At 60.8% G+C, this 56198-nt stretch carries 55 protein-coding genes, 1 tRNA gene and 1 pseudogene (2 of these 57 cut by a window edge); 30 read left to right on the top strand and 27 right to left on the bottom strand.

From position 1 onward, the window contains the following. From ACM64M_RS09245 to ACM64M_RS09230, 4 genes are all read left to right on the top strand, one after another. A protein-coding gene (locus tag ACM64M_RS09245) for a ComF family protein (RefSeq protein WP_416228392.1) crosses the window boundary here: on the top strand, window positions 1-205 show its 3' end. The gene continues 581 nt to the left of window position 1, outside the view; the window shows 205 of its 786 coding nt (coding positions 582-786); the start codon falls outside the window, past its left edge; its stop codon occupies window positions 203-205. Window positions 206-635: 430 nt separating this feature from the next. After that, the gene (hisI, locus tag ACM64M_RS09240; RefSeq protein WP_416228391.1) at window positions 636-1037 is read left to right on the top strand and encodes a phosphoribosyl-AMP cyclohydrolase; all 402 of its coding nucleotides are present in this window, start codon (window positions 636-638) and stop codon (window positions 1035-1037) included. Window positions 1038-1105: 68 nt separating this feature from the next. Beyond that, entirely contained in the window at window positions 1106-1552 is a 447-nt protein-coding gene (locus ACM64M_RS09235; protein WP_416228405.1) for a MerR family transcriptional regulator, read from the top strand. A 63-nt stretch (window positions 1553-1615) separates the two neighbouring features. Beyond that, the gene (locus ACM64M_RS09230) at window positions 1616-3421 is read left to right on the top strand and encodes an acyl-CoA dehydrogenase C-terminal domain-containing protein (RefSeq protein ID WP_416228390.1); all 1806 of its coding nucleotides are present in this window, start codon (window positions 1616-1618) and stop codon (window positions 3419-3421) included. A 75-nt stretch (window positions 3422-3496) separates the two neighbouring features. Here ACM64M_RS09230 and cysK read toward each other — a convergent pair whose 3' ends face one another. From cysK to tyrS, 4 genes are all read right to left on the bottom strand, one after another. Then, entirely contained in the window at window positions 3497-4417 is a 921-nt protein-coding gene (gene cysK, locus ACM64M_RS09225) for a cysteine synthase A (protein ID WP_416228389.1), read from the bottom strand. A gap of 1 nt (window position 4418) precedes the next feature. Then, on the bottom strand, window positions 4419-5723 hold the full coding sequence (locus ACM64M_RS09220; RefSeq protein ID WP_416228388.1) for an MFS transporter: 1305 nt from the start codon (window positions 5721-5723) through the stop codon (window positions 4419-4421). A gap of 68 nt (window positions 5724-5791) precedes the next feature. Then, window positions 5792-6130 carry a PilZ domain-containing protein gene (locus ACM64M_RS09215; protein ID WP_416228387.1) on the bottom strand — a complete coding sequence of 113 codons (339 nt, stop codon included), beginning with the start codon at window positions 6128-6130 and terminating at the stop codon, window positions 5792-5794. Window positions 6131-6223: 93 nt separating this feature from the next. Beyond that, window positions 6224-7453: a tyrosine--tRNA ligase gene (gene tyrS / locus ACM64M_RS09210; protein WP_416228386.1), complete on the bottom strand. Its 1230-nt coding sequence runs from the start codon at window positions 7451-7453 to the stop codon at window positions 6224-6226. A gap of 76 nt (window positions 7454-7529) precedes the next feature. Between tyrS and ACM64M_RS09205 the strand changes: the two genes are divergently transcribed. Next, complete coding sequence (locus ACM64M_RS09205; RefSeq protein ID WP_416228385.1) at window positions 7530-8063, top strand: hypothetical protein; 534 nt, start codon at window positions 7530-7532, stop codon at window positions 8061-8063. 185 nt (window positions 8064-8248) lie between these two features. On the opposite strand, the gene ACM64M_RS09200 is transcribed toward ACM64M_RS09205, so the two are convergent. Then, a complete protein-coding gene (locus tag ACM64M_RS09200; protein WP_416228384.1) occupies window positions 8249-8749 on the bottom strand; it encodes a TspO/MBR family protein in 501 nt (166 codons plus the stop codon). Between the two features lie 77 nt (window positions 8750-8826). Here ACM64M_RS09200 and ACM64M_RS09195 point away from each other — a divergent pair, with 77 nt between their 5' ends. Beyond that, on the top strand, window positions 8827-10044 hold the full coding sequence (locus ACM64M_RS09195; RefSeq protein ID WP_416228383.1) for an exo-beta-N-acetylmuramidase NamZ domain-containing protein: 1218 nt from the start codon (window positions 8827-8829) through the stop codon (window positions 10042-10044). Between the two features lie 83 nt (window positions 10045-10127). Then, the gene (locus ACM64M_RS09190) at window positions 10128-11420 is read left to right on the top strand and encodes a spinster family MFS transporter (RefSeq protein ID WP_416228382.1); all 1293 of its coding nucleotides are present in this window, start codon (window positions 10128-10130) and stop codon (window positions 11418-11420) included. On the opposite strand, the gene ACM64M_RS09185 is transcribed toward ACM64M_RS09190, so the two are convergent. Next, window positions 11330-12265, bottom strand: a complete 936-nt coding sequence (locus ACM64M_RS09185; RefSeq protein WP_416228381.1) for a DUF817 domain-containing protein — start codon at window positions 12263-12265, stop codon at window positions 11330-11332. The genes ACM64M_RS09190 and ACM64M_RS09185 overlap by 91 nt on opposite strands. Next, window positions 12262-13446: a vWA domain-containing protein gene (locus ACM64M_RS09180; RefSeq protein ID WP_416228380.1), complete on the bottom strand. Its 1185-nt coding sequence runs from the start codon at window positions 13444-13446 to the stop codon at window positions 12262-12264. Before ACM64M_RS09180 ends, ACM64M_RS09185 begins: the two co-directional genes overlap by 4 nt. 124 nt (window positions 13447-13570) lie before the next feature. Here ACM64M_RS09180 and ACM64M_RS09175 point away from each other — a divergent pair, with 124 nt between their 5' ends. Beyond that, window positions 13571-14968 (top strand): methyl-accepting chemotaxis protein, encoded by a 1398-nt coding sequence (locus ACM64M_RS09175; RefSeq protein WP_416228379.1) that lies wholly within the window; start codon window positions 13571-13573, stop codon window positions 14966-14968. On the opposite strand, the gene ACM64M_RS09170 is transcribed toward ACM64M_RS09175, so the two are convergent. The 9 genes from ACM64M_RS09170 to ACM64M_RS09130 all read right to left on the bottom strand — a co-directional run bounded on the left by ACM64M_RS09170 (window position 14956) and on the right by ACM64M_RS09130 (window position 23152). Beyond that, window positions 14956-15408 carry a GFA family protein gene (locus ACM64M_RS09170; RefSeq protein WP_416228378.1) on the bottom strand — a complete coding sequence of 151 codons (453 nt, stop codon included), beginning with the start codon at window positions 15406-15408 and terminating at the stop codon, window positions 14956-14958. The genes ACM64M_RS09175 and ACM64M_RS09170 overlap by 13 nt on opposite strands. A gap of 7 nt (window positions 15409-15415) precedes the next feature. After that, window positions 15416-16285, bottom strand: a complete 870-nt coding sequence (locus tag ACM64M_RS09165) for an AAA family ATPase (RefSeq protein WP_416228377.1) — start codon at window positions 16283-16285, stop codon at window positions 15416-15418. A gap of 118 nt (window positions 16286-16403) precedes the next feature. Further along, on the bottom strand, window positions 16404-17729 hold the full coding sequence (locus tag ACM64M_RS09160) for a serine hydrolase (RefSeq protein WP_416228376.1): 1326 nt from the start codon (window positions 17727-17729) through the stop codon (window positions 16404-16406). A 46-nt stretch (window positions 17730-17775) separates the two neighbouring features. Further along, window positions 17776-18351: a hypothetical protein gene (locus tag ACM64M_RS09155; RefSeq protein WP_416228375.1), complete on the bottom strand. Its 576-nt coding sequence runs from the start codon at window positions 18349-18351 to the stop codon at window positions 17776-17778. After that, window positions 18348-18896, bottom strand: coding sequence for an RNA polymerase sigma factor (locus ACM64M_RS09150; protein WP_416228374.1), 549 nt, complete (start codon window positions 18894-18896; stop codon window positions 18348-18350). Before ACM64M_RS09150 ends, ACM64M_RS09155 begins: the two co-directional genes overlap by 4 nt. A 61-nt stretch (window positions 18897-18957) precedes the next feature. Continuing rightward, window positions 18958-19326, bottom strand: coding sequence for a hypothetical protein (locus ACM64M_RS09145; protein ID WP_416228373.1), 369 nt, complete (start codon window positions 19324-19326; stop codon window positions 18958-18960). A 12-nt stretch (window positions 19327-19338) separates the two neighbouring features. Then, window positions 19339-19893, bottom strand: a complete 555-nt coding sequence (locus tag ACM64M_RS09140; protein WP_416228372.1) for a hypothetical protein — start codon at window positions 19891-19893, stop codon at window positions 19339-19341. Between the two features lie 45 nt (window positions 19894-19938). After that, window positions 19939-21915 (bottom strand): DNA topoisomerase IV subunit B, encoded by a 1977-nt coding sequence (parE, locus tag ACM64M_RS09135; protein ID WP_416228371.1) that lies wholly within the window; start codon window positions 21913-21915, stop codon window positions 19939-19941. 64 nt (window positions 21916-21979) lie between these two features. Further along, window positions 21980-23152 (bottom strand): penicillin-binding protein activator, encoded by a 1173-nt coding sequence (locus ACM64M_RS09130; protein WP_416228404.1) that lies wholly within the window; start codon window positions 23150-23152, stop codon window positions 21980-21982. Window positions 23153-23229: 77 nt separating this feature from the next. On the opposite strand from ACM64M_RS09130, the gene rsmI reads away from it, so the two are divergent. The 3 genes from rsmI (at window position 23230) to gshB (ending at window position 25507) form a co-directional block, all read left to right on the top strand. Then, window positions 23230-24087 (top strand): 16S rRNA (cytidine(1402)-2'-O)-methyltransferase, encoded by an 858-nt coding sequence (rsmI, locus tag ACM64M_RS09125; RefSeq protein ID WP_416228370.1) that lies wholly within the window; start codon window positions 23230-23232, stop codon window positions 24085-24087. Then, window positions 24084-24440, top strand: coding sequence for a YraN family protein (locus tag ACM64M_RS09120; RefSeq protein WP_416228369.1), 357 nt, complete (start codon window positions 24084-24086; stop codon window positions 24438-24440). The genes rsmI and ACM64M_RS09120 overlap by 4 nt, the downstream gene beginning before the upstream one ends. A 113-nt stretch (window positions 24441-24553) precedes the next feature. Then, window positions 24554-25507 (top strand): glutathione synthase, encoded by a 954-nt coding sequence (gene gshB, locus ACM64M_RS09115; protein WP_416228368.1) that lies wholly within the window; start codon window positions 24554-24556, stop codon window positions 25505-25507. A gap of 108 nt (window positions 25508-25615) precedes the next feature. On the opposite strand, the pseudogene ACM64M_RS09110 reads toward gshB, so the two are convergent. From ACM64M_RS09110 to rph, 5 genes and pseudogenes are all read right to left on the bottom strand, one after another. Continuing rightward, a pseudogene (locus ACM64M_RS09110) lies at window positions 25616-25914 on the bottom strand (GIY-YIG nuclease family protein). A 93-nt stretch (window positions 25915-26007) separates the two neighbouring features. After that, a complete protein-coding gene (locus ACM64M_RS09105; RefSeq protein WP_416228367.1) occupies window positions 26008-26907 on the bottom strand; it encodes a tyrosine recombinase XerC in 900 nt (299 codons plus the stop codon). Further along, window positions 26904-28055 carry a radical SAM family heme chaperone HemW gene (gene hemW, locus ACM64M_RS09100; RefSeq protein ID WP_416228366.1) on the bottom strand — a complete coding sequence of 384 codons (1152 nt, stop codon included), beginning with the start codon at window positions 28053-28055 and terminating at the stop codon, window positions 26904-26906. The genes ACM64M_RS09105 and hemW overlap by 4 nt, the downstream gene beginning before the upstream one ends. A gap of 9 nt (window positions 28056-28064) precedes the next feature. Beyond that, the gene (gene rdgB / locus ACM64M_RS09095) at window positions 28065-28691 is read right to left on the bottom strand and encodes an RdgB/HAM1 family non-canonical purine NTP pyrophosphatase (protein WP_416228365.1); all 627 of its coding nucleotides are present in this window, start codon (window positions 28689-28691) and stop codon (window positions 28065-28067) included. Continuing rightward, window positions 28688-29401, bottom strand: coding sequence for a ribonuclease PH (rph, locus tag ACM64M_RS09090; RefSeq protein ID WP_416228364.1), 714 nt, complete (start codon window positions 29399-29401; stop codon window positions 28688-28690). Before rph ends, rdgB begins: the two co-directional genes overlap by 4 nt. A 141-nt stretch (window positions 29402-29542) precedes the next feature. On the opposite strand from rph, the gene hrcA reads away from it, so the two are divergent. Both hrcA and ACM64M_RS09080 read left to right on the top strand, forming a co-directional pair. Next, window positions 29543-30619, top strand: a complete 1077-nt coding sequence (hrcA, locus tag ACM64M_RS09085) for a heat-inducible transcriptional repressor HrcA (RefSeq protein ID WP_416228363.1) — start codon at window positions 29543-29545, stop codon at window positions 30617-30619. Between the two features lie 17 nt (window positions 30620-30636). Beyond that, a complete protein-coding gene (locus tag ACM64M_RS09080) occupies window positions 30637-31227 on the top strand; it encodes a nucleotide exchange factor GrpE (RefSeq protein ID WP_416228362.1) in 591 nt (196 codons plus the stop codon). A 6-nt stretch (window positions 31228-31233) separates the two neighbouring features. Here the strand turns inward: ACM64M_RS09080 and ACM64M_RS09075 are convergent, their stop codons facing one another. From ACM64M_RS09075 to ACM64M_RS09065, 3 genes are all read right to left on the bottom strand, one after another. After that, complete coding sequence (locus ACM64M_RS09075; RefSeq protein ID WP_416228361.1) at window positions 31234-31902, bottom strand: crotonase/enoyl-CoA hydratase family protein; 669 nt, start codon at window positions 31900-31902, stop codon at window positions 31234-31236. Window positions 31903-32005: 103 nt separating this feature from the next. Beyond that, window positions 32006-32479, bottom strand: coding sequence for a vgr related protein (locus tag ACM64M_RS09070; RefSeq protein ID WP_416228403.1), 474 nt, complete (start codon window positions 32477-32479; stop codon window positions 32006-32008). Between the two features lie 20 nt (window positions 32480-32499). Then, the gene (locus ACM64M_RS09065; RefSeq protein ID WP_416228360.1) at window positions 32500-33003 is read right to left on the bottom strand and encodes a copper chaperone PCu(A)C; all 504 of its coding nucleotides are present in this window, start codon (window positions 33001-33003) and stop codon (window positions 32500-32502) included. A 179-nt stretch (window positions 33004-33182) separates the two neighbouring features. On the opposite strand from ACM64M_RS09065, the gene dnaK reads away from it, so the two are divergent. Together dnaK and dnaJ are read left to right on the top strand one after the other, a co-directional pair. After that, entirely contained in the window at window positions 33183-35114 is a 1932-nt protein-coding gene (gene dnaK, locus ACM64M_RS09060) for a molecular chaperone DnaK (RefSeq protein ID WP_416228359.1), read from the top strand. 73 nt (window positions 35115-35187) lie between these two features. Continuing rightward, window positions 35188-36342, top strand: coding sequence for a molecular chaperone DnaJ (gene dnaJ / locus ACM64M_RS09055; protein ID WP_416228358.1), 1155 nt, complete (start codon window positions 35188-35190; stop codon window positions 36340-36342). An 11-nt stretch (window positions 36343-36353) separates the two neighbouring features. On the opposite strand, the gene ACM64M_RS09050 is transcribed toward dnaJ, so the two are convergent. Continuing rightward, on the bottom strand, window positions 36354-38696 hold the full coding sequence (locus ACM64M_RS09050) for a patatin-like protein (protein ID WP_416228357.1): 2343 nt from the start codon (window positions 38694-38696) through the stop codon (window positions 36354-36356). 74 nt (window positions 38697-38770) lie between these two features. Here ACM64M_RS09050 and radA point away from each other — a divergent pair, with 74 nt between their 5' ends. The 9 genes from radA to rnr all read left to right on the top strand — a co-directional run bounded on the left by radA (window position 38771) and on the right by rnr (window position 49961). Further along, entirely contained in the window at window positions 38771-40138 is a 1368-nt protein-coding gene (gene radA / locus ACM64M_RS09045; protein ID WP_416228356.1) for a DNA repair protein RadA, read from the top strand. A 13-nt stretch (window positions 40139-40151) separates the two neighbouring features. After that, window positions 40152-40679, top strand: coding sequence for a CvpA family protein (locus tag ACM64M_RS09040; protein WP_416228355.1), 528 nt, complete (start codon window positions 40152-40154; stop codon window positions 40677-40679). Then, window positions 40669-41121, top strand: a complete 453-nt coding sequence (locus ACM64M_RS09035) for an iron-sulfur cluster assembly scaffold protein (protein WP_416228354.1) — start codon at window positions 40669-40671, stop codon at window positions 41119-41121. The genes ACM64M_RS09040 and ACM64M_RS09035 overlap by 11 nt, the downstream gene beginning before the upstream one ends. Window positions 41122-41177: 56 nt before the next feature. Continuing rightward, a complete protein-coding gene (locus ACM64M_RS09030; protein ID WP_416228353.1) occupies window positions 41178-42815 on the top strand; it encodes an MFS transporter in 1638 nt (545 codons plus the stop codon). Further along, entirely contained in the window at window positions 42802-43839 is a 1038-nt protein-coding gene (locus tag ACM64M_RS09025; RefSeq protein WP_416228352.1) for an alanine racemase, read from the top strand. The genes ACM64M_RS09030 and ACM64M_RS09025 overlap by 14 nt, the downstream gene beginning before the upstream one ends. 88 nt (window positions 43840-43927) lie before the next feature. Then, complete coding sequence (phaR, locus tag ACM64M_RS09020; RefSeq protein WP_416228351.1) at window positions 43928-44527, top strand: polyhydroxyalkanoate synthesis repressor PhaR; 600 nt, start codon at window positions 43928-43930, stop codon at window positions 44525-44527. 47 nt (window positions 44528-44574) lie between these two features. Beyond that, on the top strand, window positions 44575-46119 hold the full coding sequence (proS, locus tag ACM64M_RS09015) for a proline--tRNA ligase (RefSeq protein WP_416228350.1): 1545 nt from the start codon (window positions 44575-44577) through the stop codon (window positions 46117-46119). Window positions 46120-46205: 86 nt separating this feature from the next. Beyond that, window positions 46206-47588: a M20/M25/M40 family metallo-hydrolase gene (locus tag ACM64M_RS09010; RefSeq protein WP_416228349.1), complete on the top strand. Its 1383-nt coding sequence runs from the start codon at window positions 46206-46208 to the stop codon at window positions 47586-47588. Between the two features lie 66 nt (window positions 47589-47654). Then, window positions 47655-49961, top strand: coding sequence for a ribonuclease R (gene rnr / locus ACM64M_RS09005; protein WP_416228348.1), 2307 nt, complete (start codon window positions 47655-47657; stop codon window positions 49959-49961). An 18-nt stretch (window positions 49962-49979) separates the two neighbouring features. Here rnr and ACM64M_RS09000 read toward each other — a convergent pair whose 3' ends face one another. Beyond that, window positions 49980-50432: a universal stress protein gene (locus tag ACM64M_RS09000; RefSeq protein WP_416228347.1), complete on the bottom strand. Its 453-nt coding sequence runs from the start codon at window positions 50430-50432 to the stop codon at window positions 49980-49982. 140 nt (window positions 50433-50572) lie between these two features. Between ACM64M_RS09000 and ACM64M_RS08995 the strand changes: the two genes are divergently transcribed. From ACM64M_RS08995 to ACM64M_RS08975, 5 genes are all read left to right on the top strand, one after another. Then, window positions 50573-52039, top strand: coding sequence for a 2-oxo acid dehydrogenase subunit E2 (locus ACM64M_RS08995; RefSeq protein ID WP_416228346.1), 1467 nt, complete (start codon window positions 50573-50575; stop codon window positions 52037-52039). Between the two features lie 143 nt (window positions 52040-52182). Then, on the top strand, window positions 52183-52524 hold the full coding sequence (locus ACM64M_RS08990; RefSeq protein WP_416228345.1) for an endonuclease domain-containing protein: 342 nt from the start codon (window positions 52183-52185) through the stop codon (window positions 52522-52524). Between the two features lie 32 nt (window positions 52525-52556). Beyond that, a complete protein-coding gene (locus tag ACM64M_RS08985) occupies window positions 52557-52898 on the top strand; it encodes an acyl-CoA thioesterase (protein ID WP_416228402.1) in 342 nt (113 codons plus the stop codon). A gap of 167 nt (window positions 52899-53065) precedes the next feature. Then, a complete protein-coding gene (gene lpdA, locus ACM64M_RS08980; protein WP_416228344.1) occupies window positions 53066-54478 on the top strand; it encodes a dihydrolipoyl dehydrogenase in 1413 nt (470 codons plus the stop codon). Continuing rightward, on the top strand, window positions 54478-55332 hold the full coding sequence (locus ACM64M_RS08975) for a class I SAM-dependent methyltransferase (RefSeq protein WP_416228343.1): 855 nt from the start codon (window positions 54478-54480) through the stop codon (window positions 55330-55332). Before lpdA ends, ACM64M_RS08975 begins: the two co-directional genes overlap by 1 nt. A gap of 17 nt (window positions 55333-55349) precedes the next feature. Here the strand turns inward: ACM64M_RS08975 and ACM64M_RS08970 are convergent. After that, window positions 55350-55439, bottom strand: a tRNA-Ser gene (locus tag ACM64M_RS08970). A gap of 68 nt (window positions 55440-55507) precedes the next feature. Between ACM64M_RS08970 and ACM64M_RS08965 the strand changes: the two genes are divergently transcribed. Then, window positions 55508-56198, top strand: the 5' portion of a protein-coding gene (locus ACM64M_RS08965) for an aminotransferase class IV (RefSeq protein WP_416228342.1). It continues 227 nt past the right edge of the window; only the first 691 of its 918 coding nucleotides appear in the window; the start codon lies at window positions 55508-55510; its stop codon lies off the right edge, out of view.

Here is a 56198-nt window from a genome sequence, read left to right as displayed (position 1 = left end):
CGGGGCAATTGCGGTGCGCAGCGGTGCAGGCGCAATGATTGCCCATCGCCGCGTCATACTTGTCGATGATGTGCTGACCAGCGGCGCGACCACCGATGCCTGTGTCGCCGCGCTGCTGGATGCAGGAGCGGCATCGGTCAGGATCGCCTGCTTTGCCCGTGTGGTCGATGGCCGGGGTATGGAGACAGGGAACCGGGCACGCTAGCGGCGGAGCCCCAACCCTGCATCCGATAAACGAAACGCCCGAGGCCGTTACAGCCCCGGGCGCCGCGTGACGAAATGGATTGGTTTCGCTCAAGAAGAGCTCAGACAGCGACCCCCTAACTTCGCTATCAGAAACCGGTCCCTCATCGTTCAACTGGCCGTCCGACACCCCGTTGTCGGCTCTGGCCAATCACCCCCTGAACCTGGCACTCTGTGTTGCCATGTCTGGTGGATGAGCGCTTTCGCACTCAATGGCGGCTTTCTTCCATTCCTCTTACCGATGGTGAAGTGTAAACGCGCGGCTACGTATATTTTGTGCGGTGCCTGTTGTTATCGTGCAACAAACTGTCGCATAGCACGACCATCTCGCCGCGTTTGCGTCAATACCTTGCCCAGACACAACACATGTGCAGATCATCTGGAGGTCCACTTTGAACGAATCGCAGGCGCTTTCATCGCGGGAACGCGAACAGGGCACACAATTTTCCCCGAAGTTTGATGCCGCCGGTTTGCTGACGGCGGTCGTTGTCGATGCTGCGACACAGGCGGTGCTGGTGGTGGCCTTTATGAATGATGCGGCGCTGGTGCAGACGCGCCTGACGGGCAAGGTTCATTTCTGGTCGCGGTCACGCGGCGCGCTGTGGTTGAAGGGGGAAACCTCCGGGAATTTTCTGCATGTTGAGGAGATTTTGGTCGATTGCGATCAAGATGCGCTGGTGATCCGGGCGCGGCCAGCGGGGCCGACATGCCACACGGGTGAGGCGAGCTGCTTTTACCGCAGGCTTAATCCCGGTGCGCCTGACGCCAGCGCTCTCGTAAAGGTCAAGACTTGACGCTCACGTAAAGGGAAGGTATGGCATTGGGCATGGCTACAGCACCCAATTACAAGACCGACCAGATGATGGACACAAGCGCAGATAAGGCCGCTGGCAAACCGCGCCGCAACGGCGCGCATCTTGATCGCCCAGACAAACATGCGCGCGAACAGTTTTCGATTTCGGATCTGACTTCCGAATTCGACTGCACCGCCCGCGCGCTGCGTTTCTATGAGGACGAAGGTCTGATCAATCCGGCCCGCGTCGGATTGACCCGCGTCTATTCCAAACGCGACCGTGCGCGGCTTGCCTGGATTATGCGCGCCAAGAATGTTGGTTTCAGCCTGACCGAAATCCGCGAGATGATCGACCTGTATGATCTCGATGACGGCCGCGTCGAACAACGCCGCGTCACGATCGAGAAATGCAAGGCGCATATCGCCAAGTTAAAGGCGCAGCGCGCCGACATCGATTCCTCGATCAAGGAATTGACCAGTTTCGTCGCCGAGATTCAGAATCTTGATCTTGGCTGACACGCTCTCGCAAACCTGATCCCTTAATTCAAAACCGTTCACGCAATCAAAGGAGGTCTCCCGATGCCGACCTATACCGCTCCCACCCGCGACACGCGCTTTGTCGTCAACGAAATGCTCGACCTTGCAAGTTATGGCAATCTGCCGGGCTTTGAAAACGCAACCACCGACATGATCGACACGGTCATCAACGAAGCCGGCAAATTCTGCGCCGAGGTTCTCGCCCCGCTCAACCAGATTGGTGATGAACAGGGCTGCACAAGGAACGAAGATGGATCGGTGACGACACCAGACGGCTTCAAACAGGCCTATGATGCCTATGTCGAAAGCGGTTGGGGCACGATTGCAAAGCCTGAGGAATTCGGCGGGCAGGGCCTGCCCCATGTGCTTGGCTTTGTGGTTGAGGAATACACCGGCACCGCCAATCAGGCATTCGCCATGTATCCCGGCCTGACCAATGGCGCGACCGCCGCGATTGAGGCCGCCGGGTCGCAGGAGCAGAAAGAAACCTATCTGCCCAGGATGATTGCGGGCGAATGGTCAGGCACGATGAACCTGACAGAGCCGCATTGCGGCACCGATCTCGGCATGATCCGCACCAAGGCAGAGCCGCAGGCGGATGGTTCCTATGCAATCACCGGCACCAAGATTTTCATTTCGGCGGGTGAGCATGACCTGACCAGCAATATCATCCATCTGGTGCTGGCCAAGACTCCCGGCGCGCCCGACAGTTCAAAAGGCATCTCGCTGTTCATCGTCCCCAAATTCATCCTTGATGAAAATGGCGAGCCGGGGGAACGCAACGCGGTGTCGTGTGGCTCTATCGAAAAGAAGATGGGCATCCACGGCAATTCCACCTGCGTGCTGAATTATGACGGCGCTAAAGGCTGGATGATCGGGGAAGAGAACCGGGGTCTGGCCGCGATGTTCGTGATGATGAACGCCGCACGTCTGGGCGTCGGCCTTCAGGGTCTGGCGCAGGCCGAGGTCGCCTATCAGAACGCTGTGACCTATGCGCTCGACCGGCGTCAGGGGCGCGCGCTGACGGGGCCGGTTGATACCGAAGCCAAGGCTGACCCGATCTTTGTCCACCCCGATGTCCGCCGGATGCTGATGGACGCCAAGGTGTTCAACGAAGGCATGCGCGCCTTGTGCCTGTGGGGCGCGCTGCAGGTGGACCTGACGCACAAGGCCCAGACCGAAGAGGAGCGTCAGCTGGCCGACGATCTGATCGGGCTGATGACCCCGGTGATCAAGGGATATGGCACTGACAAGGGCTATGACATCGCCAACAACATGCAGCAGGTTTACGGTGGCCACGGTTATGTCCGCGAATGGGGCATGGAACAATTCGTCCGCGATAGCCGCATTGCGATGATTTACGAAGGCACCAACGGGGTGCAGGCAATGGACCTGTGCGGCCGCAAACTGGCGAGCAAGGGCGGCCGCGCAGTGCAGGCGTTCTTCAAGATGATCGACGACGAAATTGCCGCTGCCAAACAAAATGCTGATCTCGCACCGATTGCCGAACGCCTGGAAAAGGCACTGGGTGAACAAAAGGCGGCGACCATGTGGTTCATGCAGAATGCGATGGCCAATCCCAACCATCTGGGCGCAGGCGCGCATCATTACATGCATTTGATGGGGATCGTAACGCTGGGTTTCTTCTGGCTGAAAATGGCCAAGGTCGCATCGGCGGCGCTGGCCGGGAATCCCGAAGACCGGGCCTTTTACGAAGCCAAGATGACGTCTGCGTCCTATTATTCAGAGCGATTCCTGCCAGACACAGGGGCTCTGCGGCGCAAGCTGGAAGCGGGCAGCGACGCGATGATGGCGCTTCCGCAGGAGGCTTTCGCCACCGCAGCTTGACGGGTTACCCGGTTCGTCATGAAAAAGGCCCGGTTCTGGGGGGAACCGGGCCTTTATTTCGTTCAGGATCGGGGATTATTCGACCGGCAGGAAATCGGGCACCGAAAGATAGCGTTCACCAGTGTCGTAATTGAAGCCAAGCACCCGGCTTCCCGCAGGCAGATCGGGCAATTTCTTGGCAATCGCGGCCAGAGTGGCTCCCGATGAAATGCCGATCAGCATCCCTTCCTCGCGCGCGGCGCGGCGGGCCATTTCCTTGGCGTCTTCGGGGGCGACGGTGATCGCGCCATCGATGGCGTCAGTGTGGAGGTTGGCGGGGATGAACCCTGCGCCAATGCCCTGTATCGGATGCGGGCCGGGCTCTCCGCCATTGATGACGGGGGAGGCATCGGGTTCGACACCGTAAGCCTTGAACGCGGGCCAGTGCTGTTTGAGCGCCTCTGCACACCCGGTCAGATGGCCGCCAGTTCCGACCCCGGTGATCATCACATCAATCGGGCTATCGGCAAAATCAGCGAGGATTTCCTGCGCGGTCGTGCGCGCATGAACCGCCGGGTTTGCGCCATTGTCAAACTGGCTCGGCATCCATGCGCCCGGCGTCGTCTCGACGATTTCACTGGCCCGCTCAATTGCGCCTTTCATGCCCTTTTCCTTGGGCGTAAGGTCAAATGTCGCACCATAGGCAAGCATCAGGCGGCGACGTTCGACCGACATCGATTCGGGCATCACCAGCACCAGCGTGTATCCCTTGACCGCCGCAACCATCGCGAGCCCGATCCCGGTGTTGCCGCTGGTGGGTTCGACGATGGTGCCGCCGGGTTTCAGCAGGCCGCTGACCTCGGCATCTTCGACCATGGCCAGCGCGATCCGGTCCTTGATCGAACCGCCGGGATTTGCGCGTTCCGATTTGAGCCAGACCTCATGCGCCGGAAACAACCGCGCCAACCGGATATGCGGAGTGTTGCCAATCGTTTCCAGAATGTTTGCAGCTTTCATCTCAGGCCTCCTGAATTTTCTTGTGCGGCGCAGTGTCTAACACATTTTCGTGCGGGTTGTCGGGGGGATCGAAGCTTTTGGTGGTCCGCAGCACTGGGAATATTCGCGCCCAGAGCAACACCGTTACAATCGCGCCGGCTCCCCCTGCGACAATGGCGGCGACGGGCCCCATGACATAGGCCAGCGCGCCCGAAAACGCATCGCCGCCTTCGTTTGAGGCGCTGATGGTCATCATGCTGACCGATGAGACCCGCCCGCGCTTGTCATCAGGCGTGTGAAGCTGGATCAGCGATTGGCGAACGTAAACGCTGAACATGTCCGCCGCCCCAATCACAAACAGCATCGCCAGACTAAGCAGCAGGCTGGTCGACAGGCCGAACACAATCGTGGCGATGCCAAACACGCCCACGGCCCATAGCATCTTGGGCCCGACATTGGTGCGCAGCGGTCGGAATGAAAAGAATATCGCGGTAACCAAAGCGCCCGCCGGTGTCGCCGATGCCAGCAGCGCAAGGCCATTTTCGTCAGTGCCAATGATGTCGCGGGCAAACACCGGGATCAGCGCATTGGCTCCGGCCAGGAACACCGCAAACAGATCGAGCGTGATCGCACTCAGCACCATCTTGTTTTGCACAACATAACGCAGCCCATCGACAATCGCGCCAATGGGGCGCTGATCCTTGCGCATTGCAGGCTGCGGAACCTTGCCTACCAGTGCCAGCGCTATGGCCGATAATGCGAACAGTCCGGTGGCGATGGCATAGGGCAGGGCAGGCTCAAACGCATAGAGCACCGCGCCGATCGCGGGTCCGGCCAGCATCCCGACCTGCCATGAGATCGACGACAGCGCGATCGCGGTGGGCAGGATTGGCTTGGGCACCAGATTGGGCGCGAGCGCCGACAGGGCTGGACCGGCAAAACCGCGTGCAATCCCTAGCACCACGGCAATGCCGAACAGGATTGGCAATGACACTGCGCCGCTCCAGCTGAACCATGCCAAGGTCGCAGCGCAGCCAAATTGCAGCCCGACGGTGATCAACGCCAGCGCGCGGCGGTCAAACCGGTCAGCCGCCAATCCGGAAAACGGGGTGAGCACAAACAGCGGCAAGAATTGCAGCAGGCCGATGAGCGCCAGCTGGCCCGCGCCCTCTGCCATGCTCATCCCGCTGTCCCGCGCCAGATTATACGCCTGCCACTGGATCACCAGCAGCATCGCATATTGCGCCAACGTCATCGCCAGCCGCGCAAGCCAATAGGCGCGGAAATTATGGATCTGAAACGGATGAGTGGGCGCGGATTGGTTCACAACCTGCCCATGCCAGCCAAGCACGCGCCTGCCAAGCAAGCGCTTTGGTTATTGGCGAAAGCTAAGGTTTAGCGCGGACGGCGCAGGCGCGGGTTGGGTTGCAGCGTGTCGATGATGGCGACAAAATCATCGAGCCGGATAATCCGTTCAAACTGAAACCCGGCGCGTTCGTCGCGGGTCCAGATTACATAGGCCTCTATCCGGCCCACGACGGGCAGGCGGATGATGACCCGGTCGCCGCGGTCCAGCTTCACCGCATCATCGACCATAAATCCGTGCGCAGAAATATTGCAGACGTGCAAATTGATGTCGCCATGCGCGAAATGTTCGACGATCACCGGGAAATCGACCGGGTGACGCGCCGCGCGGCGCATATCGGTAACGCTTAGATTTGCTCCGGCAGCCACAGGCAACGGCCTCCTTTATCGTCTCCCGCACACACGGGCTTACCCCTAATGCGCGATAAAGGCTGATAATTGGTAAAGCCCGCCGGAGCCGGTCTAGCGCATCAGCAAGCCGTGCTTTTTCTTGCCCAGGCTGAGTTTGATCGGCGCGCCATCTTCCGCGATGACCACATATCCCTGATCAAGGATCGTCTCGCCGTCGATCTTGACCGCGCCCTCCATAATCTTGCGCTTCGCCTCACCATTGGAGGCGGTGAAGCCAATCTCGGTCAGCACCGCACCCAGCCGCATGCCCTCTGCGCCGATGGTCAGGGCTGGCAAATCTTCACCCGCGCCGCCGCCAACGAAGGTTTCGCGCGCAGTTGCCTCGGCAGTGCGCGCGGCATCGTCTCCGCGCACCAGTCTGGTCACTTCATTGGCGAGCACGACCTTGGCATCGTTGATCTCCGCGCCCTCCAGCGCATCGAGCCGCGCGATTTCTTCAAGCGGCAGATCGGTGAACAGTCGCAAGAACCGCCCGACATCGCGGTCATCGCAATTGCGCCAATATTGCCAGAAATCATAGGCGGGCAATTGCTCTTCGTTGAGCCACACCGCACCGTTCACGCTCTTGCCCATCTTGCCGCCATCCGCCGTGGTCAGCAGCGGGGTGGTGACCCCGAACACTTCGATCCCGTCCATCCGCCGGGTCAGTTCGATTCCGTTGACAATATTGCCCCATTGATCGCTGCCGCCCATTTGCAACCGGCACCCGTAACGCTGCGACAATTCGCGGAAGTCATAGGCTTGCAGGATCATGTAATTGAATTCGAGGAAGCTCAGCGACTGTTCGCGGTCGAGCCGCTGTTTGACCGAATCGAAACTGAGCATCCGGTTGACCGAGAAATGCTGACCCACTTCGCGCAGGAATGGGAGATATTCGAGCCGGTCGAGCCATTCGGCATTATCGACCATGATCGCGTCGGCAGGCCCATCGCCAAAGGACAGAAAGCGTTCAAATATACGCCGGATCGAGGCGACGTTTTCGGCGACCTTTTCATTGGTGAGCAACCCGCGTGCCTCATCCTTGAAACTGGGGTCGCCAATCTTGCCGGTGCCGCCACCCATCACGACAATCGGCTTGTGCCCCGCCTGTTGCAGACGCCGCAGCAGCATGATCTGCACCATCGAACCAACGTGCAGGCTGGGCGCGGTCGGATCAAAGCCGATATAGCCGGGCACGATCTGCTTTTGCGCCAGCGCATCCAGCGCAGCGGCATCGGTCATCTGGTGAATATAGCCGCGTTCGTCCAACAGACGCAGCAGCGATGATGAGTAAGTGGTCATGGCGGGCCGCTTATCAGTGTGCGCGGCGCCCTGCTAGTGGCTTGCTCAGCCGGGCGGGCTGGGCGATATGGAGAGCATGAAACCATTGATGCTTCACCAGACCTGCAACCTTGGCCCGATCAAGGCTGTGACCGCTAGCATCAAAGCCACGCCCGGCGGGTGCGAGGCGGAATTTTGTATCGAAGGCGGGGTTGACCAGATTGTGCTGCCGCCCGCAGCGCCCTCTGTGCGGACCGATGATCTTTGGACGACCACTTGTTTCGAGATTTTCTGGCAACCGATTGGCGGAACGTATTACCGCGAATTCAACCTCTCGCCCTCGGGGCGCTGGGCGGCGTATGATTTCGATGACTTCCGCGAAGGGATGCGGGATGCGCCGGTCGATGCAATTGCGCTAAGCAGTGTGCGGGCCTCGCAAAACGGGCTGGGGCAATTGATCCTGAAGGCCAGCATTGCCGCCGAATTGCCGGCCCCGGCGCAGGTCGCACTCAATGCGATTGTCGAACATGCGGACGGTACGCTGCAATTCTGGGCGTTGGCCTTTGCGCCGGGCAAACCGGAGTTCCATTCCGAAGCTTGCCGGCAGATCATTGTGGAACGCAGGGATTAGAACATTTTCCTACAGGCCGCGCGCCGGTTAAGGGACAGGTGAGCCAGCGCAGCCTTTGCACTCAGAAAGCGGCAGGCATGAATGCATTTTTGCCGGATAAGGTGTCAACCGAGGTTTTTTGCCATATTTGTCTGTTTTTCAGCGGGTTAAGGTGGATTTCTTAGGTTGACACCCTGTCAAATGTGTCAAGCAGATCCGGAGTTTTCGGGCTTGCCGCCAAATGGCGCGTTCAATTGCACGATCTTCCAATTGAGGAAGAATGCAAAGCTGACCCAGGCCAAATAGGGCGCGTTAAGCCACCCGGCGAGCGCGGAATATTCGGGCAAGAACACGAATAGCGAAAGGACCGAAAGCCACAGAAAGACATTCTCGGCCAATGCCCAATCGGGCCGCTTTGCCTTGAAGAACAGCGGTGACCAAGCGAAATGCAGGACAAAATTCACCGCAAACAGCGCCGCGATTGTGCCCAGCGCCTCTGGCGCAGCGGTCCATGCGAGGTAAAAACTCCAGCCCGACAGGCCGAGGATCACCGTCCAGGCCGGACCGAACAGCCAATCGGGTGGTTGCCAGCTCGGTTTTTTAAGCTCGCGGTACCACTGGCCAATATCGGTCAGCACGCCGCCCGCGCCGCCAAGAATGACGGCCCAGAGCGCGGCGATGATGGCGGGGGTCCATTCAATGTCCATAGGCCGCCGTCGATACACGGCGCGTGCCTTACTTCAAAGGATTGCGTTTGCACAAAGACTGTTCCAACCGGATTGGCATGACTGAAACCGTCCAATTCGGCATCGACCGGCTGCTCGACGACCCCGCTTTGCTTGGCGAGCTCAAGGGCCGCCGGGTGGCTTTGATCGCGCATCCCGCCAGTGTGGCGGGTGACCTGACGCATAGCCTCGATGCGCTGATCGCCGCCGGGGTGAATGTCACCAGCGCCTTTGGTCCGCAGCACGGGCTTAAGGGCGATAAACAGGACAATATGGTTGAAACCGCGGACGAAATCGATCCGCATTACGGCATTCCGGTGTTCTCGCTCTATGGCGAAGTGCGCCGCCCAACCGGGCAAATGATGTCGAGCGCGGATGTGTTCCTGTTCGATCTTCAGGATTTGGGTTGCCGGATCTACACTTTTGTCACCACGCTGCTGTATCTGCTGGAGGAAGCGGCGAAGCACGGCAAGGAAGTCTGGGTGCTCGACCGGCCCAATCCGGCGGGGCGTCCGGTCGAAGGGACGCTGTTGGTGCCGGGTCACGAAAGCTTTGTCGGGGCCGCGCCGATGCCGATGCGCCACGGGTTGACCATGGGTGAAATGGGGCACTGGTTTGTCGAACATTTCGGGCTCGACGTGATATACAAGGTGGTGGCGATGCGGGGCTGGCAGCCTGACGATGCCCCCGGATATGGCTGGCCGGAAAGTCGCATCTGGATCAACCCTTCGCCCAACGCCGCCAATGTGAACATGGCGCGCTGCTATGCCGGGACGGTGATGATCGAAGGCGCGACTTTGTCAGAGGGCAGGGGCACCACGCGCCCGCTCGAAGTGTTGTTTGGCGCGCCCGATGTCGATGCAAAGGCGGTGGCGCAGGAAATGCGCGCCCTCGCGCCGGATTGGTGCGCCGGCGTCATCATGCGCGAATGCTGGTTTGAACCGACCTTTCACAAACACGCCGGGAAACTGTGCAATGCGCTGATGCTGCACGCCGAAGGGCCGGATTACGATCACGACGCCTTCAAGCCGTGGCGTTGCCAAGCGCTCGCTTTCAAGGCGATTCGGCGGCTTTATCGCGATTACCCGCTGTGGCGCGGCAAGGACTTCAAATATGAATACACTGATGATGTGCTCGCCATCGACGTTATCAATGGCGGGCCGGCTTTGCGCGAATGGGTCGATGATGCTGCAGCAGCGCCGGACGCACTCGACGCACTGGCGCTGGCGGATGAAGCGGCATGGGTGCAGATGGTGCGGGGGTGCCTGCTGTATTGAGAGATCCCGAATGAGGCAGCGCGGCAGGCTGCTTAACAACAACAAAATGGCGGAGCGACCGCGATCAAAGAGAGGGTTTGCGAATGGCAACCACAGCAGTTGGGGCGCCCGGTACCCGCTCGGTCAGGGTGACCTTGTGGATCCTGTTGATCGTCTACATTTTCAATTTCATCGACCGCCAGATCGTTAACATTCTGGCCGAACCGATTGCTCGCGATCTCGACCTCAGCGACACTCAGATCGGGCTGATGACGGGTCTCGCCTTTGCGCTGTTCTACACTGTTCTGGGCATTCCGATTGCGCGTCTGGCTGATCGGGGAACGACCAGTCGCCCCAAAGTGATCGCAATCGCTCTGGCGATATGGTCGGCGATGACCGCGCTTTGCGGGTTGGCGCAAAATTTTGCCCAATTGCTGCTCGCCCGGATCGGGGTGGGAGTCGGGGAGGCAGGCTGCACTCCGCCCGCGCATTCGCTGATAAGCGATATTGTGCCGCCGGAACGCCGGAGTTCGGCATTGGCGTTCTACTCGCTGGGAATCCCGATTGGCACATTGCTCGGTATGATTATCGGCGGCACGCTGGCAGACTATGTGGGCTGGCGCGAAGCTTTCGTGATCGTTGGTCTGCCGGGGGTAACGTTGGCACTGGTCGTGTGGTTCGTGCTTAAGGATCCGCGCCACACCGATGCGCAGACGATCTTGCGCAATCAAAATCAGCCTGCTGCGCTGCCGATGATGGAGGCGCTCCATGTGGTGATGCGGTCGCGCGCATTTGTGTTGTTGCTGTGCGCGGGATCAGCGGCGGCATTCCTCGCTTACGGCAAGACCACCTGGACCACGATCTTCTTTCAGCGCACGCACGCTATGACGCCGGGCGAGGTCGGTTTCTGGTTCGGGATCGTCGGCGGAGTGGGAGGTATCTTTGGCACTTGGCTCGGCGGGTATCTCGCGGACCGGTTTGGCGCAAAGAATCGCCGCCATGTGTTAAGCGCGCCAGCAATAGGCATGGCGCTGGCGGTGCCGATCGCACTGTTTGCGTATCAGGCTCCAACATGGCCGCTTGCCTTGCTGTTGCTTTTGATCCCCACCGTGTGCAATTCGTTCTATTACGGACCAACCTATTCCGCTGCGCAGGGTCTGGTTCCGATCAAGGCACGGGCGATTGCGGCGGCGACGCTGCTGTTTTTCCAGAACCTGATCGGGTTGGGGCTGGGACCGTTGTTTTTCGGGATGTTGTCCGACTGGCTGCAACCGAGTTACGGTGAGCAGAGCGTGCGCTATGTGCTCTACGGAGCGGCGATGTTGGGATTGGTGCCAGCGTTTTTCTTCTGGCGCTGCGGATTGCGGCTCAACGAGGAGCTTGACCAGAAGGGCTGATCGGGCGTTTTTACCTCCTGCACCAACGTCACCAGCACAAAACTGATGAGCATCAGCAGATACCAACTGCCATATTTGGCGATGCTGACCATCTGCCACTCAGCCTCCTGCCCAGGATAGTTCCAGGCGTTGGCGAAGGTGGCGATGTTTTCGGCAATCCAGATGAACAGCGCAACCAGGGCAAAGCCGATCAGCAGCGGCATCCACCGATGGCTCTGCCAATTGCGGAAATGGACGCGGGTGCGCCAGAAGATCAGCGCCGTGGCGGCAAACAGTCCCCAGCGGACGTCCACTGTGTAGTGATGGGTGAAGAAGTTGACGTAGATCGCCGCCGCCAGCAGCCATGTGGCCCATGCGGGCGGGTAGTGGCTGAAGCGGAAGTCGAAGATCCGCCACACCCGCGCGATGTAGCTGCCGACGGCGGCATACATGAAGCCCGAAAACAGCGGCACCGCGCCGATGTGGAGCACGCTTTCCTCGGGGTAAGTCCATGATCCGGCAGCGGTTTTGAACAACTCCATCACCGTGCCGACAACATGGAAGATCAGGATCACCCGCGCCTCGCGCCAGGTTTCCAGACGGAAAGCGAGCATCGCGGCTTGAATGGCAATAGCGGCGAGGGTGAGGAAATCGTAGCGATGGAGGGTTGCGCTATCCGGGTCGAACAGGTGCGTGCCGAGCAGCAGGGCGAGCAGCAAGCCGCCGAACAGACAAGCCCAGCCTTGCTTGAAGCCAAACAACAGAAATTCGTAGAGCCACAGCCGCCAGCCCGTGCCGGGGTCGAAGGCTTCGAGCCGCTCGCGGACCTTTCGGAAACGCGAGTGGCCTTGCAGGTTAGCCCTCAATGCCCCTGCTTGCGGCTCAATTCCCGCATCGCTTCGTCCAGTCCGCCCAGCGTCAGGCCATACATCCGCCCGCCGACCAGCTCCTTCATGATCTTGGTCGATTGCGAATAGCCCCATTGCTTTTCCGGCACCGGGTTGAGCCACACGGTCGCGGGATAGGTGTCGGTTACACGCTTCATCCACGCGACCCCGGCTTCTTCGTTCATGTGCTCAACACTGCCGCCCGCATGGGTGATTTCATAGGGGCTCATCGCCGCATCGCCGACGAACACGACCTTGTAATCATGGCCGTATTTGTGGAGTATGTCCCAGGTCTTGGTGCGTTCCTGCCAGCGGCGCTTGTTGTCTTTCCACACCCCTTCGTAAAGGCAGTTGTGGAAGTAAAAGAATTCGAGGTTTTTGAATTCGGACGTGGCCGCGCTGAACAATTCTTCGACCAGTTTGATGAAGGGGTCCATCGACCCGCCGACATCAAGAAACAACAACAGCTTCACCGCATTGCGGCGCTCGGCGCGCATGTGGATGTCAAGCCAGCCCTGCTTTGCGGTGCCGTCTATCGTGGCGTCCAGATCGAGCTGATCCTGCGCTCCTTCGCGGGCAAAGCGGCGCAGCCGTCGCAGCGCCATCTTGATGTTGCGGGTGCCCAGTTCCTTGGTGTTGTCGAGGTTTTTGAACTCGCGCTTTTCCCAGACCTTGATCGCGCGCTTGTGCCGGCTTTCGCCGCCGATCCGCACGCCTTCGGGATTGTAGCCGGAATTGCCAAAAGGCGAGGTTCCGCCTGTGCCGATCCATTTGTTGCCGCCCTGATGGCGCTTTTCCTGTTCGGCCAGACGCTCTTTCAGCGTCTCCATGATTGTGTCCCAATCGCCGAGCTTCTCGATCTCCGCCATCTCTTCCTCGGTGAGGAATTTTTCGGCGACGGCTTTCAGCCAGTCTGCGGGAATATCGACCGGGTTCTGACCGTAATCGGTCATGATCCCCTTGAACACTTTGTGGAACACCTGATCGAATTTATCGAGCATCCCTTCGTCCTTCACGAAGGTCGCGCGGCTGAGATAATAGAACGCTTCGGGCGTCTGCTCGATCACATCCTTGTCGAGCGCCTCAAGCAGCGTGAGGTGTTCCTTGAAGCTTGCGCCGATACCGGCCTCGCGCAGCTCATCCATGAAGTTGAAAAACATTAGACCTGCGTAGCCTTGATGAATTCAGCTTTCCAGTCCTTTGCGAGCCCGCGCCGCAAGATCCCTTAAACCTTCGCTAACCATATCGGGTTTAGTGCGGTGGGATACAGGGAAAGTCGCGCATATGGAACAGATTGTAATCGACACGGCCAACGCATCCGCGCTGGATCAAATTCCCGAAAAATGCGGGGCGGTCACGGTTGGCTGTTCGGATGTCGCTGGGATTGTTGAGGCGGTTATCCGGTCGTCGCAGGTCCTGCGCGCCGAACACGAAGCCTTGCGCGGGACGGTCACCGCGCTCGAAGCCGACCAGTCAAAAGTCGCTGAGGCGAGCGATGAGGCGCGGCTGCTATCCGAACGCGCGATTGAACGTCTGGGCGAAGGCACCTCGCTGATCCAATCGTCACTGGCGCAGATCGCATCTCTGCTGGACCTTGTTGATACGCTGGGCCAGCACGTCACCAGCTTTTCCGCCGCGATGGAACAGGTCCGCCGCAGCGCCAAGGATATTGAGGACATTGCCGAAACCACCAATATCCTCGCGCTCAACGCCACCATCGAAGCCATGCGTGCTGGCGATGCGGGCCGGACCTTCGCAGTGGTCGCCAGCGAGGTGAAGAGCCTTGCCAACGATACCCGCAAGGCCACGATCGAGATTTCAACGACGATTGACGCGCTGGGCGAAGAGGCCAGCGTGGTCATCGGCCGGATCGAAGCCGGATCGCAGGCTAGTGCCGCTGCCAAGGAATCGGTGGCCCGCATCGAAAGCACGATCACCAGCGTCGGCGATCTGGTCGAGGAAGTGGACAAGCAAAATGACGTGATCGCGCGCTCCACCGGCACGATCAGCGGCCATGTTGACGCAGTGCAGAACGTGCTCACCAGTTTCGATCTGGCGGCGCGGACCAATGAAGATCACCTGCAGGGCGCGCATTCCCGCATGGAAGAGCTTGAATTGACCGCCAGCGAAATGTTCGATTCGCTGGTGCAGGCTGGATTGAGCCCGCAAGACAGCGCGATGGTTGAATGCGCGCAGACCATCGCGGCCAAGGTCGCCACTGCGGCAGAGGCCGCGATTGCCAGCGGCGAATTGAGCGCGGCGCAGCTGTTCGATCAGGATTATGAGCCGATCGCAGGCAGCAATCCGCCGCGTTTCCGCACCGGCCTTACCCACTGGGCGGACCGGCACTGGCGCCCGATGCTTGATATGGCGAAGCAATCCGACGCTCATATCAGCGCGGCGGCCTGCACCGACACCAAGGGCTTCCTGCCAACACATATCACCGAAATGTCGCGCGACCCCATCGGCGACATTGCTCATGACACCAAATATTGCCGCAACGGCCGCATTTTGATGGAGGCCATCGACCACCGCGCCAAACAAAGCACCGCGCCCTATATGATGGCGGTGTACCGGCAAGAAGGCGACGGCAAGCAATACCGGGTCGTGCGCAACGTCTATGTCCCGCTGGTCATCGGCGGCCGTCGCTGGGGCGATTTCGAGCTGGCTTACGGGTTTTGATTGGGCAGAACTTGGCGCTGCGCCAGTTTGGCTGAACCTGGCCCAGCTTCTAGGATTGTCATTCCGGGCGGGAAGGGGGCCCAACTAGGCGCGCTGGCACCCCAGATAATCATGCTTGGTGGGCAGATTTCCGGATCATCCAAAGTGCCTGCCCGCACCCGCATAGGGAGCGTCGGGTCACTCAAGGTGCGGCTATACATCTGTGATCCGCAGACTGAACAAAAGCCCCGCTCAACAGTGTTACCGCTGTCTGCCACACGTGTGATTCGTGTGATCGGCCCAGAATATTGAACGCTTGCTTCATCAAACAGCACATTGACTGTGGCCGATCCGCTGGCGATGCGTTGGCAATCGCGGCACCAGCAAAACCGGGCTGACAGCGGCTCACTTGCAACAGAAAACGTCACTTCCCCACAAAAACATTGGCCGCCGTGTTCCATAAATGCCTCAGCTCGGGTTGCGCCGCGCCATGAAGGCGAGGCGTTCGAACAGCATCACGTCCTGCTCGTTCTTGAGCAGCGCGCCGTGCAGCGGGGGGATCGCGCTGTTGGGATTGCTGTCCTGCAGCACCTCCAGCGGCATGTCCTCATTCAGCAGCAGTTTCAGCCAGTCGAGCAATTCGCTGGTCGAAGGTTTCTTCTTCAGACCCGGCACGTCGCGCAGTTCGTAGAAGATATCCATCGCCTTCTTCACCAGCGCTTTCTGGATGCCGGGATAATGGACGTCGATGATCGCCTGCATCGTCTCGCGGTCGGGGAATTTGATATAGTGAAAGAAACAGCGGCGCAGGAATGCGTCGGGCAGTTCCTTTTCATTGTTCGACGTGATGACCACCACCGGGCGTTCCTTCGCCTCGATCCGCTCCTGCGTTTCGTAAACGTCAAAGCTCATCCGGTCGAGTTCCTGCAACAAATCGTTCGGAAATTCGATGTCGGCCTTGTCGATCTCATCGATCAGCAGAACGGGCAATTCGGGCGAAGTGAAAGCCTCCCACAATTTGCCCTTCTTGATGTAATTGCGAATGTCATGGACGCGCTCTTCGCCCAACTGGCCATCGCGCAGACGGGCGACCGCGTCATATTCATACAGGCCCTGTTGCGCTTTGGTCGTCGATTTGATGTTCCATTCGATCAGCGGCGCACCGATCGCCTTGGAAATTTCATAGGCCAGCACAGTTTTGCCCGTGCCTGGCTCGCCCTTGACGAGCAGCGGACGGCGCAAGGTAACAGCGGCGTTGACGGCAACTTTCAGATCGTCAGTTGCAATGTAATCGCTGGTGCCTTCAAAACGGTGCGGATCGGACGTCTGGTCGCTCATGGGTTTCCCTTCAAAACGGAATATTTGAGCGCCGCGATAAGGGGCTGCGCGGACCTGCGCAAGGGGGGCGCGCCTGTCGGTTTTGGGAATAGTCCAGCAACCGGTCGCAGAGAGCGGCCTAGTGGGACAGCGACAATATCCGCTGCCCAATCAATTCCAGCGCGGTCTGATCGAGGCTTGCCTGCGGGTTGTTCCAGCTCAGCACCAGCGCATGATCGCGGCCTTCGTGATCTTTCAGCAGCCAGGTGAGGTTGAGCACGCCCGGCTCCGACCCGCCCTTGAACCCGGCATAGGCCCAGTTTTCGCGGATATTGCCCGGCATGGAAGGATTGATCGCCATGACCTCGAACGCGCGCGCGTCGGCGTTTTCCTGCATGAAAGCGAACAGACCCATCAGATCAGCGGCGCTGGCAAACCATTCGACATCAATATTGACGGGGCCGTTTGCAAACACGGCGTTGATCTGCGCCAGACTGGCTGGGTTGCGTTCAAGCTCGCCAAGAATACCCAGCCGCGTCGCTGTGTCACCAGCAGAATAGGCGGGCGCCAGACCATCTGCGCCGCCCTTTAACAGGAACAATTCGCGCGTGGTCAGAAATGGATTGTTGAGCGCGGGCTGGCTGTGACCGCTGTCGATCATGACCTGCAACACCGCGTCGCGGCCCAGCAGCCGGATGAGCTGATCAGTGGCGGTGTTGTCGCTGATCGAAATCATCAGGCTGGCCAATGTGTGCAGCGTCACCGGTGCGTTCTCGGGCCAATCCTGCATCATCCCGCTGGGAAAGCTGCGGGTGTTCAACGTGACCACATCGTTCCATGACCGTTTCCCATCGGCAATCTCGCTGGCGAGCGCGGCGAGCACGTAGAGTTTAAAGGTCGATCCCAGCGCCATCTGTGCGTCCACAGCGCGCGCCAGAACCGGGTCTGAGCCACCCAGCGGGCCAAAGAAATAGCTGACCTCTCCAGGTAATGCCGCGAGATCGGTTTCGATCTTAGCTGGTGTGTCATCGATAGGGTCGAAGGTCTGAAACAGCAGTTCGCTGATCCTGTTATCATCGTCAGGGTCAATCGCGATACCGCCGCGCGCAATCGCCCGCTCCATGCGAATCGCCAATCCCGCGCGAGTGCCAGCCGCCGGATCGAGGCTCTCCACCGTCAGCGCTGCCCCAAACTGACCCGTCAACTGCCTTGATATTTCGGCAAGTTGCGCGGGAGGGACGGCGGCAAGAAAGCCATCGGTAAACACCTCCTCAGGCGCAAGCTCGCCATTCACCACGGCGACGACTTGATCTGCGCGCGCTTCGATGGCGGTTTGTTCATGGGTCAGCGCGGTCACGGCCTCGCTATCCTGCGCCGCCGCCGGGGAGGCAAGCAGCAAAGCCGGTGCGGCAAGCATTCTTGCGACAAGCGAAACATGCCGAACCGAATTTGTATTGAGTAGCATTATTAGTCTCCGTCTTTCCAAGAGCCAGAGGGATCGCCGACCAAGCTCAGGCAAGATTGTTTAAGCCGTCAATTTTTCGCTTTAACGCCCGCGCCGCAATCAGGTTTGCGATCGCAATCGCTGCAAAGATGCCAAAACTGAAAAGGAACGGCCCTATCGCACCCTTTACCGCCGCCGCCCAGCCAAGCGTCTGTGCCGTGCCTTGGGTAATGCCAAAATAGAACAGCAAGACCCCCGGCACCATAGGTCCGATATACCACAGCGGCACCGCGCGCAGCGCCTCGTATTGGCGCTGATATTGCAGTTTGAGATGCACCAGGCACGCTTCTTCCGGATGTCTGAGCCGGTTGCCCGCGCGCCGCTGCAAATTCCACAGCGCCAGCCAGACCCCGGCAATGATAACAGCCAGACCAAAGGCAATGACCGCTTCGCCCTTGCTCGCCGCACCAATCGACGCGCTGCCAAACACCACCGTGATCAGCACACCCGCCGCATATTCCATGCGGTTGCGCCATTTGATGCTGCGTTCGAAAGTCGCCGCGCGCGCGGCGCAGGCAGCGGGATCGCTGAAATGCGCGTCCTGCGCAGCGTTCTGCCATGCGGGAAGGGGAGGGAGGCTCATCGGGGGGCTCCTGCATCTATTGGGTGTTCAAAATGGGCGGCGAGCAGCGCTTTGACACGGTGGACCCGGACGCTGACCGCGCCGGGTGACAGGCCGGTGATCTCGGCAATGTCGGCGGTGCTTTCCCCCTCGAGCCACAGCACAATAGTCTGCGCGTCGACAGCGGGAAGCAGTCGGATCAATCCTGCAACCCTTGCCATCACCAAGGATTCGGCAGCATCGGTTTCCGGGTTTCCAGCGGCGAGGCCAAATGCGGGATCAGCAGTGGGAAGCGTGTCGATGTCTTCGAGCGGCGCCTTGCGCGGGCCGCGAATGGATTTGGCGACATGATCGGCAGCGACATTGTGCGCCACCCGGTAAACCCAGGTCTTGAGCGCACATTCGCCGTTAAACCGCGCCAGGCTGGCCCACAGCGCGCAGTGCATTTCCTGCTCCAGATCGCGCGCCTTATCCGCGTCGCGCTCTACTGCGCGGGCAAGCCGGGCAATCGCGGGGGCAAATTGTTCGCCCGCTTGTCGGTAAAGGGTTTCAGCCGAAAGTGTCATGCCCCCCTTAGTCTGTCAGTGCGGGGATTTCTTACATGGACGCTGCGAAATTTCGCGCGGACTAAATTCTGGTGCTCGCTGCGAAGGCAAACAGCACAAACCAGAACGCCAGCATGGTAATGGTTCCGATCTTCCAGCCTGCACCGGCCTCTCCCATGCCTCGCTGCCATGTCCATGCCCCGATGGCCCCGCTTGACAGCGCGGTGAAGGCAATTGCCAGCCACCCGTTCTGGCCTACCAGCATGAGAAACAGAAAACCGGTCAGGAATATCTGCGCAAACAATGCCCCGGTGAACCAGACTATCGGAACCGGGCGATAGGTGCCGTCGGGCACTTCCCAATCTGGCAGCGACACATCGGGGCGTGAAAGGCGGCGGTCGCCATAAACGATGTCTTCCTCGCGCGGGTCAGGGTATTTCTTCTCAACCATTGGTCAGGTTTGCTACCAGTCAATCTGTTCGCGATGCCTGCTGAGATGCAATTGCATCAACAGTCCACCAGCCGTTGCAGTTTGCCCTACAGGGGCATCCATACCTAACGTAGAAGAAAGCTCGCTAGCCGAAGGAGCCTCTCGCAAGACTGACTGCACGTCGGCGTCAGCAAGCAGCTCCGGACCAGCTTTGTCGCTCATAAGAATCGCAACATCGCCACCATGTTGCATTCCACGCATGAAGGCTGGACTCTTGGAGACGTAGAGATCGGAAACCAACTCCAATACGTCGCTGAAGTTATCGGGCACAAGCTCCTGCATGGCGCGAACGCCGATTGATCCTTTCTCTACAGGAGAGAGATTGGGTGCTGAGAACTTTATCAAAAATGCTTCGTAGCCCTGAATGTAGCCTAAGAAATATCGATCCTTCCAGATCCTTGGGTTGATCTCGGTATCGAATGGCTTGAGCATTCTATAGGCAAACCAGACATGCTGCTTGATCGCTTCCTGAATTTGGAGCTGCATTCGAATTTTGAAAAATTTGCGGACAATGAAAAATAGGATCATTGCTCCAAACGCGACAGCTAGCCACCACATAAGTCTTCTCCGACCTCACGCATCAATCATGTCCCGGTTAATTTCGCCCGCGCGGTTTTGGATGAAGTTGAAACGGTGTTCGGGATTGCGGCCCATCAATTGATCGACCAGTTCCTTGACCGCGAAACGCTGTTCGTTTTCGGTTGGCAGGGTGATGCGCACCAGCGAACGGGTTTCCGGGTTCATCGTGGTTTCGCGCAATTGCTGCGGGTTCATTTCGCCAAGCCCTTTGAACCGGCCCACCTCGACCTTTTTGCCCTTGAACACGGTTGCTTCCAGTTCGGCCCGGTGTGCATCGTCGCGGGCATAGCGGCTCTCTTTGCCAGCAGTAAGGCGGTAGAGCGGCGGCTGCGCCAGATAGAGCGAACCGCTGCGCACGACATCGGGCATTTCCTGAAAGAAAAACGTCATCAACAGAGTCGCAATATGCGCGCCATCAACATCGGCGTCGGTCATGATGATGATCCGGTCATAACGCAGGTCCTGCGCGTCGCAGTCCTTGCGCGTGCCGCAGCCCATCGCCAGCGTCAGGTCAGCGATTTCGCTGTTGGCGCGGATCTTGTCGGCGGTGGCGCTGGCGACGTTGAGGATCTTGCCCCGGATTGGCAGGATGGCCTGAGATTTGCGGTCGCGCGCCTGTTTCGCGCTGCCCCCGGCGCTGTCACCTTCGACGATAAACAGTTCGGTTTCGCGGGTTCCCTCACCGCTGCAATCGGTGAGCTTGCCGGGCAGGCGCAATTTCTTGGCATTGGTCGCGGTCTTGCGCTTGATCTCGCGTTCCTGTTTGCGCTTCAGGCGTTCATCCATGCGCTCCATCACTTCGCCAAGCAGCGCCTTGCCGCGCTCCATATTGTCGGAGAGGAAATGGTCGAAGTGATCGCGCACCGCGCTTTCCACCAGACGTGCGGCCTCCGGGGAGGTCAGCCGATCCTTGGTCTGCGACTGGAATTGCGGATCGCGGATGAACACGCTGAGCATCACCTCTGCACCGTTCATCACATCATCGGCAGAGATGTCCTTGGCTTTCTTGGCGCCGGTCAACTCGCCAAAACTGCGCAATGCCTTGGTCAGCGCCCCGCGCAGGCCCTGTTCATGGGTGCCGCCGTCGGGAGTAGGGACGGTGTTGCAATACCAACTGGTCGAACCGTCTGAATAGAGCGGCCAGGCGATCGCCCATTCGGCACGGCCCTGATCGCCCGCAAAATCCTGTCGCCCGGTAAACGGCTGCGCCGTCACACATTCGCGCGCGCCAACCTGTTCGGCAAGGTGATCTGCAAGCCCGCCGGGAAATTTGAACACCGCCTCTGCTGGCACGTCGTCGCTGGTGAGGCTGACGGCGCATTTCCAGCGAATTTCCACACCCGCGAACAGATAGGCCTTCGAACGGGCGAGTTTGAACAGGCGCGCGGGTTTGAATTGCCGGTCGCCGAAAATCTCTGTGTCGGGCGTAAAGCTGACCATAGTTCCGCGCCGATTGGGCGCCGCGCCCACAGTTTCGATCTTGCCTAGCGTGATCCCGCGTGAAAATTCCTGCGCGTATAATTGTTTGTCGCGCGCCACCTCCACCCGTGTGTGCGACGACAAAGCGTTGACCACGCTCACCCCGACCCCGTGCAGCCCGCCACTGGTGGCATAGGCCTTTCCCGAGAACTTGCCGCCCGAATGGAGCGTGGAAAGGATCACCTCCAGCGTCGATTTGCCGGGAAATTTGGGGTGTTCGTCCACCGGAATGCCCCGCCCATTGTCCGAAACATGCAGCCGGTTGCCTTCGTCAAGCCGCATTTCGATGCGCGTGGCGTGACCGGCGACGGCTTCGTCCATGGCGTTGTCGAGCACCTCTGCGGCGAGATGGTGCAACGCTCGGTCATCGGTCCCGCCGATATACATGCCCGGGCGGCGGCGAACCGGCTCCAACCCTTCGAGCACTTCGATAGAGGAAGAATCGTAATCGCCGCTGGAGGTAGGCGTGTTTTCAAACAGATCGTCAGACATGCGCCCGATATAGGCGCAGGCAATCCCTGCTCACAAGCGCGAGGGTCAGCGTTTTGCGCGGATATCAGCCGCCAAAGCTGGTGGGTGCGGGGTCAAGGGCAATCACTTGGTCCCCGCGCACCTCGCGCACTTCGAGCGCGCGTTCGGCGACCCCGCCGCGATCAAAGCGGAACGCGCCATCGACGCCCAGAAACCCGCCGCGATCATACATCCGGCTGACCGGAAAATCGCTGCCGACGCGCCAATCGCGCGCGATGCGCAGGGTCAGCAGCACCGCATCATAGCCCAGCGTCGCAATACGAAACGGCTTGGTGCCAAATCGCGCCTCGTAGCTGTCGGAGAACCGACGAAAGCGCTGATCCGAAACGGCCGAGAACATCGCGCCATTGACCGAACTGGCGCGGGCAAGGGCGGATTCGCCGCTCCACAATTCGGTGCCGAGAATACGAGTGCCCTCGGCCCCGTCGCTGCGCAATTCGCCCGCAGCCTGAACCGCGAGTCGCGCGCCATCTGCGATCAGCACCGTGTCGTAACCGCCGCGTGTGCGCAGCCGCTGCGCCGCACCAACAATCGAAGTGTTGCCGCGCGCATAGCGTTCAAACGCGACCAGATTGCCGCCATAATCGCTCAGTGAGTTTTGCAGCGCGTTATAGGATCGTTGGCCATAATCGCCTTCGGGCATCAGCGCGCCGAAATTGTTTGACCCATTCTCGCGAGCAAATCGGACCGTGCGGCGGATCGATTGTTCGGGGATATGTCCGATCACGAACACATCCGCGCTGGCGACCGTGGCATCGTTGGAAAAGGCGATGGCCGGGACATTGGCGGGCCGCGCCGCAGCCTGCACTGCAGGGACATTGTCAGCCATCAAAGGGCCAAGGATCAGCTTGTTGCCATCCGCAATCGCCTGACGTGCCGCTGCCGCCGCACCGCGCGAGGTGTCATAGGTGGTGATCCGCAGGTTTTCCGCATTGGTATCGAGCAGCGCCATCGTGGTGGCATTGGCCAGCGCCTGACCCACTTCGGCAGCGCTACCGCCCATCGGCACCAGCAAGGCAACCCGGTGCCTTGTCGCGTCGGTTGGCAGCGCCGTCGCGCTGGGTTGAGGCGCGGGAGCGGGGGGCGGGGCGGTTACCACGGTTTCGGTCTTGGGGATGACCTGGCACCCGGCCAGCAGCGCCGCCGTGCCCGCTGCTGCCAGACTGCGGCGGTTGATCCCCCGCGCAAGGTTTCGCATCCATTCCCGCATAAAAACCGGTTTCGCCGATAGCTTCATTCTTGCCGACCCCTGATCGCTGCTTCATTAGGCCGGGTGTGAACACGCCGGCCCCTGAATCTGTCTTTATCAAACCTCTTGAACCGGGTCTGTATATTGTTGCAACGCCGATTGGCAATCTTGGCGACATAACGATGCGAGGCGTCGACGTGCTGCGCCGCGCGCAGATCATCGCCTGCGAAGACACGCGGGTTACGGGCAAATTGCTCAAGGCCATCGGAGCCGAAACCCGGATGCAGCGTTATGACGATCACGCCACGGTGGAAACACGCCAATGGCTGATCGAGCAGTCCCGGCAAGCGCCTGTGGCGCTGGTCAGCGATGCCGGAACCCCGCTGATTTCCGATCCCGGTTACCGGCTCGTGCGCGCAGCGCGAGAGGCCGGTGTCAACGTCGCGGTCGTTCCCGGTGCCTGCGCGGCGATTGCCGGATTGACGTTATCAGGCCTGCCCAATGACCGGTTTCTGTTCGCCGGTTTCCTACCGGTAAAGGACAAGGCGCGGGCCGACATGCTGGGAAGCCTTGACGGGGTTGATGCGACGCTGATCTTCTACGAAACCGGGCCGCGTCTGGTCCGCAGCCTTTCGGTGATGGCCGATATCTGGCCGAAGCGCGAGATCGCCGTCGCGCGCGAACTGACCAAACTGCATGAAGAATGCCGCAGCGGGCTGGCTGCTGAGCTGGCAGAATATTACACGGCGCACCCACCCAAGGGCGAGATTGTCTTGCTGGTCGGCCCACCGGCTGAACAGGTGACGGCGCATGATTCCGACGCGCTGCTGCGCGAGGCGCTGGAGGAAATGAGCGCCAGCAAGGCTGCGGGAACGGTCGCCAGACTGACCGGGATGGACCGCCAGACGCTCTACGCCCGCGCGGTCGAGCTGAAATCGCAATGAGTGAAAAGCGCGTCATCGCAGACCGGAAAGGCCGGGAGGGTGAGGCGCAGGCAGCGCAGTGGCTGATGCAGCAAGGCTGGCAGGTGGTCGCCGAAAGGGTCAAGACCAAGCTGGGAGAGATTGACCTGATCGCGCGCAAACCCGGTCTTGTCGCCTTTATCGAGGTCAAGTGGCGCAAGCGCGCCGCCGATCTCGACACTGCGATCGACGAACGCCGGCTAGCACGGGTGGCAGCCGCGGTGGAGATAGTGGCGCATGAATATGCAACCGGCGGCGAAGACTTGCGGATCGACGTTATCCTGCTTGCACCCGGCAGCAGGCCGCGCCACATTGAAAACGCGTGGATGCCTTGAAATGCCCGCTCTTTCGTCATTGCGAGGAGCGAAGCGGCGCGGCAATCCAGAGCGTTTGCGCGTTGGGCACTGGATTGCTTCGCTACGCTCGCAATGACGAATGGAGTTAAGGTTTGACCCTAAAAATCGCGGTCCAGATGGACCCCATCGAAAACATCAACATCAAGGGCGACAGCAGTTTCGCGCTGATGCTCGCCGCGCAGGAACGCGGGTATGAGGTGCTCGAATATCACGTCGAAAGCCTGACATTGGACGCTGATGACCGGCTTTATGCGCAGTGCTTCCCGGTGAAAGTCCGCCGCGTGGTGGGCGACCATTTCGAGAAAGGCGCGGGCGTCCGGCTCGACCTTGGGCGCGATATCGACGTGGTTTTGATGCGGCAAGACCCGCCCTTCGACATGGGCTATATCACCGCGACCCATCTGCTCGAACGGATCAAGGGCGAGACGCTGGTGGTCAACGATCCCGCCAGCGTCCGCAATGCGCCAGAAAAGGTGATGGTGCTCGATTACCGCCGCTTCATGCCGCCGACTTTGGTGACCCGCAACGTGGACGAAGTGCGCCGCTTCATGGCGGAGCACGGCGCAGTGGTGGTGAAGCCCATCCACGGCAATGGCGGCAAGGCGATTTTCCGCGTGCCGGAAAGCGGCGACAACCTCACTGCGCTGTTCGAGGTGTTCAACCAGACCTGGCCCGAACCGCATATGGTCCAGCCCTTCCTCCCCGAAGTGGCCGAGGGCGACAAGCGCATCGTCCTGATAGACGGAGAGATCGCTGGCGCAATCAACCGCATACCGGGCGAGGGCGAGTTCCGAAGCAACCTGGCAATGGGCGGAAGCGCGCAAAAGACCGAGCTGACGGAGCGCGAGATCGAGATTTGCGAGGCGATGGGGCCGGATTTGAAGCGGTTGGGGCTGACCTTTGTTGGCATCGACGTGATCGGCGGCAAATGGCTGACCGAGATCAACGTGACTTCGCCGACGGGGATCGTGGCGATTTCGGAGTTCGACGGGACGGACCTGCCGGGAATGATCTGGGACGCGATTGAGGCGCGGTTGGGGGACTGAATCTGCTCTTAGAGGCTAGGGTCTGGCTAACCTTTTACCGGCATTGGGTGGGTTACCGCCATCCCGTCGCCCCGGGCTTGACCCGGGGTCCCGCTTGCTTCGAGGTCTTCACGCCAAGGATACAAACAGATCGTCCCATCCCGGGTTGGCTTTCTCGATCAGTTCAAACTTCCACTGGCGGCGCCAGCGTTTGATACGCTTTTCCTGTGCTATTGCGGCGTGGATCGCCTCACATTGCTCCGCCCAGACCAGCCTCTTCAAGCCGTATCGCGCGCAGAAATCAGAACCCGTCCCCTCACGGTGCAGACTGATTCTGAACGGCAGATCGGCGGTAACACCGACTACAGCGTGCCGCGATAGCGGTCGGCCATGATGTAAACCCAGCCCCCGGTGTTCTCGTGATCCATCGCCGGAGTGAAGGATAAGCGGGACCCCGGGTCAAGCCCGGGGCGACGATAAGGCAGTAGGCAGGAACGAGGTCGCTTGCTGATGTCACGCAATCAACCCTTCCGCACCCTAGGATGCGCGCTGCGATAATCCTCCAGCATCCGTGCCGCATCAACCTTGGTGTATATCTGCGTCGAACCCAACGAGGCGTGGCCCAGCAATTCCTGCAAACTACGCAAATCCGCGCCTGCGCTGAGCAGATGCGTCGCAAACGAATGCCGCAAGGCATGCGGCGTCGCCGTATCCGGCAAACCCAGCGCTCGCCTCGCCCGCGCTATTGCCTTTTGCACCATGCCTTGCGACAGCGCACCGCCCTTGGCTCCGCGAAACAGGGGTTCCTTGGCAGACAGTGGCAATACGCACAGCCGCACATATTCCGCCACCGCCTCGCGCGTGATCGGCAAAATGGGCACCAAGCGCTGCTTGCCCCCTTTCCCGGTTACCATCAACGTCTCCCCCAGCGGCACGTCACGGCCTTGCAGCGACAGCGCCTCTGCAATGCGCAGGCCGCTGCCATACATCAGCAGCAGCACCGCCCGGTCGCGCGCGCCGATCCATTCCTCGGTGGCCGTGCCATCGACCAGATCAGCGAGGTTCACCGCCTCATCCGGGGTGACGGGGCGGGGCAGGCCCTTCTTGAGGCGCGGGCCGCGCAGGCGAGGGGCGGCGGGGTCGGGATCGCCGCTTTCGGCGCGGGCATAGGCGATGAAGGCCTTGAGCGCCGAGAGTTCGCGCGCGGCGCTGGCATTGGCGATGCCTTCGCTGCGGCGCGCGGCGAGATGGCTGCGCAGATCTTGGCCCTCAAGGCTGGCGACCCCCTCCCAATCCTCCAGCCCGCGCGCCGCCATGATCCGCTGCGCCGCCGAGAGATAGGCGCGCACCGTATGCGGGCTGCGGCGGCGGGCGTCGGTAAGGTGCGCGCGCCACTGATCGAGGATATCGGCAGCGCTCATGCCTGCACCAGCCCATCCGCCACCAGGACCTCGATCAGAGTGTTGAGCACGGCCATGCCATTGGGATTGATCCCGATGCGGGTCCCGCGCTGCCAGACGAACCCGAGATCGGTGTAGGTCGCCAGCGCCTTTTCGCTCACCATCGTCGAGCGTTCGCGCGCGAACCGTTGCTCCAGCGCGGCAAGGTCGATCCCCTCGGCAAGGCGCAGGCCCATGAGCAGCGCCTCGGACACTTGCTCGTCTTGGTGCAGCATGGTCTGTTCGGCTATGCCGTGACCGCGTGTCGCCACGGCTTTGAGGAAATTCTCCGGCTTCTTGTGCCGCACTGTCGCAAAACCACCCCGCCTGCCATGCGCGCCGGGGCCGATCCCGGCGTAATCCTGATACCGCCAATAGGTAAGGTTGTGCCGGCTTTCCTGACCGGGGCGGGCGTGATTGCTGGTCTCATAAGCCGGCAGGCCCGCGCTGGCGGTGAGTTGCTGAGTCAGTGCATAGAGGTCAGCCGCGCGGTCATCATCCAGCGGAGCAAAGCGCCCGCGCCGCACATCCGTTTCAAACCGGGTCCCCGGCTCGATGGTGAGCTGGTAAAGCGACAGGTGCGAGGTGCCGAATGACAGCGCCTGCGTAAGCTGCGCCTCCCATTGCGCAGGGGTCTGATCGGGCAGGGCATAGATCAGGTCAAAACTCACCCTTTGAAAGCATGTTTGAGCGAGTTGCAGCGCCCTTAAAGCTTCTTGCACCCCGTGAAGCCGCCCCAACCAGCGCAGCTCCGCGTCCTCCAGCGACTGCACGCCAAGCGATACGCGGTTGATCCCCGCCAATGCCAAATCGGCGAAATTGGCGGCTTCGACGGAGGAGGGATTGGCCTCCAGCGTGATTTCGATATCGGGTGCAAACCCCCATAAAACTTGCGCTTCTTGCAGCAGGCGCTCGACCAGCGCGGGCGGCATCAGCGATGGGGTGCCGCCGCCAAAGAAGATCGAGGTCAGCGTCTCGTCCCCCGCCGCCGCCGCTTCCGCGCGCATATCGGCCAGCAGCGCAGACTTCCACAGGGCGACATCAACACTGTCGCGGACATGCGAATTGAAGTCGCAATAGGGGCATTTCTTCGCGCAGAAGGGCCAGTGAATATAGAGTGCGCGGGCCATGCGGCGGTTCTAGCCGCCAAATTGATCCGCGACCAGTTTCGCAAAGGCATCGGCGCGGTGGCTGATGGCGTGCTTTTCTTCTGGCGCGATTTCGGCAAATGTCTCTTGACGGCCTTCGGGCACAAACACCGGGTCATAGCCAAAACCCAATGCTCCGCGCGGCGGCCAGGTCAGCGAGCCCGCACATTTCCCTTCGTAAACAGCGTGTTCGCCGCCGGGCCAAGCGACAGCCAGCACGCAATGAAACGCGGCCGTTCGGTCGGTCTCGGGGCCAATGGCTTGCAGCATCCCTTCGACTTTGCCCATCGCCATGTGCCAGTCGCGCCCCGGCGCGCCTTCGAACCACTGCCGTTCGGCCCAATCTGCGGTGTAGACACCGGGCCGCCCGTCCAGCGCATCGACGCTCAGCCCGCTGTCATCGGCGAGCGCTGCCAGACCCGAAGCCTGCGCAGCCGCGCGCGCCTTGATGAGTGCATTCTGCACAAATGTGGTGCCGGTCTCAGCCGGCTCGGGCAAGCCGAGCGAGCCTGCGGAAATGCACTTCACCCCATATGGGGCAAGCAGCGCCGAAATCTCTTTCAGCTTGCCCGCATTGTGCGTCGCTATCACCAGCGACCCGCCCCCCAGCCGGGTCATTTTACCGCATCCAATTGTGCAGCGAAAATTCCGTCGCAGCCTATCCGGGCTAGACGGAGCAAGCGCAGCAGCGCTTCCTCATCATAGGTTGCGCCCTCTGCCGTGGCCTGCACCTCGGCGATTTTGCCGCCTTCGATCAGAACAAAATTGGCGTCGGCATCGGCGCTTGAATCCTCGTCATAATCCAGGTCGAGCACCGGTGTGCCCTTGTAAATGCCGCAGGAAATCGCCGCGACTTGTGCAGTAATCGGATCGTTTTTGATCGCGCCCGATTCGATCAGGCCATTGACCGCCAGTCGCAATGCGACCCATGCGCCCGAAATCGAGGCGGTGCGGGTGCCGCCGTCGGCCTGAATCACATCGCAATCGAGCGTGATCTGCCGCTCCCCAAGCTTTTGCAGATCGACCACGGCGCGCAAGGAGCGCCCGATCAGCCTCTGAATTTCCTGCGTCCGTCCCGATTGCTTTCCGCGTGCCGCTTCGCGTGCGCCGCGGGTGTGGGTGGCGCGCGGCAACATCGAATATTCGCCCGTCACCCAGCCTTCGCCCTTGCCGCGCAGCCACGGCGGCACGCCTTTCTCAACGCTCGCCGTGCATAGCACCCGCGTTCCGCCAAAGCTGATGAGACACGAACCCTCGGCATGTTTGGTAAAGCCGGTTTCGATGGTGATGGCGCGCATTTCGTCGGGCGCGCGTCCTGATGGGCGCATGGTTAGGATCCTTGTTTGCGAGTCGCTGTGTCGCTGCGCGGTTTGGCTGTGAACAGCGCAGGGGGCAAGCTCCGGTCCAAATGTCTGGTGGGTGCAAGCCGCAGACTTGGCGAAATCAGATGCTTTGCCTATTCAAGCCACATGGCGTCTCCTCCCATCACCGAACTCACGATCCGAGCGCGCGACATTTTTCGGCGCGTGGTGGAGGAATATCTCGAAAGCGGACAGCCAGTGGGGTCAAAGACGCTTTCAGGCGATAGCGGAATCAACCTGTCGTCCGCATCGATCCGCTCGGTTCTCGCAGACCTCGAAAGCCTCGGCCTGCTCGCCGCTCCGCATACCAGCGCAGGGCGGATGCCGACCGATGCGGGCCTGCGCATTTTCGTGGATGGCATGATGCGCGTGTCCGAACCGACCGCTGAGGAACGCGCGCAGATCGAGGCCCGGCTTTCGGAAAGCGGACCGGTGGAACAGGCATTACAGCAGACCAGCGCGCTGCTTTCCGAGCTGTCGGGTGCGGCCGGGATGGTCATGGTTCCCCCGCGTGAACAACGGCTGGCGCAGTTCAGCCTGGTGGCATTGGGACAGGGCCGCGCGCTGGCGGTGCTGGTCGGAGAAGATGGCGGGGTTGAAAACCGTGTCTTCGACATGGCCAATGCAGTGAACGGTGCTGCTGCTGGTTCATTGGAGGCGGCAAGCAATTACATCACCTCGCGCCTCGCCGGGCGAACCCTTGCCGAAGCCTCGCAGGCGATGCATGCCGAAATCGCTGCGGGCAAAACCCAGCTCGATCAGGCGAGCCGTGATCTGGTCGAACGCGGGCTGGCGGTGTGGAGCAAGGATGCCGATGCCCGCCCCGTGCTGATCGTGCGCGGCGCTGCCAATCTGCTGGACGAGGCGGCGATGGGCGATATTGAGCGGGTCCGATCGCTGCTCGATGATCTGGAAAACAAGCAATCGGTCTCGGCACTGCTCGAAAGCGCGCGCGATGCCAATGCCACGCGGATTTTCATCGGCAGCGAGAACCGATTGTTCGGGCTTTCCGGTTCTTCGGTGATTGCCTCGCCCTACCGAGATATGGAGGGCAGGGTGGTCGGAGTGCTGGGGGTGATCGGTCCGACAAGGTTGAATTACGCGCGCGTGGTCCCCATGGTTGATCTGACGGCGCGGTCCTTGGGGCAAACCCTTGGTCGTTCTCTGGGCAAACTCATTGCTTGAATGGATATTCAGAACATATGATCGACAATGACAAACCGCAGTATGATGCTGCGGCAGAAGCAGAATTGAAGGGCGTACCGGACGAATTTCTCGTTGATGATGAGGATTCGTGTGAGGCTGCTGGCCCCGATCCAATTGGCGAGGCGTTGGAAAATCTGCGCCGCGATCTTGAGGCGGCAAAGCAGGACGTGCTCTATGCCAAGGCCGAAACACAGAATGTGCGCCGCCGTGCAGAGAAAGACATCGTTGATGCACGCAATTATGCCGCGACCGGCTTTGCCCGCGATATATTGAGCGTGGCCGACAATCTGTCGCGCGCGATTGAGGCGATCCCGGAGAGCCTGCGCGGAGATGACAAGATGAAAGGGCTCGTGATCGGGCTAGAGGCGACCCAGCGCGAGCTTGAAAAGGTGTTCAAACAAAACGGTATCGAACGTGTGGCCGCAATGGGCATGCCGCTTGACCCGAACCAGCATCAGGCGATGCTGGAAATCCCCAGCGACGAACACGAACCGGGCACGGTTATTCAGGAAATGCAAGCAGGCTGGATGATAAAGGACCGCCTGCTGCGCCCCGCAATGGTCGCCGTGGCCAAAAAGCCGGGGTAACAGCCTTTAGCCGAAATCGGGAAGCGGGCTGGCTTCTATATCGGCGATGAGCTGACGGTTCATCGCCGATTTGTTGGCGGCAAATGCTCCGGCATTGAGAGCTTTGAGCTCTCCCAACACCTTGGACAGCAGCGCATCGACATCCGCTGGCGCGGCGACATCGTCGAAATATCCCGCCTCGCGTGCTTCGTGCGGGGTGAACATCCGCGCGGTGGCGACCGCCTTGCGCCCGGCCGGATTGAGCCGCGCTGCGCCCAATATCATCGGATATATTGGCAGCGCCATTCCGATTGCGCTTTCATTCATGCCGCAGACGAAATCGCCTTCGGTGCCGATGGCGCGGTCCGCCGCCAGCATCAGGAACGCGCCCATCGGATAGGCGTGGCCTTCGCAGACGGTCACCACCGGGGCAGGGTGGCGCAGAATGGCAAGGATAGCATCCTTGCCCGCCTGCAATTGCGCGATTGCGGTCTGCGGTCCGGCTGCAAAACCCTTTAGATCAAATCCGGCAGAGAAAATGCCCTTGCGCCCCCGGATCACAACTGGCGCGTGGTCGCTGGCGGATTCTGCAAGCGCCGCCACCAGAGCGTCCAGCTTTTCCTTGTTAAGCGCGTTCACCTTACCATCGTCAAGGGTGATGACATGCGCGCCTTCGTGCTTTCCTGCGGTGATCATGACGGTCTCCTTTAACCTCAGCTTTCAGGGGAGCTAACGCGGCATCAGGCATGCGCCAATCGCTTTTTTCAGGTGCCGTTGGGGCGCGCTACGGCAAATTCATCTACAAAGTTGCGCCGTCGAATTTGACCAGCACGTCATAGGCCGATTTATCCGCAATCCCCGCCATCCTGACCCCGTGCCGCAACCAGAATGCGTGCTTCACGATTTCGGCCTGTTGTTCGATGCCATAGGCACGAAAAGGCTGTCCGGGCATCAGGCTATATGAATAGCGGCAGAACGGATGACGGTTGAGCAGGAGATACCAATTGCCATGTTGCTGCGTCTGCCAGACATGGGTCAATTCATGTATTAGCAGCCCCTGACGCAGCACGTTCTGCGCGGAAAAATCATCGCAATAGGTGTCTCCGCCGGGATGAAAGTGCAAATGGCCGCGCGGCGCCATGGTTACACGCTTGGGTTGCAAGGCAAACCATTTGCGCCGCCGGATTTTTACTTCGCCATATTCTATGGCATCGCCGAACACCGTGCGAGCCAGCGCGACCTCGCCCGGCGTAAGGTGCCGCTCTCCGCCAATCGGGCAGGCAGGAGCAGAGTTCAGCGCTCTTCCCCGGCGGCGCGGATGTCTGCGGTGAATTTGTGCTTGTCCCCGCCTGACACGGTCAAGGTAACTTCAGTGGTGTCTCCGGGTTTGAGATCAGGGGACACTTCAAACGCCATGACGTGATAATCGCCCGGCTTGAATTCGACCTTGGTGCCATTGGTCACCGGGATCGGCAGCGCTTCCATCATCTGCACCTTGAAATCATATTCGCCAAATTGATGCATCATCGCACTTTGCGTCCCTTCGACCGATACCCGGCCGAGCGAAAAGGCGCGGTCCCCATTGTAGGAGAAATCGAAATAGACCGCCGCCGGATTGCCTTGCACCGGGGCCAGCACCATCCGCGCATTCTCGATCGTCACACCTTCGATTACGCCTTCGGGCGCGGACGCCACGGTTTCGGCCTCGGAACCGCAAGCGGCCAATGCGAAAGTTGCGCCCAACGCGAGCGCAGTTGCTGCCCGTTTCGTAGCTGCGGCAATCCTGTATGTGGTCATTCTGGTTCTGTCCTTGTTGTGCCCGTGATCGGGGATAGGCGAAAAACTAGGCCCTTGGTGTTCTTGTGCCAAGCGAAACCGCACCTATATCCGCCCCATATTCGAGCCGCCGAACCGTTTCGCCAATTTCGGGAAACGCAAGGCGCGGTGTCCAACTATGATCCAATGGATGGGAAAATATGGGTAAAGTAATCGGTATCGACCTTGGCACGACCAACAGCTGCGTTGCGGTAATGGACGGCGGCAAACCCAAGGTTATCGAAAATTCCGAAGGTGCGCGCACGACGCCTTCGATTGTTGCTTTCACCAAGGACGGTGAACGCCTGATCGGTCAGCCGGCCAAGCGTCAGGCGGTGACCAACCCCGACAACACCCTGTTTGCGATCAAGCGTCTGATCGGTCGCCGGTTCGATGACCCCACGACCAAGAAAGACATGGACATCGTTCCCTACACCATCGTCAAGGGCAAAAACGGAGATGCCTGGGTCAAGGCGGGGTCGGAGGATTATTCGCCCAGCCAGGTTTCGGCATTCATCCTGCAAAAGATGAAAGAAACCGCCGAAAGCTATCTTGGCGAAGAAGTGACGCAGGCGGTTATCACCGTTCCGGCCTATTTCAACGACGCTCAGCGTCAGGCGACCAAGGATGCCGGGCAGATCGCCGGGCTCGAAGTGCTGCGCATCATCAACGAACCGACTGCTGCGGCGCTCGCCTATGGCATGGACAAGGAAGATGGCAAGACCATCGCCGTCTATGACCTTGGCGGCGGCACTTTCGACGTTTCGATCCTTGAAATCGGGGACGGCGTGTTTGAGGTCAAATCGACCAATGGCGACACCTTCCTTGGCGGCGAAGATTTTGACAATGCGATTGTCGAATATCTCGCTGATTCCTTCAAGAAAAAGGAAAACATGGATCTGAAGACCGACAAGCTCGCGCTTCAACGTCTGAAGGAAGCGGCTGAGAAGGCGAAGATTGAGCTGTCCAGCTCGGCCTCTACCGAGATCAATCTGCCGTTCATCACCGCGCGGATGGAAGGCGGTTCTTCAACTCCGCTCCATCTGGTCGAAACGATCACCCGTGCCGATCTTGAAAAGCTGGTCGGCTCGCTTATCAACCGGACGCTCGACCCGTGCAAGAAAGCGCTGGCTGATGCGGGCGTTTCCAAGGATGAAATCGACGAAGTGATCCTGGTCGGCGGCATGACCCGTATGCCGAAAGTGCGCGAAGTGGTGGAGAAGTTCTTCGAAGCCAAGCCGCACACCGGCGTGAACCCCGATGAAGTCGTCGCCATGGGCGCGGCCATTCAGGCGGGTGTGCTGCAGGGCGATGTTAAGGATGTGCTGCTGCTCGACGTGACCCCGCTGTCGCTGGGGATTGAAACGCTGGGCGGCGTGTTCACCCGCATGATCGACCGCAACACGACGATCCCGACCAAAAAGACCCAGACCTATTCGACCGCCGAAGACAATCAGAACGCGGTAACGATCAAGGTCTTTCAGGGCGAGCGCGAAATGGCTGCGGATAACAAGCTGCTCGGCAATTTCGACCTTGTCGGCATCCCGCCTGCACCGCGCGGCGTGCCGCAGATCGAGGTGACCTTTGACATCGACGCCAACGGCATCGTCAGCGTTGCTGCCCGGGACAAGGGCACCGGCAAGGAACAGACGATCAAGATTCAGGCTTCGGGCGGTCTGTCGGACAGCGACATCGACCAGATGGTGCAGGACGCAGAAAAATTCGCTGAAGAGGACAAGAAGCGCCGCGCTGCGGCAGAGGCCCGCAATCAGGCAGATAGCCTTGTCCATGCAACCGAAAAGCAGCTTGAGGAAAACGGCGACAAGATCGACGCCGAAACCAAGGCTGCGGTTGAGGAAGCGCTTGCCGCGACCAAGACCGCGCTCGAAGGCGGCGACGCCGATGACATCAACGCCAAGGCTCAGGAATTGACCCAAGCGGCGATGAAAATGGGCGAGCAAATCTACAAGCAGACGCAGGAGAGCGCGCCTGACGCCGCAGATGCAGGCGAAGAAGCTGCCACGGACAATGCTGCGGACGAAGATGTCGTCGATGCGGAATTCTCCGAAGTCGACGACGACAAGAAGGCCTAGGCGATTAACCCTCTGCCGCCCCGTTGTTTGCGCAATTTGGCGCGAATAGCGGGGCTGGCTGAAAGGTAGCATTATGGCTTCTGCGCAGACCGATTATTACCAGACATTGCAGGTATCGCGTGACGCCGATGGCGCAGCGCTGAAAAGCGCATACCGCAAGCTCGCGATGAAATGGCACCCGGACCGCAATCCCGGCGATGCCGAGGCCGAGGCCCGGTTCAAGGCCGTTGGCGAGGCCTATGAATGTCTCAAGGACCCGCAAAAGCGGGCTGCCTATGACCGCTTTGGCCATGAAGCCTTCACGCAAGGCATGAATGGCGGCGGGGGCAGATCAGGATTTGGCGGGCGCGGCGGATCGGGGGATTTTGCCGATATTGGCGATATTTTCGAAACCATCTTTGGCAGCGCTTTCGGCGGGGGCGGGATGGGCGGCGCGCGCCAGCAACAACGGCGCGGCGCGGACCTGCGCTATGATATGCAGGTCTCGCTCGAAGAGGCGTTTCACGGCAAATCGACCGAGATCGAAATCGAAGTCTCACAAAGCTGCAAGACCTGTGACGGATCGGGCGCTGCGCCCGGCACATCGGAACGCATCTGCAATCTGTGCCACGGGCACGGGTCGGTGCGCGCCAAGCAGGGCGTGTTCGTGGTCGAGCGTCCTTGCCCGACTTGCGGCGGGCGCGGTCAGGTGATCGAAGACCCCTGCGGCGATTGCCGGGGCGAAGGCCGAGTGGACCGGGCGCAGGCCCTGTCGGTCGAAATCCCGCCAGGCGTCGATACGGGCACGCGCATCCGTCTGTCGGGCAAGGGAGAGGCGGGGCAACGCGGCGCGCCTTCTGGTGACCTTTACATCTTTATCCACGTCAAACCGCACACGCTGTTTGAACGTGAAGGGACCACTCTGGCGACCCGCATCCCGGTGACATTCACGACCGCGGCCTTGGGCGGCAGCGTCGATATTCCCGATCTCGACGGCAGCACCAACACGGTTGAAATCCCGGTCGGCATCCAGTCGGGTAAGCAATTGCGGGTGCGCGGTGCCGGAATGCCGGTGTTGCAGGGCCGTGGGCGCGGTGATCTGGTGGTGGAGATTGTGGTCGAAACCCCGACCCGGCTCAGCCGCAAACAGAAAGAAATTCTGGAGCAGTTCCGCGAGACGGAAACCGGCGATGAATGCCCCGAAAGCCGCAGTTTCTTCAGCAAGCTGAAAGACGCATTCGGGACCTGACCGGAAGTAGGCTAGCTTGTCAGCCGCGCCTCCACTTCTGCTCGCAGTGCATTGATAAGGCCCGCCTGGCACCGTCCAGCGGCGCTTTCTTCGTCGAGGATCGCCAGAAACGCTGCTCGCTTGACCGATTGTAGTGCGCTTTGCTCCATCCCGCCCGGAGCGGTTGATGCAACCAGATCAACCATCCGCTCCGCGCCATGCAGACGGCCCCACAGGTAATCGTTTTCACGGTAAGCCCGGCTGAAGAACGCGCCGAAATTATAGAATTCAATGCCGCGAAGGGTCGCCTGCGTTCCGCCATCGCGGATCGAGAGCGCGTCATCCGGCGAAATCCGATCGATCTTGACCGGGTTGTATTCGGCCAAGCCTTCGCGCTGAGTCAGCGGCAAGGTTGCCACGTCGTAAAATGGAAAACCCAGATAGGTCAGCAGCATTCGCCGCTTAAGATTGCGCGGCATTTTGCCAAGCGCCTCGGCAAACATCACCTCCGCCTCAAGATCGGTTTCGGGCAGCAGCCGGGTGCGGGCCAAAAAATCCAGCACGTCGCCGGGTCTTTCAAGCACGCCGCGCGCCAATTCATCAAACCCTTGCCCCAGCTTTGCGCCGAGGATCGCATTGTCATCAGCGCGGCGATACAGCGCGAGAATGTCGTAAATCTTCTCCCGCGCAAGATCGAGCGCATCGTCCGGGATTTCCGGATCGACCTCCCAATCGCGCGACAGTCTGCGTGCCAGCAATTGCAGGCGCCGCGTCCTGAACCCGATGTCATGCGCGCGAAAAAACGCGATCGCAGGCGCGCTTGCTCCGCCGCTTTCTTCGGTTAATTCATCAAGCCCACGCGCCTCCATCTCCGCCCGAAATGCCGCCGCGATGGGTGCGCTGTCGGTCAAGGCCAGTTCCGGCGCAGCGTTATGAGTCAGCTGCGCCAGACGCTCGATGATCGCGCTGTATTTGGTCTGGGCATAAGCGCCGAACGCATATCCGGCGCTCTCAGCGGCCGCCTGCTGCGCGCGGGCGCGCCAATTGGCCAGCCGCTTGGGAGTCGGGCTGTCCATAAAGAAGGTGCGGCCGAACAAACGCTCCACCGCGCGGTCAATTTGCGGGCGCAATCCCATGACAATCCGCCTGAGCCGCGCGGCATCGCGCGATTGCGCCTCTATTCGTTCAAGATCATCGCGGATCGGTTGTTCGCGCGGGATCGTCGACAGCGAGCCAAAGATCGCGCCGAACCACCCCACCTGTGCCGCCGCAGCATCGCCGCCTCCATGGCCGGATGCGCTGCGATCAGGGCGCGGGTCAATATAGACAAAACGGCGGTCAACCTCGCGCTGCGAAGATCGGCCCTGCATCGATTCCAGCGCCGCGCCAAACGGCGCGTTGACGAGCACCGACCCGTCGATCAACGCAACATCGTCAATCGAACCGTCCCGGACATGGACCGGCATGACCCGCGACAGGAACGCGCCCCGCGTGGACCAAAGATGACTTTTCGTTTTGGCCAGATCATCAATCTCGCGCAGCATCAATGGCGGGAATGCACCGGGAAAGCTAGCGGTGGAGCGCGCAGCAAGCACCAGTTCGAGCGGGTCTGCCAACCAGACACCCGGCGCATCCGGTGTCAGCGCGCGGAAATCGATCGGCATCCGGTGTTCGGTCTCTTGAATGACCGGCGGAGAATTGAGCCGCAGCATTTCCGCATGTCCGCGAAAATCGGTGGCGGTTACAAACAGGTCCATCGGGTGCATCGGCGGCAGCAGCGGTGGGCCTGCTTTGGTTTGCGCCATCGCTTCCAGCGCCTCAAACAACATGGCGGAAAACCGCGAGCCTGAAAACGGCGGATTGAACCAGCGCCCACGCACCAATTGCGACACTTTGCGGCGCACCTCTTCGCGGGTTTCGGGAGAGACGCTTTCGCTGACCGCGTTACCCGGACGGCGCAGGAACCAGTCGGCAATTGGCTGCGCCCAAACCTTGGCATAGCGCCACACGGGCTGAGCATCGGGGTCGGTCAATTCGCTGACATCGGCATTTTCGAGCCACAGATCGGTCAGCGGTTCAAGGCTATGCCCAGAATGGATGGCCTGCGCCAGAAACACCGCATTGATGCCGCCCGCGCTCGCTCCGGTCAGAATATCGGGCAGGACGCGCAGACGCAGCTTGTGGTCCTGTTCGATGCGGGCGAGCAGATCGCGGTACACCGCCGCAACGCCGGTCAAGGTTTCCGCTTCGCCCGAGTGATAGCACCGGCTGGCGCGTGCGAGGTGCCACACTTCCTTGGTCACGCCGTGCATATATACCGCAAGGCTGACCCCGCCGTAGCAGATGAGCGCAAGTCTGAGTTCCATTTGACGCATCGCGATCATCCTACTGCGCAAGTGCCTTGAAATGCAATTGTGTTCAACTTCTGTTCTGGTTACAGATCGCAGTCATGGCAAAGACCAAACGGCGATATATTTGTGCGAATTGCGGCAGCGTCTCCCCCCGTTGGCAGGGGCAATGCGACGATTGCAAGGAATGGAACACACTGACCGAGGATGCCCCGGCCACGGTTTTCTCGCAAAAGCACGATCTTTCGCGCGGCGGTCGGGGTATTCAATTCGTACCGCTCAATCAACCAGTGGAATTGCCGGTGCGCAAATCCACCGGGCTTGCGGAGTTTGACCGCGCGCTGGGAGGGGGGATTGTGCCCGGTTCTGCGGTGCTGATGGGCGGCGATCCGGGAATTGGCAAATCGACCTTGCTGCTCCAGACCGCCGCGACGATCGCGCGCGGCGGCAACGATGTCGTCTATGTCAGCGGCGAGGAAGCGGCGGGTCAGGTGCGACTGCGGGCCAAGCGGCTGGGCGTGGCCGACGCGGCGATCCGGCTCGCATCGGAAACATCGGTGCGCGATATTCTGACGACGCTGGGGGAGGGGCCGCCGCCCGATCTGCTGGTGATCGATTCGATCCAGACCATGCATTCCGACACAATCGAAGGCGCGCCCGGCACCGTTAGCCAAGTGCGCGGCTGCGCGTTTGAATTGATCCGCTATGCCAAGGCGAGCGGCTGTGCGTTGATGCTGGTCGGCCATGTGACCAAGGATGGCAGCATCGCCGGGCCGCGCGTGCTCGAACATATGGTCGATGTGGTGATGAGTTTTGAAGGCGAGCGCAGCCATCAATACCGCATCCTGCGCGCGCTCAAGAATCGCTTTGGCGCGGTCGACGAAATCGGCGTTTTCTCGATGGAAACCGGGGGGCTGGAGGAAGTCGCCAACCCTTCGATGCTGTTCCTGTCGGGCCGCGATCATCCATTGGCGGGCAGCGCGGTGTTTCCCGCGCTCGAAGGGACGCGCCCGGTGCTGGTCGAGATTCAGGCCTTGATCGTCCGCCTGCAATCGGGCGCTACCCCGCGCCGCGCGGTGGTGGGTTGGGATAGCGGGCGGCTGGCGATGCTGCTGGCGGTGCTCGAATCGCGCTGCGGGCTGAATTTCTCTTCGGCAGAGGTCTATCTCAACATTGCGGGCGGTTATCGGCTATCCGATCCGGCTGCCGATCTTGCGGTGGCTGCGGCGCTCGTATCGGCGCTGGCTGACAGGCCGTTGCCGATTAAATCGGCGTGGTTTGGTGAGGTTTCGCTCGCCGGAGAGATTCGCCCGGTTGCCCATGCCGATTTGCGCCTGCGCGAAGCGGCCAAGCTCGGCTTTACCAGCGGCTACGGCCCACCCGATGCCAAGACCGCTTCGTCGAAGCTTGATTACCGACCGGTCAATGGGCTGGCCAAGCTCGTTGACCGGGTGATGGGCACGCAATAATACACATCGCAATATGACAGGCTTTGACATAATCGTGCTGTTCATTGTCGCGGTGGCGGCAATCGGGGGTTTCCTGCGCGGATTGGTGCAGGAAGTGCTCAGCCTTGCCGCATGGATCCTTGCTGCGTTCTCGGTCTATTATCTGCACCGCCCGCTGACCGAATTCTTGCGCGATTATTACGATGCCGAATCGGCGACAGCGATCTTGGCATTCTCGCTGTTGCTGCTGATCCCCTATGCCGCGATGAAAGTGATTGCAGGCAATGTTGGCGAGGCGTCGAGGGGGTCGATCCTCGGCCCTATTGACCGGGTTCTGGGGTTTGGTTTTGGCACGGTTAAAGGCGCGCTGATCGTGGTGTTTGCCTTTTCGGTGCTGGTGCTCGGCTTTGACACGGTGTGGGGCTATAAGGGACGGCCCGACTGGATCAAGCAAGCGCGCACCTACCCTGCTGCCGATGCATTTTCGCGCGAACTGGTCGGAATGATTGCAGAGCGCCGCGAGCAATTGACTGGCGCAGAAAATACGGCGGATGAAAGCTGATCCAACAACCAACGGCGCTGCGCGGCTCTATACTCCAACATTGCTGGCGCTGGCGGTGGAGCTCGCGGCCTGTCCCCGCGATCCGGCCCAGCCACTGCAAGGCCGCGCAAAATCGCGCACTTGCGGCAGCGAGGTGCTGCTGAGCGGGGCACTTCGCGCAGACGGTGCAATCGAGCAGATCGGAATGGAAGTGTCCGCCTGTGCTGTGGGTCAGGCGTCCGCTGCAATCTTTGCCGCAGCAGCGCCGGGAATGGACGCGCGCGCGATCACTGCAAAGCTGGAAGCGATGGGGGATTGGCTGCACGGGGATGCACCGCATACGATCCTGCCCCGGCTCGAATTGCTCGATGCCGCCCGAGCCTATCCAGCGCGGCACGAGGCAATCCTGCTGCCGTGGAGAGCCGCAGCGGCGGCGCTTTCCTCTCAACCGAACTGCGGCTAGACCGCTGCATTGGAGAGGCCCGGCTTGATCGGGCACAGCGAGGAACAGGGGCCCCAATGGCAGAAGCACAAGCACTCAGCGATCGAGAACCGTCGGCTTCAGAAATCCGGCTGGTGGTCGGTGCTTCGTCGGCAGGCACGATTTTCGAGTGGTATGATTTCTTCATCTACGGAACGCTCGCCTACATTTTGAAAGATGCATTTTACGACGTTGACGATCCGACGCTGGGATTGTTGCTGGTGTGGTCAACCTTTGCGGTCGGGTTTGCGTTCCGGCCGATTGGCGCGATCCTGTTCGGGTTTCTGGGGGACCGGCTGGGCCGCAAATACACTTTTCTGGTGACGGTCACCCTGATGGGGATCGCCACCGCCGGGGTGGGCTTCATCCCGACGGTCGATCAGATCGGGGTCGCTGCGCCGATTATCGTCATCCTGCTGCGGGTGATGCAAGGATTGGCGCTGGGCGGCGAATATGGCGGCGCGGCGATCTATGTCGCGGAACATTCACCGCCGGAGAAACGCGGGTTCTACACCAGTTTCATCCAGGCCAGCGTCGTTGGCGGATTTGTCCTTTCGATCATCGTGGTGCTGCTGTGCCGGCTGATCATTCCAGAGGATGCGTTTACCGCCTGGGGCTGGAGGGTGCCCTTCCTGCTGTCGATCATCCTGCTGATCATCTCGCTGTGGATGCGGTTCAAACTGTCCGAAAGCCCGGTGTTCAAAGCGATGAAGGAAGCGGGCGAGACATCGGGCAATCCGTTCATCGAAAGCTTCACCTATCCCGGCAACAAGAAACGCATTTTTGTCGCGCTGTTCGGCGTCGCAGGGATCCTGACGACGATCTGGTACACGGCGTTCTTTTCCAGCCTGTCGTTCCTGAAAGGCGACATGCGGCTGGATGAATTGACGGTGGAGATCATTCTGCTGATCGCGGGGCTGATTTCGATGTCGTTCTATGTCATCGTCGGCAAATGGTCAGACCGGGTCGGGCGCAAGAAGCCGATTATCATCGGCGCGCTCGCGTCGCTGCTGCTGCTGTTTCCGATATTCTGGTTCATGGGCAGCCTCGCCAATCCCGCCCTCGCCGAAGCGGCGGAGCGCAATCCTGTGGTGGTGACGGGCCAGCAATGCGTGACCGATCCCTTTGCCGAAATGTTCGACCGCGAACAGAGCGATTGCGGCAAGGTTCTTGGTTCGCTGATCGCCAGCGGGGTTGCCTATAGCGTCGTGCCGGGGGACCAATTGGCGCTGAGTGTGGGCGGTGCGCCAGTGGCGATTGCGCCCGAATGGCTGAACAGCAGTGAGGCACGCATGGCGGGTCTGCAAGCAGCCTTGTCGCAGGCCGGGTTTGACTTTTCACGGCAAGTCCCGCCGCTGCCCAATCTGATCGGAATTATCCTTGCGCTGATGATGCTCGGCGTGTTGTCTGCGCTTACATATGGATCGGTTGCGGCGCTGTTGTCGGAGATGTTTCCGCCGCGCATCCGCTATTCCTCCATGTCGATACCGTATCATATCGGCGCGGGCTATCTGGGCGGTTTCCTGCCGCTCATTGCAGGCGTCATCGTGGCCAGCACCGGCGATATCTATTCGGGCCTGTGGTACACTTGGGGCGTGGTTGCGTTCGGGATCATCATTGCATGGTGGGGCCTGCGCGGCGGCCCGCCGAGGGATTTCGAAGATGATCCAGCCTGAGCCGACGCTCAGACTCCGCATTGACACCGAAGCTCTGGCTTCAAACTGGCGGGCGCTTGATACCCTGTCAGGTCCGGCAAGCGCAGGGGCGGCGATCAAGGCGGATTGTTATGGCCTGGGTGTCGATCGCTGCCTGCCGGCCTTGCGCGATGCGGGGGCGCGGCAATTCTTCGTCGCGCATTGGAGCGAGGTGCAAGCTGCACTGCACCATGTTCCGCCTGCGCAAATTGCCGTGCTTCACGGTCCGGTGCGGACCGAAGATGTCGCCTATGCCACCGGCTGCGGCGTGGTCCCGGTGATCAATTCGCTGGAACAGGCGCGCCGCTGGACTGGCGGCAGTGGTGGGCGCTGCCATTTGATGGTGGACACCGGGATCAACCGACTCGGCGTCGCCCCGGCTGATTTGTCCGATTCCGCAATCGCCGCGCTCGATATCGATCTGTTGATGAGCCACCTTGCCTGCGCGGACGAAGACAGCCCGGAAAATGTCCGCCAGCTTACCGCCTTCCGCGCCTGCCTGCCCGCTGTCTCGCATCGCGCGGCCAGCCTCGCCAACAGCGCGGGCATCGCGCTGGGCGCGGACTATGCATTCGCCATGACGCGCCCTGGCCTCGCACTTTATGGCGGAGTTCCGCGCGAAGAATTGACCGGAACGATTGGGCAGGTCGCCCATGTCGAGGCCGCGATCATCCAGACCCGCACTCTGACGCCCGGCGACAGGGTCGGGTATAATGGCGAATTCACCGCCGCCGGGCCGATGCGGGTCGGGACTGTTTCGCTGGGTTATGCTGACGGCTTTCTGCGCAGCCGGGGGCCGGGCGGGGTGTTAACCCATAGCGGGAGGGCGCTGCGCCTGCTCGGCAAGGTTTCGATGGACATGGTTGTCGTCGATCTCGCCGCCGCCCCCGATCTGGGCGAAGGCGACTGGCTAAGCGTGCCCTATGATTTACCCGATGCTGCGCAGCAAAGCGCTGTTTCGCAATATGAATTACTGACTACGCTTGGCCATAGACTGCGTATGTGATTGCATCTGCGAAGAAACAACCCGGCTCGTATTGCGCTGCACATTGTGCAGATGCTAAGACACAGGAAAATACAATATCGGGGCATTTATGGCACGCAAATCGAACGAGGCTTCGTCGGGCGCACCGTCAGAAGCGGTGGTGATTAAGAAATACGCGAACCGACGGCTCTACAATACCGCGTCGTCCAGCTATATCACGCTGGAAGACCTTGCAAAAATGGTGAGGGAGAATATCGATTTTGCGGTTTTCGATGCCAAGACGGGCGACGAAATTACCCATTCGATCCTTACCCAGATCATTATGGATGAAGAGGCGAATGGCGGACAGATGCTTCCCGTCAGCTTTCTGCGCCAATTGATCGGCATGTACGGCAATTCGATGCAGGCGATGATGCCCAGCTATCTCGAAGCGAGCATGGCCAATTTCCGCGCCAATCAGGCGAAGATCCGCGAAGCATGGGACAAGGGGATGAGTTCCAACCCGATTGCCGCGATCCACGAAACCAATATGGCGATGATGCGCGCGGCGGCGGAAACCTTCATTCCCGGTGGACTGCCCGGCAGTTCTGCGCGAAATGCCGCTCCTAGACCTGAAAAGCAGGCACCTTCCAGCACCTCTGATGAAATCGCTGCGCTGCGCGATCAGATGGCCGCGATGCAAAAGAAGCTGGACGAACTGGGCAAATAAAGCCACGCGGTTCGCCTCATTCAAACAAGTTTCAGGCAGAGGTATCCGTGTCCAATATCCGCCACGCGCTCAATGTGAAGCGCGAAGACGACTTTGCCAAATGGTATCAGGAAGTGATCAGCGCCGCCGATCTCGCGGAGGAATCCGGCGTGCGCGGCTGCATGGTGATTAAGCCGTGGGGTTACGGGATATGGGAACGCATCCAGCGATTGATGGATGAGCGGATCAAGGCCGCAGGGGTTTCCAACGCCTATTTCCCGCTGTTCATACCGCTCTCAAACTTTGAACGTGAGGCGCAGCATGTCGATGGCTTTGCCAAGGAAATGGCGGTCGTTACCCATCACCGTTTGATTGCGGGCGCGGGCGGCAAATTGATCCCCGACCCAGAGGCAAAGCTGGAAGAGCCCTTGGTCGTGCGCCCGACATCGGAAACCATCATCGGCGATGCAATGGCGCGCTGGGTGCAAAGCTGGCGCGATCTGCCCTTGATGCTCAACCAATGGGCCAATGTGGTGCGCTGGGAAATGCGGACGCGGATGTTCCTGCGCACCAGCGAATTTCTCTGGCAGGAGGGGCACACTGCTCATGCCACCCGCGAGGATGCGTTGGCGGAAACGCACCGCGCGCTCGAAATGTATCGCGCCTGCGCAGAGGAAGACCTCGCCCTGCCAGTGATCGCGGGCGAGAAGCCTGAGAATGAACGCTTCCCCGGGGCGGATGAAACCTGGTCGATCGAGGCGATGATGCAGGATGGCAAGGCGTTGCAGGCGGGCACCTCGCATTATCTCGGCACCAGTTTTTCCAAGGCTGCGGGCATTCAATATCAGGACCGCGAAGGCGTGCAGCAGCATTGCCATACGACCAGTTGGGGCACGTCTACGCGGCTGGTTGGCGGAATCGTGATGACCCACGGCGATGATGACGGTCTGCGCGTTCCTCCCCGGATTGCGCCGCATCAGATCATCATCCTGCCGATGCTGCGCGACAAACCCGAAGACGCCGAAGTGATCGCCTATTGCGAAGAATTGCGCGCCGGTTTGGCGGGCGCTTCTGCTCTCGGTGAACCGCTGCGCGTGCTGCTTGACAAAATGCCGGGCAAGGCGACCGCCAAACGCTGGGATTATGTTCGCAAGGGCGCGCCGGTGATCGTGGAGGTTGGCCCGCGCGACATGGAAAATGGCAAGGTCGCGGTGCTCCGCCGCGACCAATTGTGGGATGTCGAAACCGGCAAACCCGCGATGCAGTTCATCACGCGCGGCGATTTTACAGCGCAAGCTGCGGCATTGCTCGAAGATATTCAGGCCAGACTGTTCGAAGAAGCGCGCGCGCGCCGTGATGCGAATATCACCCACGGTTTTACCCAATGGGCCGAAGTCACCGGATTTTTTGCCAATGGCGGCAAATATCCCGGCTGGGTCGAGGTCCAATGGGCCAAGCCGAGCGGGGCAGCACTGGAAAAAGTGGTCGAGCAATTGAAGGGCGAGAAGCTGACGATCCGCAACGTGCCGCGCGAAAGTGAACCGGCCGATGGCACCTGCATCTTCACCGGACAGCCAGCAGTCGAACGGATATTGGTCGCGCGTTCATATTAGGCTGGCTCTGGCCTGCGTTAATCCCCGATCGGCTCAGCATTGCGCCGCTCTTGCGCCGCGCACGGAAACCCGCAACAACAGCGCGCATGACACATCGCGCTTCACTGTTCGCTGTCCCGGCCATTTTCGCCGCGACGTTCATTATTCATCCGCTCGCCGCCGAACCCGGAGCCGAAGTTTCCGAAGAACGACTGCGCTCAGATGTCGAAACGCTGGTGGGCTTTGGAACGCGCCACACTTTGTCTGCGCAAGACGATCCCGAACGCGGGATTGGGGCGGCAGTGAACTGGGCGCTGGATGAATTTCGGCGCATTGGCGCGGGTTGCGGCGAATGCTTAGAGGTTCTGCCAGTCGGCGATACCGTCACTGGCGGGCGCATTCCAAACCCCACATTGGTGCGCAATGCGGTCGCAATCCAGCGAGGCAGCGAACGCCCGAACGAGGTCGTGATTGTTCAGGCGCATATCGACAGCCGCGTGACCGACCCGCTCGATTTCACCAGTGATGCGCCCGGTGCGAACGATGACGGATCGGGCAGCGCGCTGGTGATCGAAGCCGCGCGGGCATTGTCGGGGGAGCAATACCCGACCACCATTATCTTTGCGCTGTTATCGGGTGAGGAACAGGGACTGTTCGGCGGGCGCATTCTCGCCAATTGGGCGGAGGCTCAGGGCTTTACCGTCAAGGCAGTCCTCAACAATGACATCGTTGGCAATTCCTGCGGCAAGGATGGCTATTGCGAACCGCAGGTCGTGCGCGTGTTTTCCGAAGGGCCGCGCGCCGATTTGACCGATGCCCTGCGCGCGGCGCAGACGCGGTTCGGGGGCGAGAACGATACGCCTTCGCGCAATCTTTCGCGCTGGGTCGCCGATTTGGCAGCTGAACAGCCCGGCGGGCTGCAAGTACGGCAGGTCTGGCGGACCGACCGGATGGGCCGGGGCGGCGATCAGGTGCCGTTCCTGCAAAAAGGCTACCCGGCGATCCGGTTCTCCGTTGGGGTGGAGGATTACGACCACCAGCATCAGGATCTGCGAACCGATGACGGGGTTACATACGGCGATACGGTGGACGAGATGGACTTCGCCTATCTTGCCGGGGTGACGCGGCTGAATGTTCGCGCGCTGGACGCGCTTGCCCGCGCGCCAATGCCGCCCAAGGTCAGCGCCAACGCGGCGGTGCGGGTCGATACCGAACTCAAATGGAACGCAGTGCCCGGCGCCGATACCTATGATTTGCGCGTGCGCCGCAGCGATGAACCCTATTGGCGCGCCGAAACACCCACGGGCTCACGCGGGGAACAATGGGGCGGGATCATGGTGACCGATCCGGTGGACGGGATGCTAACCGACATTGCACCCTTGCGCGGTGACGATTGGATGTTCGGCGTTTCGGCATGCAGCGGCGATTATTGTTCGCCCGTCTCCAGCGCGGTGCCAGGCGGGGCGTTTGAACCGGTGAGTAAAGAATAGAGAGGGGCTTCCGGATTGCTGCGCCCACGTCTCGCAATGACGAGCCACATCAGCTAGGGGATTGCCATGGCCAAACCTCCCAAGCTGCCCCAAGGCATGCCGAGCGCCAAACAGGTGCTCGATTTCATCCAGTCTTCCGATACGCCCGCAGGCAAACGCGAAATTGCGCGCGCCTTCGGATTGAAGGGGCAGGAGAAGATCAAGCTCAAGGCCCTGCTAAAGGATATGGCCGAGGAAGGGCTGATCGATGGCAAACGCAGCGCTTATCACCAGATGGGCGGACTGCCCAAGGTCACGGTGTTGCGGGTGGTCGAGATTGAGGACGGTCAGCCGATTGCCATACCCGACAATTGGTCACCCGAAGCCCCCGGTAAACCCCCGCGCCTGACCTTGCGCGAGGAAAAGGGGCGGGGCGGGAAACGCCCACCTGCGCTCAAACGCGGCGACCGCGTGCTGGCCCGCACCGATGAAACGACAAGCGGCTGGATCGCCTATCCGATCAAAAAGCTGCCCGCCCGCACCGAAGGAATGCTGGGCGTGGTTGAATTTGACGGCAGCGGCAAGGCGTGGCTGGCCCCCATCGACAAACGCATCCGCCGCTCATCCCCGATCAGCGATACGGGCGGGGCCGAGGACGGGCAGTTGGTGCTCGCCGAAAGCACCGGACGCTCCGAACGCGCCGGGGTCAAGGTGATCGAAGTGATCGGCGATCCGCTCGCGCCCAAAAGCTTCAGCCTGATCGCCATTGCCAAACACGGCATTCCGCACACTTTCCCCGGCGAAGTCATTGAGGAAGCGGGCAAAGCGGCGGAATTGCGGCTTTCCCCCGACAAACGCGAGGATTTGCGCGCGCTGCCAATCGTAGCCATCGACCCCGCCGACGCACGCGACCATGATGACGCGATCTGGGCCGAGCCCGACGGGCAGGGCGGGTTCAATGCGCTGGTGGCGATTGCCGATGTGTCGTTCTTTGTTCGCCCCGGCTCCGCGCTCGACCGGGAGGCGCGCAAGCGTGGCAATTCGGTCTATTTCCCCGACCGCGTGGTGCCGATGCTGCCCGAAGTGCTCAGCGCCGATGTCTGTTCCTTGCGCGAAGGTGAGGACCGTGCGGCGATGGCGTGTCACCTGCATATTGACGCCGATGGCAATGTCACCAGTCACCGCTTTACCCGCGCGCTCGTGCGCATTCATCACAACATCGCCTATGAAGATGCGCAGGCGGCGGTGGACGCCGGCAATCCGCCCGAACATATAACGCATCTTTGGGCTGCGTGGGCGCTGCTGGCAAAGGCGCGGGCGAAGCGTGAACCGCTCGATCTCGACCTGCCCGAACGCCGAGTCATGCTCAACGAAGCGGGTCAGATCACCGAAATTGCCGTGCGCGAACGGCTGGACGCGCACCGCGTGGTCGAAGATTTCATGATCGCCGCCAATGTCGCCGCCGCGCGCGCGCTGGAGGCGAAGACTGCGCCGGTGGTTTACCGGGTGCACGATACGCCAAGCCGGGAAAAACTGATCGCGCTGCGCGAATATATGGCGACGCTGGGCAAGAAATTGGCGCTGGGGCAAGTCATCACCCCCAGCCTGTTCAACCGGCTGCTGAAAGACATCACCGACGAAGCGGAAAAGGCGCAGGTGATGGAAGCGGTGCTGCGCACGCAGATGCAGGCCTTTTACGGCCCCGCCAATGCCGGGCATTTCGGGCTGGCGCTGGGTTCCTATGCGCATTTCACCTCGCCCATCCGCCGCTATGCCGATTTGCTCGTCCACCGCGCCTTGGTCGATGCTTACCGCCTCGAACAACCCGCACCGGCGGGCGATCTGCCCGAAAAGACTGGCCTGTCGGACAAGGACCGCGCCAGCCTTCAGGAAATCTCCGACGCGATCAGCCAGACCGAACGCCGCGCGATGGAGGCCGAACGCGACACGATCGACCGCTATGTCGCCGCATGGCTTTCGGGCCGGGTGGGCGAGACTTTCGATACGCGCATCACCGGGGTGCAGGGCTTTGGGTTCTTTGCCACCATCGTCGGGCTGGGCGGCGACGGTCTGGTTCCGATCTCCACCCTCGGCAATGAATATTTCCGCCATGACGAAGCCGCGCAGACGTTGATCGGGGAGAGCAGCGGCACCACCTATTCATCGGGTGACCGGCTGCAGCTGAAACTTGCCGAAGCCAACGCGCTGACCGGGGCGCTCAAATTCGTGCCGGTCGATGCCGATGGTCAGGCGGTCGAGGCGCGCGGCGTCCGTTCGGAACCGCGCAATTCGCCCGGCGCAGGCCGCGGCGCGAGCAAGGCTGCGGGCAAATACAAGGTCGGCGCGCGCGGACGCCCCGGCAATATTCGCCATCAGGGGCGCAAACGGAAATAATCGCTTACCACCCGCTATTCACACCTCGTGGTGGCTGCTCAGCTCATCATATTCGTGGGGTATGACATAGAGCGGGCAGGGCAGGGCGCCTGCATGTGCGGCAAAGTGCGTCACCAGCGGCCCCGGACTGCCGCCTTTGGCCGCGCCCAGCACCAGCGCCGCGACTTCATTATGCGCCTCCAGAAATTCGCTGACGATTTTCTGGCCATTGCCGATCTTGACCGAAATGGTTGGCATGATCCCGCTTTCCGAAAGCAGGTTTCCGGCCACGCCATGCGCCAGAATTTCGGCGCGGTCGTGCGCTTCCTGTTCGATGGTTGCCTGCACCGCGCCGAATGCGCTGAAATTCTGTTGCGGGACCAGCGCCAGCAAATGCACCGCACCCCCGACCTGCACCGCGCGCCGCGCAGCAAAGCGCAAGGCGGATCGCGCCTCGTCGCTTTCGTCGATAATGACCAGAAATGTGCGCATGGATGACCCTCTCAGACGCGAATATCCTGTCAAAATCGTAACAATGCAAGCGCGCCTCGGGACTTGCCCCAAACGCCTGCATCTCTAAACGTGAACACAGCACCGCAATTTTGCAGAATCTCGGGAGTCTCAAGCAGGTCATGGCAATCGAAATCAAGATGCCCGCGCTTTCACCAACGATGGAAGAAGGCACGCTGGCGAAGTGGCTGGTGAAGGTTGGCGACACGGTCCAGTCGGGCGACATCATGGCCGAGATCGAAACCGACAAGGCGACGATGGAGTTCGAGGCGGTCGATGAAGGGACGATTGCCGCGATTGTGATCGAAGAGGGCAGCGAGAATGTCGCTGTGGGCACGGTGATTGCGATGCTGGCGGAGGAAGGCGAAGACATCGGCGATGTCAGCGCGCCTGCGGGCGATGCCAAGCCGGAAGCATCCCCAGAACCCCCGCCAACACCCTCGCCATCACCCGCACCCGCACCCGCCTCCAGCGACGGCCCCGCCGCCAGTCCGACCGCGCGCAGGCTTGCCGAGACCAGCGGCATCGACCTTGCAAAGGTCGAAGGCACCGGGCCGGGGGGCAAGATTACCAAGGGTGATGTCGAATCCGCCATCGCAGCGGGCGGGGGCAGCGCCGCACCTACATCGGCACCCGCCCCAACACCGGCACCCACAGCATCGGGCGCGGGGGGCCGGATTGTCGCTTCGCCGCTGGCAAAACGGATCGCCGAGCAAAAGGGCATCGACCTGGCCGCTGTAACAGGCAGCGGCCCCGGCGGGCGGATCGTCAAGACCGATGTGGAGAATTTCGACCCCGCCAGCGCGCCTGCCGCCGCCGCCACGCAAAGCCCGGCGCAGTCCGCTTCGGCACCAAGTCCGGCACCCAGCGCGCCCGCTGCTCCAGCCAATAAATATGACGCGCCGTTCGAAGCGCAAAAACTCAACAATGTCCGCAAGGTCATCGCGCGCCGCCTGACCGAGGCGAAGCAGACCGTGCCGCATATCTACCTTACCGTCGATGTGCGGCTCGATCCGCTGCTGGCGCTGCGCAAACAGCTTAACGATAGTCTGGAACCGGACGGGGTCAAACTGTCGGTCAACGATCTTATTATCAAAGCGCTGGCCCGCGCGCTGCAACGCGAACCGCAATGCAATGTGTCGTTTCAGGGCGACGTGATGCACCAATACAGCCGCGTCGACGTGTCGGTGGCGGTGGCCGCGCCGAGCGGGCTGATCACCCCAATCATCCGCGACGCCGGGCGCAAGGGCCTTGCCGAAATCTCAACCGAGATGAAAGAGCTCGCGGGCAAGGCGCGCGAGGGCAAATTGCAACCGCACGAATATCAAGGCGGCACCGTGTCGCTCTCCAACCTCGGCATGTTCGGCACCAAGAGCTTCGACGCGGTCATCAACCCGCCGCAGGGCATGATCCTGGCGGTGGGCGCAGGCGAACAGCGGCCATGGGTGGTCGGCGGCGAATTGACCGTCGCAACCGTGATGAGCGCCACCGGCAGCTTCGATCACCGCGCGATTGACGGGGTGGACGGGGCGAAACTGCTCGATCAATTCCGCAATCTGATCGAGAACCCGATGGGTCTGGTTGTGTGAAATCTCCAACTTTGGCTAGCAGGCAAGCGGCGAGAGCTGAACCAATGTCCATCTCCTCTCCCCTTGCGGGAGAGGAAGGGGCCCGCCGCGCAGCGGTGGGAAGGAGAGGGGGCAAGCATGATCTCTTGCCACTCGCCAAGAGGATGCGGCTGGAACCGACTGATGCCGAGGCGAAGCTGTGGTCGATGTTGCGCGGTCGGCGCCTCGCTGGAATGAAGTTCAAGCGCCAAGAACAAATCGGTGAATACATCGTCGACTTTGTCTGTTTCGGCGCGCGGTTGATTGTTGAAGCTGATGGCGGTCAGCACGCTGAGAACGGTAATGATGCGGTTCGTGACGAATGGCTGACGGAGCAAGGCTTTCGCGTTTTACGGTTCTGGAACAATGACATTCTCGGGAATCCCGATGGTGTCGCACGGGAAATTATGGACGCAGCCCTGCCCCCTCTCCCCAACCCCTCTCCCGCGAGGGAAAAGGGGCTTTGACTGACCACACCCCGCAAATCCGCGTCACTGCCATGCCGACCGACCTCAACCCCTATGGCGGGGTGTTCGGCGGGTGGCTGATGGCGCAAATGGCTTTGGGCGCGGGCTCGCTGGCGAGCCGAGTGGGCAAAGGCAAGGCGGTGGTGGTCCACGCGACCGACTTCACCTTTCCCGGCGCAATGCAGGTCGGCGATGAACTCAGCGTCTATTGCGACGTCATCGCCACCGGCAACACCTCGCTGACGATCCTGGCAGAAGGAGTGGGGCGGGAACGCAATGGCGAGGCGACCACGCCGGTTTCGCGCGGGACTTTCAAATTCGTGCTGCTCGATGAAAATGACCGGCCGCGCCGCCTTGCCGGTCAGACGGTCTAGGGGCTGTCCTACAGGGCTGTAAAATGCCAAGGTGAGCGAATGGACTTGAACCCGCGCCGCCAAAATCGGAACAGCTTATTTGGGCAAGCGGAGGCCGCGATTGTTTCGGCTCTGGACTGTGTGTCAGGTGTGTCAGCAAACGGGTGTAAGCAGAGGGAAATAGAGCAATGTCAGTGAGTTACGATGTAGTGGTGCTGGGTTCGGGACCGGGCGGCTATGTCGCCGCGATTCGCTGCGCGCAGCTCGGGCTGAAAACCGCAATTGTCGAACGCGAGAACCTCGGCGGCATCTGCCTCAATTGGGGCTGCATCCCGACCAAGGCGCTGCTGCGCTCGGCTGAGATCAAGCACTATATGGACCATGCGGCGTCTTACGGATTGAAGGTGGCGGGCAGCATTGAGGCGGATCTGGACGCCATCGTCAAACGCTCGCGTGGGGTCGCCAAACAGCTCAATCAGGGCATCGGCCACCTGATGAAGAAGAACAAGATCACCGTCCACATGGGCGAAGGCACGCTGACCGGCGCAACTTCGCTAACGGTGAAGGGGGACAAGGGCGAGGAGAAGCTCACCGCCAAGCACGTCATTGTCGCCACCGGCGCGCGCGCGCGCGACCTGCCCTTTGCTCCCGCCGATGGCAAGCGTGTGTGGACCTATCGCCACGCCATGGTGCCTACTGAAATGCCGGGCAAACTGCTGGTCATCGGCAGCGGCGCGATCGGGATCGAGTTCGCCAGTTTCTACAACGACATGGGCGTCGATGTGACAGTGGTGGAGATGCTCGACCGGGTCGTGCCGGTCGAAGATGCGGATGTCTCTGCCTTTCTCGAAAAGAGCCTCAAGAAGCAGGGTATCACGATCATGACCGGCGCAGGGGTCGAAGGATTGAAGATCGGCGACAAGGGCGTGGCCGCGACGATCAAGGACAGGGCGGGCAAGGTTGAAACCACCGAGTTCACCCATGTCATCACTGCTATCGGGATCGTCCCCAACACCGAGAACATCGGTATCGACAAGCTGGCCGAGATGGACCGCGGCTTCATCCAGATCGACCCATATGGCCGCACCAGGAGCAAGGGGCTGTGGGCAATCGGCGACTGCACGCCTGGCCCGTGGCTGGCGCATAAGGCGAGCCATGAAGGTGTGACCTGCGCCGAGGCCATCGCGCAGGAACTGGGAAACAAGGACGTTCACCCGCATCCGCTCGACCGCAATGCCATTCCCGGCTGCACCTATTGCCACCCGCAGATCGCCAGCGTCGGCCTGACCGAAGCGAAGGCGAAAGAGGCGGGTTACGAGGTCAAGGTCGGCAACTTCCCCTTCATCGGTAATGGCAAGGCCATCGCGCTGGGCGAGGCCGAGGGCTTCATCAAGACCGTGTTCGACGCCAAGACCGGCGAGTTGCTGGGCGCACATATGATCGGCGCGGAAGTGACCGAGCTGATCCAGGGTTACACCGTGGGCAAGGTGCTGGAGACAACCGAGGCGGAGCTGATGCAAACCGTGTTCCCGCATCCCACGCTGAGCGAGATGATGCATGAAAGCGTGCTCGATGCTTATGGCCGGGCGCTGCATTACTGATGGCTGGCGAGGCAAGCGAAGCGCTCAAGACAGAGGATTGGTCGGGCGAAATGGGTGAGCGCTGGCTCGCCAATCTTGACCGGTTCGAGGCCATGATCGCGCCGATTGGTGATGCGCTGTTGGCGCGCGCGGCCTATGCTCAGAGTGAGAGGGTGCTCGATCTGGGCTGCGGCGGCGGGGCGACCACGCTTTCTATCGCGGAGCAGGTGGGGCCAGAGGGTGCTGCGCTTGGGCTTGATATTGCCCCGATGCTGGTTGAGCGGGCGCAGGAGCGCGCCAAGGCAGCGGGCAGCCGCGCGCGCTTCATCTGCGCCGATGCCGCCACCGCCGCGCTGGAGGAGCCGGGGTTCGACCGGCTGTTCTCACGCTTTGGTTCGATGTTCTTTGAAGAAGCGCGCGTCGCCTTTGCCAATCTACATTCGATGCTTAGACCGGGTGCCCGGATCGACCTGGCCATTTGGGGTCCGCCGCGCGACAATGCCTGGATGATGGAGCTGATGGGGGTGGTGCGCGCGCATGTCGATGTGCCCCCTGCAGATCCGCGCGCGCCCGGCCCCTTCGCGTTCGAGGATCTGGGCTATCTTGGCGAAGTGCTCGATTCTGGCGGGTTCGGCATGGTCGATGTCGAGGCTTACGAAGGCCAGCAGGCGATTGGCGGCGCGGGGACTACACCCGAAGAGGCAGTGCAATTCGTGCTGTCCTCGTTGGGTGTCGGTCGGGTGCTCGCCGATCAGCCCGAAGCCATCCGTAACGGCGCCGCTGCCGATATGCTTTCCCTGTTCGAACGGCACTATCAACCGGGGCAGGGCATCCTGCTGGGCTGCAAAGTGTGGCTGGTGAGCGCGACAGCATAATAGGGGCATGAGCAAAGTGGCGGACAGGGTGGGATTCGAACCCACGGTGGGCTTGCACCCACGCCGGTTTTCAAGACCGGTGCATTCAACCGCTCTGCCACCTGTCCGCGCTGCACGGCTCGCTAGCGATGCTTGTCGCGCTTGTCACTATGCGATGAGCGTTTAGGAAACACTGATGGCAAAAGGCACGCATGATTTTACCCCCGATCCGCGCAACGACGCGATCCTGATCAACGTCAATGGTGCGATGGTGCCGCGCGCCGAGGCGAGCGTTTCGGTGTTCGACAGCGGTTTCATGCTGGGCGACGGGGTGTGGGAAGGGCTGCGGGTGCACCGCGGACGAATCGCATTCCTTGATGCCCATCTCGACCGGCTGTTCGAAGGGGCCAAGGCGATTGCGATGGATATCGGGCTGACACGCGGAGAACTGACCGCGCGGCTCTATGAAACAATCGACGGCAATACCATGCGCGATTCTGAAGGTGTGCACATTCGCCTAATGGTAACGCGCGGGATCCGCTCTACCCCATATCAGGACCCGCGCGTGGTGATCTCGCCCGCGACGATTGTCATCATCCCCGAATACAAGGCACCGCTGCCGTCTACCATCGAAGCCGGCATCCGGTTGTTCACCGTCCATGTCCGGCGCGGTGATCCGGCGGTGCAGGATCAGAAACTCAACTCGCATTCGAAACTGAACTGTATCACCGCCTGCATTCAGGCGATTCAGGCGGGTGCGGATGAGGCGCTGATGCTGGACCCGCACGGCTTTGTCGCAACCTGCAATTCCACCCACTTCTTCATCGTGCGCAAAGGCGAGGTCTGGACCTCAAGCGGGGATTACTGTCTGGGCGGGATCACCCGCG

The organism is Qipengyuania sp. ASV99 (assembly GCF_047872805.1).
Taxonomy (GTDB): Bacteria; Pseudomonadota; Alphaproteobacteria; order Sphingomonadales; family Sphingomonadaceae; genus Erythrobacter.
Note: the sequence above shows the minus strand (reverse complement) of the source record. Positions and strands in the feature narration are given on the sequence as shown.

Bases quoted from the DNA above. Each gene is read 5' to 3' on its own strand.
- ACM64M_RS09235 (WP_416228405.1), top strand. From the start codon at position 1,106: ATGGACACAAGCGCAGATAAGGCCGCTGGCAAACCGCGCCGCAACGGC.
- ACM64M_RS09230 (WP_416228390.1), top strand. From the start codon at position 1,616: ATGCCGACCTATACCGCTCCCACCCGCGACACGCGCTTTGTCGTCAAC.
- cysK (WP_416228389.1), bottom strand. From the start codon at position 4,417: ATGAAAGCTGCAAACATTCTGGAAACGATTGGCAACACTCCGCATATC.
- tyrS (WP_416228386.1), bottom strand. From the start codon at position 7,453: ATGACCACTTACTCATCATCGCTGCTGCGTCTGTTGGACGAACGCGGC.
- ACM64M_RS09205 (WP_416228385.1), top strand. From the start codon at position 7,530: ATGAAACCATTGATGCTTCACCAGACCTGCAACCTTGGCCCGATCAAG.
- ACM64M_RS09200 (WP_416228384.1), bottom strand. From the start codon at position 8,749: ATGGACATTGAATGGACCCCCGCCATCATCGCCGCGCTCTGGGCCGTC.
- ACM64M_RS09195 (WP_416228383.1), top strand. From the start codon at position 8,827: ATGACTGAAACCGTCCAATTCGGCATCGACCGGCTGCTCGACGACCCC.
- ACM64M_RS09190 (WP_416228382.1), top strand. From the start codon at position 10,128: ATGGCAACCACAGCAGTTGGGGCGCCCGGTACCCGCTCGGTCAGGGTG.
- ACM64M_RS09180 (WP_416228380.1), bottom strand. From the start codon at position 13,446: ATGTTTTTCAACTTCATGGATGAGCTGCGCGAGGCCGGTATCGGCGCA.
- ACM64M_RS09175 (WP_416228379.1), top strand. From the start codon at position 13,571: ATGGAACAGATTGTAATCGACACGGCCAACGCATCCGCGCTGGATCAA.
- ACM64M_RS09170 (WP_416228378.1), bottom strand. From the start codon at position 15,408: ATGGAACACGGCGGCCAATGTTTTTGTGGGGAAGTGACGTTTTCTGTT.
- ACM64M_RS09165 (WP_416228377.1), bottom strand. From the start codon at position 16,285: ATGAGCGACCAGACGTCCGATCCGCACCGTTTTGAAGGCACCAGCGAT.
- ACM64M_RS09160 (WP_416228376.1), bottom strand. From the start codon at position 17,729: ATGCTACTCAATACAAATTCGGTTCGGCATGTTTCGCTTGTCGCAAGA.
- ACM64M_RS09155 (WP_416228375.1), bottom strand. From the start codon at position 18,351: ATGAGCCTCCCTCCCCTTCCCGCATGGCAGAACGCTGCGCAGGACGCG.
- ACM64M_RS09150 (WP_416228374.1), bottom strand. From the start codon at position 18,896: ATGACACTTTCGGCTGAAACCCTTTACCGACAAGCGGGCGAACAATTT.
- ACM64M_RS09145 (WP_416228373.1), bottom strand. From the start codon at position 19,326: ATGGTTGAGAAGAAATACCCTGACCCGCGCGAGGAAGACATCGTTTAT.
- ACM64M_RS09140 (WP_416228372.1), bottom strand. From the start codon at position 19,893: ATGATCCTATTTTTCATTGTCCGCAAATTTTTCAAAATTCGAATGCAG.
- parE (WP_416228371.1), bottom strand. From the start codon at position 21,915: ATGTCTGACGATCTGTTTGAAAACACGCCTACCTCCAGCGGCGATTAC.
- ACM64M_RS09130 (WP_416228404.1), bottom strand. From the start codon at position 23,152: ATGCGAAACCTTGCGCGGGGGATCAACCGCCGCAGTCTGGCAGCAGCG.
- ACM64M_RS09120 (WP_416228369.1), top strand. From the start codon at position 24,084: ATGAGTGAAAAGCGCGTCATCGCAGACCGGAAAGGCCGGGAGGGTGAG.
- ACM64M_RS09105 (WP_416228367.1), bottom strand. From the start codon at position 26,907: ATGAGCGCTGCCGATATCCTCGATCAGTGGCGCGCGCACCTTACCGAC.
- hemW (WP_416228366.1), bottom strand. From the start codon at position 28,055: ATGGCCCGCGCACTCTATATTCACTGGCCCTTCTGCGCGAAGAAATGC.
- rdgB (WP_416228365.1), bottom strand. From the start codon at position 28,691: ATGACCCGGCTGGGGGGCGGGTCGCTGGTGATAGCGACGCACAATGCG.
- rph (WP_416228364.1), bottom strand. From the start codon at position 29,401: ATGCGCCCATCAGGACGCGCGCCCGACGAAATGCGCGCCATCACCATC.
- hrcA (WP_416228363.1), top strand. From the start codon at position 29,543: ATGGCGTCTCCTCCCATCACCGAACTCACGATCCGAGCGCGCGACATT.
- ACM64M_RS09080 (WP_416228362.1), top strand. From the start codon at position 30,637: ATGATCGACAATGACAAACCGCAGTATGATGCTGCGGCAGAAGCAGAA.
- ACM64M_RS09075 (WP_416228361.1), bottom strand. From the start codon at position 31,902: ATGATCACCGCAGGAAAGCACGAAGGCGCGCATGTCATCACCCTTGAC.
- ACM64M_RS09065 (WP_416228360.1), bottom strand. From the start codon at position 33,003: ATGACCACATACAGGATTGCCGCAGCTACGAAACGGGCAGCAACTGCG.
- dnaK (WP_416228359.1), top strand. From the start codon at position 33,183: ATGGGTAAAGTAATCGGTATCGACCTTGGCACGACCAACAGCTGCGTT.
- dnaJ (WP_416228358.1), top strand. From the start codon at position 35,188: ATGGCTTCTGCGCAGACCGATTATTACCAGACATTGCAGGTATCGCGT.
- ACM64M_RS09050 (WP_416228357.1), bottom strand. From the start codon at position 38,696: ATGCGTCAAATGGAACTCAGACTTGCGCTCATCTGCTACGGCGGGGTC.
- radA (WP_416228356.1), top strand. From the start codon at position 38,771: ATGGCAAAGACCAAACGGCGATATATTTGTGCGAATTGCGGCAGCGTC.
- ACM64M_RS09040 (WP_416228355.1), top strand. From the start codon at position 40,152: ATGACAGGCTTTGACATAATCGTGCTGTTCATTGTCGCGGTGGCGGCA.
- ACM64M_RS09035 (WP_416228354.1), top strand. From the start codon at position 40,669: ATGAAAGCTGATCCAACAACCAACGGCGCTGCGCGGCTCTATACTCCA.
- ACM64M_RS09030 (WP_416228353.1), top strand. From the start codon at position 41,178: ATGGCAGAAGCACAAGCACTCAGCGATCGAGAACCGTCGGCTTCAGAA.
- ACM64M_RS09025 (WP_416228352.1), top strand. From the start codon at position 42,802: ATGATCCAGCCTGAGCCGACGCTCAGACTCCGCATTGACACCGAAGCT.
- phaR (WP_416228351.1), top strand. From the start codon at position 43,928: ATGGCACGCAAATCGAACGAGGCTTCGTCGGGCGCACCGTCAGAAGCG.
- ACM64M_RS09010 (WP_416228349.1), top strand. From the start codon at position 46,206: ATGACACATCGCGCTTCACTGTTCGCTGTCCCGGCCATTTTCGCCGCG.
- rnr (WP_416228348.1), top strand. From the start codon at position 47,655: ATGGCCAAACCTCCCAAGCTGCCCCAAGGCATGCCGAGCGCCAAACAG.
- ACM64M_RS09000 (WP_416228347.1), bottom strand. From the start codon at position 50,432: ATGCGCACATTTCTGGTCATTATCGACGAAAGCGACGAGGCGCGATCC.
- ACM64M_RS08995 (WP_416228346.1), top strand. From the start codon at position 50,573: ATGGCAATCGAAATCAAGATGCCCGCGCTTTCACCAACGATGGAAGAA.
- ACM64M_RS08990 (WP_416228345.1), top strand. From the start codon at position 52,183: ATGCGGCTGGAACCGACTGATGCCGAGGCGAAGCTGTGGTCGATGTTG.
- ACM64M_RS08985 (WP_416228402.1), top strand. From the start codon at position 52,557: ATGCCGACCGACCTCAACCCCTATGGCGGGGTGTTCGGCGGGTGGCTG.
- lpdA (WP_416228344.1), top strand. From the start codon at position 53,066: ATGTCAGTGAGTTACGATGTAGTGGTGCTGGGTTCGGGACCGGGCGGC.
- ACM64M_RS08975 (WP_416228343.1), top strand. From the start codon at position 54,478: ATGGCTGGCGAGGCAAGCGAAGCGCTCAAGACAGAGGATTGGTCGGGC.